This window comes from Mycobacterium vicinigordonae (assembly GCF_013466425.1).
Lineage (GTDB): Bacteria > Actinomycetota > Actinomycetes > Mycobacteriales > Mycobacteriaceae > Mycobacterium > Mycobacterium vicinigordonae.
Genome location: NZ_CP059165.1, coordinates 1035372 through 1093042 on the forward strand (window position 1 = coordinate 1035372; position 57671 = coordinate 1093042).

Sequence of the window (57671 nt, forward strand, 5' to 3'; positions counted from 1 at the left end):
GTCTCGGCTCGTCGTCCGCTGTTTGAGAAAAAGCAGGATCGCCGCCGAGGTGGCGGTCAGACTTTCCACCCCGGCCTGCCGAACCGTGGTGGTGACCGCGGTGCCTTTCTCCAGTACGGCCGGACGGATGGTCTCGCTGGTCAGCTTCCGGTACGACTCCAGGAAGTTGCCGGTCAGCAGTGCGAGCGCCGCCCGGTTGTCCTCGTCGAAGGTCGCCGGGGTATAGCTCAACACCTTCACGGTGGCGTCGGACGCGGCCTTGATCGCCGCTTCCCGTGCACTGGGTTGGTCGGCTACGGGCGCCGATTGTGCAGTCTTGGCCATGAACTGCCAGCCGCCGACGGCCACGGACGCCAGAGTGGCTGCCGTCAAGGCGACGACCAGCACCCACCAAGCGACCCGTCTCATGACACGAACTCCACTTTGGACACCTTGTAGGCGTCGCCGATCTTCTCGACGCGCAGGATCAATCGGTACTGCCGAGGATCCTGGGAGGACCCGCTGGCACTCGTTGTTTTCGCTGTCGAAGCGACCAGGACCTGTGCCGTCGTGCCGGTGATCGAGTTCAGGGCCGCGCTGCTGACCGTCCCCGTGCTCACCACGTTCGAATCGATGACAACCTGGGTGAAACTTGTGCTCGTCTTTGCGAATTGGTCGTGGAACTCGCCCGTGGACCCATCCAGGATCCGCTGGACGTCACTGGTGGCCGACTGCGGGTTCAGACTGGTCAACCAGACCGTGAACTGCTTGGCGTAGTCGACATACGGTTGCCATTGTGGTGCTGCGGTAGAGACCGCCTGCGGACGCAAGACCTCGGTTGCGGCGAAGCTGACCGCACCGGCGAGCAGCACTACCAACACCAACGGGACCAGGACCGCGGGCCAACGGCGCTTTGTCGACGGCGGCGCAGGATAAGGAATTGGTTGCCAGGGTCCCGGCTGCCAGGGCTTCGTCTGTGGAATTCCGGGTGGATCGGGTGGCCGCCAAGCGGGGGCCGGGTACTCGGGTGCCGCGACTGGTGGCTGCATCGGGGCCGGTTGCGTCGCCGGTTGGCTCGGCGCTGCAACCTCCGTGGCCATCGCCGCACCGAGCGCCTGCGCGAAATCCGCGCACCGCGGATACCGCTGCGCGGGATCCTTGGCCATCGCCTTGGTGAGCACCGCGTCCAGCCGCGCTAGTGCCGGGCGGTGCTCGGCCAGCACCGGTGGTGGTGCGGTGAGGTGTTTGCCGATGATCACTGCCGCGTTGGAAGACTCGTACGGCGGCACACCAGTGAGCAGATGAAAGGCGGTGGCGGCCAACGCATATTGGTCCGCCCGGCCGTCCAGCGGCTCGCCCGTCAATTGTTCGGGTGCCCCATACGCGATCGATCCGACCGTCACGTTAGTTGCCGTGAGACCGCTGATCTCATCGGATCGCCGGGCAATCCCAAAGTCCGCCAACAGGATTCGCCGCTGATCGAGCTCGGACCCGGTGAGCAGGATATTGGCCGGTTTAACGTCTCGGTGCAGCAGGTTGCGCTGGTGTGCGTAATCCAGGGCGTCGGCGACCGCGGCAACCACCTCCAGCACCTGCTGTTCCGGTAACCCGTTGGGGCCGGTTTCGGGCAGCAAGCGCGCCGCATCGGTGCCCTCGACGTAATCCATCGTGATCCACAGCTGATCATCGAACTCGCCGCGGTCGTGCAGACCCACGATGTTGGGGTGCCACAGCGTGGCCGCCAGGTCGGCCTCACGGTTGAAACGTTGTCGGAATTCGGCGTCGCTGGTCAGCGATGCGGGCAGAATCTTCAGCGCTTCCAACCGCGGCAACCTAGGGTGCTGGGCCAGATACACCTCGCCCATGCCGCCGGAGCCCAGTAGGCGCAGAATCGTGTAACCGGCAAAGACGTCGCCATCGCGTAGCGGCATGACAGCAAATCCTACTAACTAGCGGCCGCAAATTCGGCCCCGCACGGCATGGGGCGCAGATGTGACACCCTGTAGTAGTGAATCCTTCGACGACTCAGGCCAGCATCGTCGTCGACGAGTTGATCCGCGGTGGGGTCCGCGACGTGGTGCTGTGCCCGGGCTCACGTAACGCGCCGCTGGCCTTCGCACTGCAGGATGCCGACCGGGCCGGCCGGATCCGGCTGCACGTGCGCATTGATGAACGCACCGCCGGTTTCCTGGCGATCGGCCTGGCGATCGGGGCGGACGCCCCGGTGTGCATCGCAATGACGTCGGGCACCGCGGTGGCCAACCTGGGACCGGCGGTGGTCGAAGCGAACTACGCCCGTGTGCCGCTGATCGTGCTCTCGGCCAACCGGCCCTACGAACTGTTAGGCACCGGGGCCAACCAGACAATGGAGCAGCTCGGCTACTTCGGTACCCAGGTACGCGCGGCCATCAGCCTGGGCTTGGCCGAGGACGCGCCGAACAACATCGCCGCGCTGAACGCGACGTGGCGCTCGGCGACCTGTCGGGTGCTAGCCGCCGCTACCGGTTCGAGAAGCGCGAACGCCGGCCCGGTGCAGTTCGACATCCCCCTGCGTGAACCGTTGGTGCCCGATCTTGAACCACACGAGGCCCCGGACGGCCGTCCGCAAGGCAAGCCGTGGACCTTTACCCCGCCGGTAACCTTCGACCAGCCGCTGGACATCGACCTGACGCCGGACACCGTCGTCATCGCGGGCCACGGTGCGGGTGTGCACCCCAACCTCGCGGAATTGCCGACCGTTGCCGAGCCCACCGCGCCGGCGCCGGCGTCGGGCGGCAACCCACTGCATCCCCTGGCGTTGCCGCTGCTGCGCCCCCAGCAGGTCATCATGCTGGGCCGGCCGACGCTGCACCGCCCGGTGTCGGCGCTGCTGGCCGATTCCAAGGTGCCGGTTTTCGCGCTGACGACGGGTCCGCGCTGGCCCGACGTCTCGGGTAACTCGCAGGCCACCGGTACCCGGGCGGTCATCACCGGCGCACCGGACCCGGCCTGGTTGCGCCGTTGCGCAGAGCTGAACCGAAGGGCGCTGGCTGCGGTGCGCGGGCAGCTTGTCGAGCATCCGCTGACCACGGGACTGCACGTTGCCGCCGCCGTCAGTGACAGTTTGCACCCGGGCGACCAGTTGGTGCTGGGTGCCTCCAACCCGGTGCGGGACATGGCGCTGGTTGGGCTGGACACGCACGGTATCCGGGTGCGCTCCAACCGCGGAGTCGCCGGGATCGACGGGACGGTGTCCACCACCATCGGGGCGGCGCTGGCGCACGAGCGGGCCCACCAGGGGCGAACCATCGCACTCATCGGAGACCTGACGTTCGTGCACGACAGCTCCGGGCTGCTGATCGGGCCTACCGAGCCGGTGCCGCGCGACCTGACCATCGTGGTGTCCAATGACAACGGCGGCGGCATATTCGAGCTGCTCGAGCAGGGCGACCCCCGGTTTTCCGACGTGTCGTCGCGGGTTTTCGGCACCCCCCACGACGTCGACGTCGGCGCGTTGTGTCGCGCGTACCACGTGGAGAGCCGCCAGATTGAGGTCCACGAGCTGGCGTCGGCGTTGGGCGAGCCCGCGGGCGGGATGCGCGTGCTGGAAGTCAAAGCCGACCGGTCGTCACTTCGACAGCTGCACGCCGCCATTCGGGCGGAATTGTGAAATCACCGAAAGCCTTGTGGCGCATACTGGTTCACGACGCCACTGCGGCACCGCCGCAGACCCGGCCGCGGATAGTCGTGCGCTGGGTGCGTATCACCGTGCTGATCGTCACTTTGCTGGTGACGCTGCAGTCGGTGTTGTTGGTGGCCGGCGCCTTCCGCAACGACCTGGCGATCCGACGCAACATGGGTGTCGCTCAGGCCGAGGTGCTCAGTGCCGGCCCGCGACGCTCCACGATCGAGTTCGTCACCCCCGACCGCGTCACTTATCGGCCGGAACTCGGCGTGTTGTACCCGTCCGAGTTGGCCACCGGAATGCGCATCTACGTCGAATACAACAAGAAGGACCCGAACCTGGTCCGGGTGCAGCACCGCAACGCGGGGTTGGCGATCATCCCCGCCGGATCCATCGCCGTGGCGGCCTGGCTGCTGGCTGCGGCCGCGCTGATCGGTCTCGCGGTCCTGGACAAGCGGTTCAAGCACTAGATCTTCGCGTCGAGTATCCCCCTGCGCAACCTTCTCGACAGTCGGCGCTGCCAACGTGGTCGACGTGCGCGTTGCTATCGTCGCCGAATCGTTTCTTCCGCAGGTCAACGGGGTCAGCAACTCGGTCGTCCGAGTCCTCGAGCACCTGCGGCGGACCGGTCACGAGGCACTTGTCATCGCTCCGGACAATCCACCGGGTGAGCCACGTGCCGATCGCCTTCACGACGGGGTGCGGGTGCACCGGGTGCCGTCGCGGATGTTCCCCAAGGTGACGACGCTACCGCTAGGGGTGCCCACACCCCGGATGCTGCGGGCGCTGCGCGGATTCGACCCCGACGTGGTGCACCTGGCTTCACCGGCGTTGCTCGGCTACGGGGGGCTGCGGGCGGCCCGTCGCCTCGGTGTGCCAACGGTAGCTGTTTACCAAACCGACGTGCCGGGTTTCGCCGCGAGCTACGGCATCCCGACAGCCACCCGAGCCGCCTGGGCGTGGTTCCGGCACCTGCACGGTATGGCCGACCGTACCCTGGCGCCCTCCACCCCCACCATGGAAGTCCTTGCCGCTCAGGGCTTCCCGCGTGTTCATCGCTGGGGTCGCGGGGTCGACCTGCTGCGCTATGCCCCGTCGGCGCGCGACGAGACGCTGCGGCGGCGGTGGTCCCCGGACGGCAGGCCGATCGTAGGGTTCGTCGGCCGGCTGGCCCCGGAGAAACATGTCGAGCGGTTGGCGGTGTTGGCGGCCGGGGGCTCGGTGCGCCTGGTCGTCGTCGGCGACGGCGTGGACCGCGTCAAGTTGCAGTCACTAATGCCCACAGCGGTTTTCACCGGCGCACTCTACGGCGACGAACTCGCCGTGGCGTACGCCAGTATGGAAGTATTCGTGCACCCCGGCGAGCACGAGACGTTCTGTCAGGTCGTGCAGGAAGCGCTGGCGTCGGGGTTGCCGGTTATCGCCCCCGACGCCGGCGGCCCACGCGATCTGGTCGCGCCGTGTCGCACCGGCTTGCTGTTGCCTGTCGAGGAGTTTGAGGCGCGGCTGCCGAGCGCGGTCGCCCAGCTGCTGACCGAGCGGTCGCGGTACGCTTCCGCGGCCCGCCGCAGTGTGCTGGGACGCAGCTGGCCGGTCATCTGCGACGAGCTGCTCGGGCACTACGAGGCGGTGCTTTCGCCGGCCGCTCGTGCGCGCGCCGCGGTAGGGCGTACGCGAAGGGCCTGAGTGCTCCTGCGGTAGCCACGGTAGCGTCGGCACGGTGAGCAGAGCGGATCTGGACAAGAACCCCCGAGACGTAGCGTCGATGTTCGACGGTGTCGCTCGCCGGTACGACATCACCAACACTGTGCTCTCCTTCGGTCAGGACCGTTATTGGCGCCGGGCCACTCGGTCCGCGCTGCACATCGAACCCGGCCAGAAGGTGTTGGACCTGGCCGCGGGCACCGCGGTGTCCACGGTCGAGTTGGCCAAGTCCGGGGCGTGGTGCGTGGCAGCCGACTTCTCCGTCGGGATGCTGGCGGCGGGTGGCGCCCGCAACGTGCCCAAGGTTGCCGGGGACGCCACCCGATTGCCCTTCGACGACGACGTGTTCGACGCGGTCACCATAAGCTTCGGGCTGCGCAACGTAGTCGACTTTGCTGCCGGGCTGCGTGAGATGGCCCGCGTCACCCGCCCCGGTGGCCGCTTGGTGGTGTGCGAATTCTCAACTCCTACAAACGGATTGTTCGCGACCGCCTACAAGGAGTATCTGATGCAGGCGCTGCCCCGGGTGGCCCGGGCGGTGTCGAGCAATCCCGAAGCCTATGTCTACCTTGCCGAGTCGATCAGGGCGTGGCCGGATCAGGCGGCGCTCGCACAGCAGATTGCGCAGGCCGGCTGGTCGGCGGTTCGGTGGCGCAACCTGACTGGCGGCATCGTTGCGTTGCACGCCGCTTACAAGCCGTTGCGCTGACGGGAATTCCTTGCGCTCAGACTTTTTCGAGCGGCCTGCGCAACGTCGATATTCTGGACATCCGCTGCCCGGGCAGATCGCTGCACCATCGCGTCTCGTCATCGCCGTCCTGCCGTAGAGTACGGATATGTCGACGTCGCCCGATTTGGGAACAGAGCGTCGGCGGCGTCCCAGAGACCGCAAGGAGCAGATCGCCCGGGTCTCGGCGGAGGCATTCAGTGAACTCGGCTATCACGCCGTGAGCATGGAACTGATCGCCGCGCGGGTGGGCGTCACGGCGGCGTCGCTGTATCGCCACTACGACCGCAAATACGACCTGTTCCGTGAAGCGGTGCTGGCGCTGGGGGAGCAGCTGGTGGCGTGCACGGCCTTCCTCGACGACGAGCGTGACGATCCCGAGGACATTTGGAATCACGCTGTGGCGGAACTGATTAGCACAACGCTGAGGAACAGAACCAGCGGCGGCCTGTATCGGTGGGAGGGTCGCTACCTCAAGCCTGACGACCAAGAGGTGCTCAACGAGCAGATCAAGTTGGTCAACCGCAGGCTGCAGCGACCGCTGTCCCGGCTGCGGCCTCAGCTCACTTCGCGGCAGCGCTGGACGTTGTCCTCGGCGGTGCTCAGCGTCATCGGCAGCATCACTGATCACCGTGCGCAGCTACCAGACGATCAGATCTACTCCACGCTGACGCGGATTGCGCGTGCGGTACGCGACGCAGACCTGCCCGACGACGAACCGGGTCGCGATCGGCTGGCAACCCCTTCGGTGGCGCCGGCCGCGGGTGATTATGAGCAGATCCTGCATGTCGCGATAATGCTGTTCAACGAGCGGGGATACCGCGAGACCGGAATGGATGACATTGCCGCGGCGGCGCATTTGCCGACCACCAGTCTGTACCGCTTCTTCAGTGGCAAAGGCGCGATTCTGGCGACCATCTACCGTCGCGCCGCCGACCGGGTTTCCAGTGATGTGTCCGAGATTTTGGGAAACACCGACGCACCGGTGGACGCGGTCACCGAGTTGGTCGCTGCTTACGTACGGCGTTCCTTCGCCCGCCCCGAACTCGCGTACGTTTACTATGCCGAGCGCAGCAACGTACCGGCTGAGGAGCGAACGGCGCTGCGCAGCATCCAGCATGCGACCGTCGAGGCATGGGTACAACAGGTGCACCTCGCCACGCCCGAAATCCCAACGGATGAAGCGCGATTCGCGGTGCACGCGGCGTTCAGCATGGTGGTTGACCTAGGCCGGCTCATGCAATACGAGAACACTGAGATATCTCGCGGGGTGGTGTGTCATCTGCTTTGCACCACGCTGCTGGGTCCGCTACCGGAAACCGCAACCGCCGGTCGGTCTTCGCGCACCCGGCAACCGGGCCGCTAGTGTCCCGCGCTTTGCAAGAAGCCCACGTGCTCGGGGCAGTAGTGGTCGAGCGCGGCGCCGAGGAACTGGAACGCCTGCCCCTGCGTGGTACCCAGTGGCAGATTGCGTTGTAGGAACTTGGCCGAGTCATAAGCGTTGTGGTCGACGTTCTTGTCGATCCGCTGGCAGCTGATCTTGCCCAACCACGCGTTGTAATCCTGCGGCCCGTAGATGCCGTAGGTGTGCAGTTGAGCGTTAAAAGGAGCGTCGTAGTCGTCGGCCTGGGCGGGCGCCGCCAACCCGACAGCGGCGACCACCAGGGCGGCGAGTGGAGCCAGCCTCGTGACCTTCATTAGACAGACTATACGCCTAGGCGGTCGGCTCGATCAGCCCAGATGTGCCGAAAGGAGCCAGGCGCCCACCGACCGTCGACCGTCGCCCTCGTCTCGTGCGTCAAAGCCGGGCATCGCGGGCAGCTCCGCCGGAACGTGCGCATGAATGCGTGCGGGCGCGATGTCGTCGATCTCCCAGTATTTGGCTACCACTTCGCGCAGTTCGTCCTGGGTGACGGCGTTGATGGGGCCCTCGTCACCGACTGCCGCCCTGTCGAAGACCAGCACGAAGTACGACGCGCCGGGAGCGGCTGCGCGGACGATCGACTGCTGGTAGCCCTCGCGGAGTTCGACGGGCATGGAGTGGAACAGCGTGCTGTCCACGATGGTGCCGAACCGGCCCTGCGATCCTGCCGGGTAGCTGTCGAAGTCGCTGATGTCGGCGACCGCGAAGGTCGCGTTGGTAATTCCCCGCCGCTGCGCCTCCTTGCGGGCCAGCTCGACGGCGGTGGGGGAGGCGTCCAGCCCGACGGTGGCGTGTCCGCGTTCGGCCAGGGCCAGCGAGATGGCGCCCTCGCCACATCCGGCATCCAGGACGTCACCCTGGAACTTGCCCTGCTCGATCAGTGCGGCCAGCTCCGGCTGTGGCTCGCCGAGGCTCCATGGTGGGCGTACTCCCGGGCCGAATTGCTCGGAGTCGCCGCGGTAGGCCTGCTCGAATTGAAAATCCGTGGGTGCGTTCATGTATCCACATATATCAACGAGCCTGATATATGTCAATGAAGCTGATATACACCCGGCAACGCACTCAGCTGAACGGCGGCCGGCGATCGATCAGCCGGGAAGCACGTCCGCCAGTGCGCCAGACCCGCGCCACCCAGTCGGCGTCGTCGTCTGTCACCAGGTTGGCCATCACCCGCACCGCGATCCGCATCAGCGTGCTGGAGCGCATCGCGATCGGCCCGGTAGCCGGCAGGAACCGCTGGAACGTCAGCAGCAGCGCCAGCCTTCGGGCCACCGAGAAGCCGCGCGCGTAGTGGTCGGTCAGCAGTGCCGGCCACAACTGCGACAGGTCACCAGAGTCCAGCACCTCGGCGCCCAGCCGCCCGGTCTCCAGGCCGTAGTCGATTCCCTCGCCGTTGAGCGGGTTGACGCAGGCCGCGGCATCGCCGATCAGCATCCAGTTCGGCCCGGCCACCCCCGATACCGCGCCGCCCATCGGCAGCAATGCCGAGGCGATCGCCCTGGGCGGACCGTCGAAGCCCCAATCGTCGCGATGCAGGTCGGTGTAGTACGAGATCAGCGGCCGCAGCGCCAGGTCGGCAGGCCGCTTGGTGGTCGAAAGCGCTCCCACGCCGATGTTCACCTCACCGTTGCCCAGCGGGAAGATCCAGCCGTAGCCGGGCAGCACCGTGCCGTCCGGCGAGCGCAACTCCAGATCCGACGTCAGCCAAGGGTCGTCGCTGCGTTCGGTGGCCAGGTAGCCGCGAGCGGCGACGCCGTAAACCGTGTCCTGATGCCAACGGCGGCCCAGTTTGCGGCCCAGCGGAGACCGCGCCCCGTCGGCGACGATCAGCTGACCACAGCGCACCTCGGTACGGTCGGCCAGCGTCAAAGACACCACTCTTCGTGACGAATCATGATGCACTTCAATGGCTTTGGTCCCTAGCAGCATGCGCGCTCCGGACTCCTCGGCGACCTTGCGGATGCGATCGTCGAGTTCGAGACGGGCCACCGCGCTGCTGTACGCCGGGAACGACGGGCCGGGCCAGGCGACTTCCACCTCGCCGGCGAAGCCGCTCATCCGCAGTCCTCGGTGCTTGATCCGGCCGTCGAGCCAGTCGCCGAGCCCCAGCAGTCGCAGTTCGGCAATTGCACGGGGCGTCAGCCCGTCCCCGCACGCCTTGTCCCGCGGGAAGCTGGCCGAGTCGATGACGAGCACGTCACGACCCGCACGTGCGGCCCAGGCCGCCGCCGCGGACCCGGCCGGCCCGGCGCCCACGACGACGACGTCGGCCTGGGAGACTCTGCTGTTCACGCTCACCAGTATGTTGGTCGAATGCAAACTCCGGCGACCTTGGTGGCGGGCGTTGACTTGGGCGACGCCGAATTTGCGGCGACCGTGCGCGACGGTGTGGCCCGCGTCGAGGAGCTGATAGATGTGGAGTTGCGCGGCTCCGACGCAGTGATGACCGAATCGCTACTGCATCTGTTCAAGGCTGGCGGCAAACGGTTTCGGCCGCTGTTCACCATCCTTGCCGCCCAAACCGGGCCGAACCCGGAAAACACCGAGGTCACGCGCGCCGGGGCAATCGTCGAACTCATCCATTTGGCCACGCTGTACCACGACGATGTGATGGACGAGGCCGAGGTGCGCCGCGGCGCGCCCAGTGCCAACGCACGGTGGGGCAACAACGTGGCGATTCTGGCCGGGGACTACCTGTTGGCGACGTCGTCGCGGCTGGTGTCCACGCTGGGACCCGACGCGGTGCGGATCGTCGCCGAGACGTTCGCCGAACTGGTGACCGGGCAGATGCGAGAGACACGTGGCACTCCCGAGGGCGCCGACCGCATCGAGCAGTACCTGAAGGTGGTGCACGAGAAGACGGGCAGCCTGATCGGTGCCGCGGGCCGGTTCGGCGCGATGTTCTCGGGGGCCGACGACGAGCAGGTGGAGCGGCTGAGTCGGCTCGGCGCCACCGTGGGCACCGCGTTTCAGATTGCCGACGACATCATTGACATCGACAGCGAGTCGTACGAGTCGGGCAAGGTCCCCGGCACCGATCTGCGTGAGGGTGTGCGCACGCTGCCGATGCTCTACGCCCTGCAGGAGACCGGTCCCAGCGGTGCACGCCTGCGGGAGCTGCTGGCCGGGCCCATCCACGACGACGACGAGGTGGCCGAGGCGTTGACGCTGCTGCGGGTGTCGTCTGGGATGGCCAAGGCCAAGGAAACGCTCGCACAATATGCAGCTCAGGCCCATCACGAGGTGAGCCTGCTGCCCGAAGGGCCGGGCCGCAGGGCGTTGCAGGCGCTGGTCGACTACACCGTCAGTCGGCACGGCTGACCCTGATCTTGCGCGCCCGGAACCTTCTGGGACGTTCCGGGCGTTGAATCGGCGGTAATCGACAAAATTGCGCGTGTTCGTAGGAGGACGCACCAATGACGTGGCATCCCCATGCCAACAGGCTGAAGACATTCCTGTTGTTGGTCGGTATGTCCGCGATGATTGTGTTCGTTGGCGCGCTGTTCGGCCGCACGGCCCTGATTCTGGCAACGTTGTTCGCCGTCGGGATGAACGTCTACACGTACTTCAACAGCGACAAGCTGGCGCTGCGCGCCATGCACGCCCAACCTGTCTCGGAGCTGCAGGCCCCGGGGATGTACCGCATCGTGCGCGAGCTCGCCACCTCAGCCCATCAACCCATGCCCCGGCTGTACATCAGCGACACCAGCGCGCCCAATGCGTTCGCCACCGGGCGCAATCCCCGCAACGCCGCGGTCTGCTGCACCACGGGCATCCTGCAGATCCTCGACGAGCGTGAGTTGCGTGCGGTACTGGGCCACGAGCTGTCCCACGTCTACAACCGCGACATCCTGATTTCGTGTGTGGCCGGCGCGCTGGCGTCGGTGATCACCGCGCTGGCCAACATGGCCATCTGGTTCGGCGCGTTCGGCAGCAACCGCGAAGGCGGCGCTAATCCCTTTGCGATGCTGCTGGTTTCGCTGCTGGGGCCGATCGCTGCGACGGTGGTACGGCTGGCGGTGTCTCGCTCGCGTGAGTACCAGGCCGACGAGTCCGGTGCGGTGCTGACTGGCGACCCGCTGGCCTTGGCGTCGGCGCTGCGCAAGATCTCCAGTGGGGTTCAACTGGCGCCGTTGCCGCCGGAACCGCAACTGGCCAACCAGGCGCATCTGATGATTGCCAATCCGTTCCGCGCGGGTGAGCGGATCGGCTCGCTGTTCTCTACCCACCCGCCGATCGAGGACCGCATCCGCCGGCTGGAGGCGATGGCACGCGGCTGAGGGGCATCCCTCTTACCGCGAGCGTCTGCAGTCATGTGGCAGGTCCGCTCCGGGGGTGGGTTCCCTCACCGCGAGCGTCCCCAAAATGCCGCTCCTAGCGGCATTTTGACGCACCTACGAGGACGCTCGCGCAGACCTGAAGCCCGAGGGTCGGTGCAGATGCGGGGTCAGGCGGCGGCGTCGGGCGCGTCACTGGCGATCAGCGACACGAGATGCCTGCGTGGCGGATGGCCGCGCTCGAGCAGCCCGTCGACCCGGACTTCTCCGCCGGTCGCGTGGTGCCGCTGCTGCCAATCCGTAATCGCCTGGTGCGCAGCATGATCGAGGTAGCTGACCGCGATGTGCAGCGTGACCGTGGTGCGTTCGGGCACCGACGTCAACACCCGGGTCAGCCGGGGCAGGCTCAGGAATGTGCAGGCGCCCTCGACGATCACCCTCCATTCGTCGCCGTCGGCGACGGCTTCGACCTTGGCTCGCACCACGCGCCAGCCGGTCATCGCGATGGCCAGCGCCAGCCCGATCATCACTCCGTGCAGCAGGTTGAGAAAGACCACGGCGATGATGGTTACCAGGTAGATCGCGAAATCGCCAGTCTTGAGCGCGGTTTCGATGTGTGCCGGTTGTAGCAGCTGAATGCCGATCACGATCAGCAGCCCGGCCAGCGCGGCGCTGGGAATCTGTTCAATCAGGCTGGCGAAGGGTAGGGCGAACAGCAGGATCCAGAAGCCGTGCAGGATGGTCGAGGCACTGGTCTTGGCGCCCGCCTTGATGTTGGCCGCGCTGCGCACGATCACGCCCGCTATTGGCAGGCCGCCGATAGCTCCCGAGACCAGGTTGGAGGCGCCCTGGCCGATCAGCTCGCGGTCGAGGTTGGTGCGCGGGCCGTCGTGCATGCGGTCGGTCGCCACCGCCGTCAAAAGACTCTGCACGCTGCAGATGAGAGTGACGGTGATGATGCCGATGACTACCGCGCCCCAGTTGCCGTGCGGTATCGCGGGCAGGGCCAGGGCGTCGATCACCGAGCCGTCCAGCGCGATTCGTGAGACGTGGAACGGGAACAGCACGGAGACAAGGGTTACCACCACGATGGCGACCAGCGGTCCGGGAACCGCGGCCAGCTTGGGTGGCACCCAACGCCAGGCAACCATGATGGCGATCACCAGCACGCCCAGGAAGAGGCCCGGCCGCTGCGCGCCGATGATCTGCGCGGGCAACTCCACGACGTTGACCCACGCCGAGCTGTGCGACGCGCCGCCAAGAAGTACGTGGGTCTGCTGGAGCGCGATGGTGATTCCGATACCGGCCAGCATTGCGTGCACCACTACCGGTGAAATCGCAAGTGCCGCACGCGCTACTCGACTGAGTCCCAATAGAATCTGCATCAGGCCTGCCACGGCGGTGATGAAGCAGGTTACCCCCCAACCAAATTCGGCGATGAGGTCTGCGACGATCACGGTCAGGCCTGCGGCAGGACCGCTGACCTGCAAGGGAGAGCCACCCAACGCCCCGCCGATGACCCCGCCGACAATCGCCGCTATCAGGCCGGCGAGCACCGGTGCATCCGAGGCGATGGCGATACCCAATGAAAGAGGTAGCGCGACCAGGAAAACCACCAAAGAGGACGGTAGGTCATGGCGCAGCACCGATCGCCAACGCTCGCTTCGCGATTCGGCTGCATTCACATCGGCGAACTGTTCGAACTGTCGCATCGGAGGCTCCCTCGTCAGGTCAAGCGGGGGACATTCCGACATCCCGCCCCGTGTCACGTTCTCGTAACATATTGGCGCACAAGCAATTACGTGTCAGCCGTAACGACGATGTTTTGGGCTGGACCGCCTGGCGACCACTTCCTGACGGTAGGTGGGTGGCCAACCGCGGGCAACCTGACGCGCCAGGTGCATAGCGAACGCAAATTTTCTTGGTGAGTCCCTGGATGGCGTGACCCAGGTTACACTCGCCGATGCTGCGGCGTCAGAATCCCGATCCGTGCACCTCGTGTCCGGGCACCTCGGCGGCCAGCCCGAAGTAGGCCTGCTCGACGGTGGAGCCGTGGTTGATGACGGCGTCGACCTCGCGGGCGATCGGCATGTTCAGGCCGAACTCATTGGCGAACTCCATGATCACGCTGGCGGCCTTGACGCCCTCGGCGACCTGGTTCATCGACGCAATGATCTCGTCGATCGGCTTGCCCGCGCCCAGTTGTTCGCCGACGTGGCGATTGCGGCTGCGCTGGCTGGTACAAGTGACAATCAGATCACCCAGGCCCGCCAGCCCAGGGAAGGTCTCGGTGTCGCCGCCCATCGCCACGCCGAGCTTGGTCATTTCGCGCAGCGAGCGGGCGATCACCAGAGCGCGGGTGTTCTCGCCGATGCCCAGCGAATAGCCCATGCCGACGGCGATGGCGAACACGTTCTTCAGCGCGCCGGCCATCTCGACGCCCACCACGTCGTCGGTGGTGTAGACACGGAAACGCCGGGTGCGGAATAGGCCGGAAAGCCGGGTCGCCAGATGCTGGTCGGGCATGGCCAGCACTGCGGCGGCGGCGTAGCCCTCGGCGACCTCGCGCGCGATGTTCGGTCCCGCCAGGATGCCGGCCGGGTGGCCGGGCAGGATCTCCTCGATGATTTGCGACATCCGCATGTTGGTGCCCTGCTCGAGGCCCTTGACCAACGAAACCACCGGCACCCAGGGGCGCAGCTCTTTGCTCAGTTCGGTGAGGACGTCGCGGAAGCCGTGCGAGGGCACGCCCATGACCAGTACATCGGCGCAATTCGCCGCCTCGGCGAAATCGGTGGTGGCGCGCAGGGATTCGCTGAGCACAACTTCGTTGCCGAGATAGCGGCTGTTGCGGTGGTTTTCGTTGATGTCTTTGGCGGTGTCCTCCGAGCGCACCCACTGCAGCGTCGGCCCGCGGCGCGCGCAGATGGACGCGACGGTGGTACCCCAGGACCCGCCACCGAGGACAACGACTTTGGGCTCGCGCTTCTCAGCTGACATGGTTTTCACCCTATTGCGGTCACCGGGCATTTCCCAAGGGTTCACCGGATACCAAGGGCCTGCCGGCGTGGGACTTCGGCCCCTAGCCGCAGCAGTCCGCGGCGACCGAATGTGGGGGGCGGAGCTTTGCCGTGAGGAGGAACCATGTCGCGAAGTGCGGAGTTGGCGCGGATCCCGATAATGTCACGCGCTGCCAGGACCTTTGCGGTGTTGTCAGCTGCGGCAATTCTGGCCTTGGCCGGATCCCCGGGTGTCGCGAGGGCAGACGGGGGTCGACCACAGTCCAACCCAGAGCAACGAGCTGCCGCACTGATCCGGCCCGCCGTGATGGTCTTGAGCGCGCAGACGTACGGAATGGTCAAGCTCCCTGACGGTAGGACGCTGTCACTGTTCGGCGAAGGATCCAGCGCTCCCATCATCGCCACCTGGACGTGCACGGCTTTCGTCGTCAATCCCGACGGCTGGGTGGCCACGGCGGGCCACTGCGCGGACCCGGACACGGCACGGCGGCTGATCCTCACTCGCGCGGCGACCGAATACCTGAGGCAGTTCCCCGACTCGCCGGTGGGGGACGATCCGCTGGTGGTGGCCGAATGGCTGTCCCGTGGCGCGAAGGTGGAAGGAGCCGGGCCCGGCCAGAGTCCGAGTGTCGGTCTGACCTTGGTATACGGCACCGGAACCAAGGTCACCGACAAGGTGCCTGCCAGCGTCGTGGATTTCCGGCGGTTGGGCGAAGGCGACGTGGCGCTGCTCAAAATCGACAGGCGCAATTTGCCGTCGTCGGAACTTGCGACCGACGCCGAGGTCAGCATCGGTACTCCGATGCTGGCGGTGGGCTTTCCGGAAACCACGCAACGGGCAACCGGCCGGACTTTGGACCCGACCAACAAGAGTGGCAAGGTCAGCAAGAAATCGAGCATGGAATCTAGCCCGGTATACGAGATCGACGCCGCGCTGGCCGAAGGCATGAGTGGGGGTCCGGCGGTCGATCTGTCCGGCCGGGTGATCGGAGTGAACAGCTTCGGCCCCGTCGGCGAACCGCAGGCCTTCAACTTCGTCGCCCCTGCCGACGGCCTCGCGTCACTGATGGCAGCCAAGGCCGTCAGGTCCGCGCTTGGACCTGCTGATCGCCACTACCGGCAGGGGCTTGCCCACTATTACGCGGGCCGCTATACCGACGCGATTAAGGATTTCGACCAGGCCCTGATGCTGTCGCCCGATTATCCCGGCCTGGTCGACCTCAAGGCCAGCGCAGCCAATCTGCGCCAGCAGTATGGCGATGTCGCAACGCTGCGCGACTCAAAGCTGTTGTGGTACGGAGGTGGGGCCGTGGTGGTGCTGCTCGTGGTCGGCGCCTGGGTGGTCACTGCCAAGATGCGAGGCCGTCGTCGCGCCGAAGCCGTGCCCGGCGAACCCGTCGTGGCGCGTCCGCTGGAACTCGTTCCCGTGCAGCGCCTCTCGCCGGGGGAGCCGCATTTCTGCGCGAATTGTGGAGCGCAGCACCATCACTCCGAGAAGTTCTGTCCGAACTGCGGCGAGAAGATAGTCCAGGGCGAATCCGCCTGACCGGCTACCCGGCCAGCGCCGCCCGATCACCGGCCCGCCCGAAAGCCATGGCCTCTTGGATGCGGTCAAAACGGTAGTCGATGGCATCGGCGAAGTAGTTCTGCCGTACGTTCCACGGCCGCTTAGTGCCTGACTTGGGCAGTGCGTGCAGCGCTCGCCGCACATAGCCGGCCTGGATGTCCCAGGCCGGTTTCTCCGCCATCGGCTGACCGCCCAAATGCGGACTGGCGTGGGTGTAGCCGTTCGCGGACATGTACTCGATTAGCTTGGCCGTCGCGCGGGCGGTCATGTCGGCGCGCAGGGTCCACGACGCGTTGGTGTAGCCCACACACCAGAACAAGTTGGGCACGTCTTCGAGCATGTGCGCCTTGTAGACAAAACGCTCGGTCGCGTTGATCGGGGTGCCGTCGATGCTGAGGCTGGCCCCGCCGAGCGCCTGCAATTGCAGGCCGGTGGCGGTGACGACGATGTCGGCGTCCAAGTGCGTGCCGGATTTCAGCGCAATCCCGGTGGCGTCGAAATGGTCGATGTGGTCGGTGACCACTTCGGCTTTGCCGTCCTTGATGGCCTGGTAGAGGTCGGCGTCGGGGATCAGGCACAGTCGCTGGTCCCAGGGGTTGTACTTGGGCTTGAAGTGGACGTCGACGGCGTAGCCCTCGGGAAGGTTCTGGATCGCTTTGCGGCGCAGCAGCCACCTCACATACGCCGGCGTCTTTCGCGACAGGAACCACAGGACAGCTTCGGTCAATGCGCTGTAAAAGCGGATCACCAGATGGGCTACCCTCCGCGGCAACAACTTCCGGCAGATCCACGCCACCTTGCCGTACTTGGATGCCGAGATCATGTAGGTCGGTGAGCGCTGCAGCATGATCACCTTGCCGGCACGGTCGGCCATTGAGGGGATCAGCGTCACCGCGGTGGCTCCGCTGCCGATCACCACCACGCGCTTGCCGGTGTAGTCAAGGTCCTCGGGCCAGTGCTGTGGGTGCACCACAGTGCCGCCGAAGTTCTCGATGCCGGGAAAGTCCGGCGTGTAGCCCTCGTCGTAGTTGTAGTAGCCGCTGCCGAAGAACAGAAACCGGCACCGACACTGCTTGGTGGTGCCCTGTTGTTGGAAGCTCACCGTCCAGGTGTCGGTCGCAGAATCCCAGTCCGCGCTGCGCACGTAGCTGTCGAACCGGATGTACCGGTCGATACCGTACTTACGGGCCGTGTCGGCCAGGTATTCGCGGATATGGTCGCCGTCGGCCACACCCTCCTCCCGAGTCCACGGCTCGAACGGGAAGCTCAGCGTGAAAATACTGCTGTCCGAGCGCACCCCGGGGTACCGAAATAGGTCCCAGGTGCCGCCGATGCGCTCGCGCCGCTCCAGGATCGCGTAGCTGATCGAGGGATTGCGCTGCGTGATCCGGTACGCCGCGCCGATGCCGGAGATGCCGGCGCCGACAATCAGAACGTCGACGTAGTCGAGTTCAGCGGGGGTTTGGGCGGCTTCTTGAGAAGTCAGGGTCATCGTCTGAGAACCTCACTCGATGTCGGGGACGCCGTAACCCAGAGTAGGCACCCACCGGTTGGTCGGGCCAGGGACCTTGTGCCCTGCCCACGCGTGCTGCGCCTTCTGGCGGTGCATTGCGCGCGGTGCCGCCAGACGCGCGCCGCTAGCGGTAGTTGACGAACTGCAGCGCGACGTCGAGGTCGGCCTTCTTGAGCAGCGCCTGCACGGCTTGCAGGTCGTCCCGCTTCTTGCTGGTGACGCGGACCTCGTCGCCCTGGATCTGGGTCTTGACCGACTTGGGGCCTTCGTCGCGGATCAGCTTGGTGATCTTCTTGGCGTTCTCGCTATCGATGCCCTGCTTGAGGGTGCCGTTGACCTTGTATGTCTTGCCGGATGCCTGCGGCTCGCCGGCGTCGAAGGCCTTCATCGAGATGTCGCGGCGGATCAGTTTCTCTTTGAACACGTCGACCGCGGCCTTGACGCGCTCCTCGGTTGAGGAGGTCAGCTCGATACCTTCCTCGCCTTTCCAGGCGATTTTGGTCTCGGTGCCGCGGAAGTCGAATCGGGTGGACAGCTCCTTGGCTGCCTGGTTGAGTGCGTTGTCGACTTCCTGCCGGTCAACCTTGCTGACGATGTCGAATGATGAGTCCGCCATTGCGGTGTATCCCTCCTTCGGTACTGGCCGTTTGTGCTCTGTCTACCCGGTCGTTGTACCCTGCTAGGCGGCAGGTTGCCCGAGCGGCCAATGGGAGCGGACTGTAAATCCGTCGCGAAAGCTTCACAGGTTCGAATCCTGTACCTGCCACCACCAGGTCAGAGGGCATTTCCTTCTGGCGCAGCGGGCTTGAGGACGTTGATCGTCCGCAGGGCGTCCGCGTGTTGCTGTTGTGGAGGTCTTCGATCCGAAGCCGGTGTCGCCGATCATCGCCCGATCGCTTCCGCCGTCGATGCGGACTTCGAAGTCGGGGAAGGTTAAGCGAGACATCGCCAAGATGCGCAGGCAGCAGAGGGGTCTTATCGTTTGGCATTCAGCTCGGCTCGCCAGATGATCTGACCAGCCTGGTAGCGCGGTGAATACATTCTTCCAGCGGGCCGCGGTCACAATATCGGTTCCAAACCCAGGCGGCACCGACGGCGACGGCGGCGAATACCGATAGATTCAGCACAGATTCGCCCGGTAGTGCTGCCCTATTGTCGCGATCGTGGGCCGCCATGCCCATCGCTTCGATGGCGATGAGGTGGACGACGTAGACGGTCAATGACATCGAGCCCATAGCGACCAGGGGCGCTACCAGTCGCGGGATTCGAATTGCGATGGATGTGCAGAGGGCTATCACGACGATCGCGGTACCTATACCGCCGACGATCTCGAATGGTGTGCCGGTGTGCTCCTCGGCGTTGAACAGTGAACTCCATCGCAAACCACCGGGGCTTCCCGTCGTCGGGTTTGATTCGTCCATCGGGACCACGACGGGGCCGTGGACGATCCCCGTCGCAATCCACGCGGTGCTGTAGGCGAGCACCGCGGCCCCAGCGCCGCCCACCGCTAGCGCGAGACGGGCTGCCGGTCGCCGTAGCTCAAGGCGACCCAGTGCTATCCCGGCGATGATGAACGGTGTCCAGGTCAGAACGGGGTAGCCGCCAGTGAGGATCAAATTTGTCAGACTGTCGCCCCCCAGCCGGGCAAGGGGATCGAATCGCTCCGCCGCAGTGAAGCTGGCGATAACGGCAGGCTGACGAAATACGATCGACGCCATCGGTGTCAGCAGCGCGAGCACGGCGGCGATCGCAAAGTTCGTCGTCGGTCGCAACCTCAAGAACGGCAGCGCAATAACGAAAAGGACGCCGTAGTACGCCAAGATCACCGGTATTGCCGTGCCCCACATTGTCAGGCCTGCGCCGAAGGCGAAGATGATGCCGGCCCGTACCACAGTCCGCCGCCGAAGCACGGCGGGCACAGCTTGACCCGCGGTGTGCGCACCACCCGTGGCCAGCGCGAGGGATAGGCCAGCCAAGGTGGCGAACAGGATCGAGGCGCGGCCGTGCGAGGCGTACATCATTGCGCCTACTACGCCGCCCACCTGGGGATCCGGACCGACGTGGGCGGCGAACATTCCCAATATCGCGATACTGCGTGCCAGATCGATACCGGCGATCCGGCCGGTCACCGGTGGTTGGGAGTCGACGTGGCCGCCCGCCGGGTCGTGAACTAATCCGGTCACCGTCTGATCATGGTGGGGCCTATGGTGTTGCGGCACCTGGCAAGTGGCCATTTCGGCCATCCGACAGGCCATGTCGCAGCTAGGTCCCGGAGACATACCCATCCGGCGTGAGCCAGCCGATTAGCGGAGAGAACTTAGCCACCTGGCTGGTCAGGAAGGATGACTGGTGTATTTCCATTTCTGCTCGGGATCGGACAATTTAGCCCATGTGTGTCCGAACGGTGGCGATGTTGATCGATTACGGCGTGCCTTGCGATTGCTCGCGTTGATGTGGCGCCCGAGATCCTTACCGTCCAACGAGCGCAGTCCACGGGTGCCACCGGACTGGCGAAGACCGCGATATCACGCGTCTTGGAGTGCATTCCTGCGAGCGAATCATCGGCTGGTCGGAGCGCGCTCAATGACGGACATTAGGGCATTGCACGATGCGGAACGGTTCGTCGAATTGTGGTGCCTGTACGAACGCGGATTCTCGGACGGGATGACAGCAGCGATCCGAAAAGTCGACAATTCCATGCACTGCGCAGGCATAAGTAATCAACAAAGGGATATTTTGCTTACGCTCTCCGACTCGCTTCGAGACTTCAGAAAAACCAGGATTCGGTGAGCGATGTAAATCAGGGTAGGGCACCGGCAAGCTGCGAATTGTCCGCGTGACTCCTGTGCAAGTCTGCACATCCGTGGTCGCGGGAAGTCAAACGTGCATGGGCAGCGTCATCGACAGCTCGTAGCCGCCGCCGTCGAGGTGGCCTGCCGATAAGGTCCCTCCGAGTAGTTCGGCGCGTTCGCGCAGACCCAGCAGCCCGTGTTGGGCGCCAGGTAGCTCGTCGGGCGGGCGCTCGGCGTGGGTGTTCTTCATGGTCAACCGCACGTAGCGGCGACTGATTTTCAATTCCACCGTGGCGGTGGCGCCGGGGGCATGCTTGGTGACGTTGGTGAGGCCCTCTTGGACAGCGCGGTAGATGACACGCTGTACCGCTGCTGGAGGGACGGTGGCGGTGTCTGAACGCGTGCTAATGACAGCCGGGACACCGGAAGCTGCGACCAGTGCCGCGACGTTGTCAATTCCTGGGGGCGGTGCCGGCTCGGCGGTGTTGCTGCTGGCCGCGCGCAGCACTCCCACCATCTGGCGCAGCTCGTCGAGAGTTTGCACACTCAGCGCGCGAATGGTGCGTGCTGTCTGGGCGGTGGCCTCATCTCGTGTGGTGACCTGTAGGGCACCTGCCTGGACCGCGATCAGGCTCACCTGATGTGACACCACATCGTGCATCTCGCGGGCGAGGTCAGCGCGTTCACGCGCCAATGCAGTCTCGATGAGTAGGTGTTCCTCGTGCTGGCGCACGCGTTCAATCTCGGCCAGCTTGCCCGCCAGGTCAGCCCTGGCCCGCATCAGCAGGCCAAGCGAGATCGGCGCGATTGCGAAAATGATGCCGTAGAGACCGGCCCACACGGTGCTCAGGGCCGAATACGGCTTTGCCCACGGCGCCGTGTAGCAGACGAAAGCCGTGAGCGCACAAAGAGTCAGCCGGCTGCGTGCCTGCCGTTGTTGGGCTACCGCGACCAAGCTCAACTGGGAGGCCAGCATCCCGGTGCTGAGCGCTGTGGCAGGAATGGTCAGCGCGAACGCTATATAGGGAGCCCGGTTGCGGAAGAACAATCCACCTACGGCGAAAGCCGCTAATACCAAACTGAGGAAAACGGGCACTGTCCAACCTGAGACGTAGGTCTGGCTGTACAGGGTGGATACCGTGGTGTCGGTGGCCGCGAGCGCGATCAGCGCGCCATTGAGGGCGCGCTGGCGTGTAAGCGTTGGAGGCCGGAGTTTCATGGTGGATGTGGATCCAGGACTCCGGCACGCTGAGCGATGATCGCTGCTTCTACCCGAGTCTTGACCGAGAGCTTGTTAAGGATTGCGCTGACTTGATCTTTGACGGTGCCGACACTCGAGAACAGTTTCGCCGCGATCTCGCGGTTGGAAAGCCCCCGTGCCAATAGTCGCAACACGTCGAGCTCACGGCGACTGAGTTCAGCCGCTTTCCGCTGGGCGGCCCCATCTACCCGTTCATCGAGAAATCCCGCAATCACCTTGGGGCTGACCTTTTCCGAGAGCACAAGCCCACCCGCGGCGAGCGTGCGCACCATGGCAGGTAGCTGCACTGGGTCGGTGTCCTTGAGCAGGAACCCAGACGCACCCAGACGCAGCGCCGAGGCGATGTAGTCGTCCGCGTCGAACGTAGTCAGCATCGCGACCACCGGTGGTCTGCTGACGGCCATCAACTCGGTCAATACCACCAAGCCGTCCTTTTCGGGCATCCGGATGTCAAGCAACACCACGTCCGGTTGGTGCTCGGTGATCACCTCGGTTGCATGCACACCGTCGGTGGTGGCGACCACGTCAACGTCCTGTGTCGCCGAAAGAATCAACTCAAACCCAGATCGGATCAGGGCTTCGTCGTCGACAATGACCACGCTGACCACGGGACGGCACCTCCCTTTGCACGGACATCCCTGCAGGAACGTACTAGCAATAGCGAGTGCCGACGCTACGGTTGGCCAGATACCTAGCCGACTGGATGGTGAATTTGGCCACTCGTCGGCCATTCTGCACGACATAAAGGTGCAAGCTTCAATGCGTGATCGACCGGCACCGAGAGCGGGCGTGACGCTGGACATGGTTCATCCAATCGGCCGCGAAGTCCCGACGCCCGGCGGATTTCGATTCTAGGCGCTGGTTGCCATCGTTAAGTTCATGAATGAAATTACCGCGCAGTCAAACGAAGCGGCGACGAACAACACTGAGGATATGGTTGCCCCTGCTGAGCCTTCCCATCGGATATATCGGATCGCGGCCGGAATCGGAATCGCCGTCGGCGGTGTGATCATTGCCAGCGCCATTTTCGCGCTCGGGTACCTAATTGGCAGCCAGTCGCCCGATTGGTGGGACACCGGAATGTACTCCAGCGACGCTGACGACATGGATTGGTGTGACAACTGGTACGGAAGCGACCCAGGCTGGGACTCGTCCCCGTCTGGCTTTGACAGGCAAAGCAGCAGGCCCCCAAGCTCGCCACCGGCTAGCGCGCCAGCGACACCGCCTGCATCGCACCCGTAGTCACTGTCACCGACGGGAACGTTGTCCACGTATTGCCGTGCAGTAGACCCGCCCGAAACCGGGATGCACACGGCGCAGGCCCTGGTATCCCGGGGCCGCGGCCGAATCAACGCAGCTGCGGCAGCACTTCGGTCGCGAACAGTTCCAGGTGCGCCAGGTCAGACATGTCGAGCAGCTGCGCGTAGACGCGCTGCACACCCAACTCGATCCATGGCCCCAGCTTGTCGACGATCTCGGCGGATGTGCCAACCAGAGGACTGTTGGATCGCATCTCGTCGACGTCCCGGCCGATCACCTTGGCACGACGCGACACCTCGGCCTCGTCGCTGCCGGCGCACAGCACGAACGCGCACGAGTAGACCATCGAATCCGGCGCCCGCCCGGCCGCCGCAACCGCATCGGCCACCCGGGTGAACTGCGTGCGAACCACTTCGAACGGCGCGAACGGCACGTTGAACTCAGCCGCATACTGTGCGGCCAGTGCCGGAGTCCGCTTTGCGCCGGTGCCGCCGATCACGATCGGCGGGTGGGGACTCTGCGTCGGCTTGGGCAACGCGGGTGATTCGACGATGGTGTAGTGCTCGCCGGCGTAGTCGAACGTCTCACCGGGCGGCGTGCTCCACAACCCGCTGACGATGGCGAGTTGCTCGGTGAGCCGGTCGAACCGCTCGCGCACCGACGGGAACGGAATTCCGTACGCCCGGTGCTCAGCTTCGAACCAGCCGCTGCCCAAGCCGAATTCGACTCGGCCACCGCTCATTTCGTCGACCTGCGCTACCGCGATAGCCAGCGGTCCCGGGTAGCGGAACGTCGCGGATGTCACTAGCGTGCCCAACCGGATCGTCGACGTTTCGCGGGCGATCGCGCCCAGCGTCACCCACGAATCCGTCGGCCCCGGCAGACCGTCGCCGCTCATCGCCGCATAGTGGTCGGACCGGAAGAAGGCATCGAAGCCGAGGGTCTCGGCGGCCCGCGCGACTGCCAGCTGGTCGGCGTAACGGGAACCCTGTTGCGGTTCTACGAAAATGCGAACGTCCATCGATGCCTCCCCCCTTAGCGCGATCACACCGTGGCGCGATCGTGGCCCTCCCAGTAGGGCCTCCGTAGATCCTTTTTCATGATCTTGCCGGTGGGATTGCGCGGTAGTTCGTCGGCGAAGTCGACGGACTTAGGACACTTATAGGCGGCCAGCCGCTCGCGGGCGAAGGCGATGATCTCCTCCTCGGTGGCTTCACCCTCAAGTGAGACAACGGCTTTCACCACTTCGCCCCATTTGTCGTCGGGTATCCCGATGATCGCGACCTCGGCCACCGCCGGGTGCTCGGCCAGCACCTGTTCCACCTCGATCGAGTAGATGTTCTCCCCGCCCGAGATGATCATGTCCTTGAGCCGATCCTCGACGAAGATGTAGCCACCGTCGTCGACGCGCCCGATGTCGCCGGTTCGGAACCAGCCGTCCTCGGTGATCGCCTCGGCGGTCGCCTCCGGCTTGTTGTGGTAGCCCTTCATCAGTTGCGGTGTGCGGAACCACAATTCGCCCTGCTCGCCGGCCGGCACGTCCTTGAGCGTGAACGGGTCGACCACCCGCACCTCCGCGTTGGGCACCAGCGTGCCCGCGCTGGTTAACCGCTCGGGGTTGTCCTGCGCGCGGTGCGCATCCGGAAGCAGGTGGCTGATCACACCACACACTTCGGTCAGGCCATAGGCCTGGATGAAGTCGGTGTTCGGCCACGCCTCCAATGCCGCCCGCAGCAACGGCAACGGCATCGGCGACGCGCCATAGGAGTACGTCTTCAGCGCGCCGAAGAGCTTCACGGCGTCCTCACCGGACTCGAGCACCTTCGCCAGCACCGCGGGTACCAGGAATGTTCGGTTGGCGCCCTTGAGGATTGCGCCGGCCAGTGTCATGCCGTCGACATCGCGCGTCATCACGCTGGGCACGCCGTCGTGGATGCCGAACTGCACATAGGAAGATCCGCCCACATGGAACAGCGGCATGGAGACCATGCTCTTATCGCCCGGGTCGAACTCGAATCCCTCGTGCGCATTGATCGTGTGCGCGATTATGTTCGCCTGCGTCAGCATTACGCCCTTGGGACGACCCGTGGTGCCCGAGGAGTACATGATGATGCACACGTCGTCGGGTTCGACGTCGTCGGAGCGGTCGACGGGGGATGCCCCGGCCAGCAGCGCCTCGTACTCGTCGCCGTCGCCGCCTTCGGGCGTGACCTCGATGACGTGTTCGACCTTGGTGAGGTCACCACGAATCTTGTCGATGCTCGGCTTGAACTCCGACCCGACGATGAGCACCTTGGCTCCCGAATCGTTGAGGACGTAGTCAAGTTCGTCCGCGGCCAGCCTGAAGTTGATGATCGCATTGGCCGCGCCCAGCGACGCCGCGGCGAAGGTCAGCTCGACACACGCGGGGTGGTTCTTGTCCAGGAACGCCACCACGTCACCGCGCTTGACCCCGAAGTCGGTGAGCGCACCCGCCAAACGGCGGACTCTGTCGTTCCACTGTGCCCAGGTCCACTTGCGGTCCAGGTAGTCGATTGCCTCGTCGTCGGGTTTGGTGGCGGCCCAGTGGGCAACGCGCTCGTCGAGGAAGCGAGGGTCAGCTAGGTCAGACATGCGACGAGCCTTTCATCAGTGGATACGGGCGCTCCCGCCGAGCCCGATTTCCAACACGCTGCCGGTGATGACCCCGCGGTCGGTGACCAGGTACACCACCCCACGGCTAACGTCTTCGGCTTCGATCCAGGGCTGCGGTATCGGGTTGGCTTTCATCATGCGGCGCACCAGTTCGTCGGGAACGTCGTCGCCGCCGCCTGGCTGGACCATCGGCGTCCGCGTGGTGGTCGGGCAGACGACGTTGATGGTGATGCCCTCTTTGGCGACTTCCAGCGCGGCCGACTTGGCCAATCCGATCACACCCCACTTGGTGGCGTTGTAAGCCGCCAGGTCGGGGATGCCCATCCGCCCGCCCATCGAGGAAGTCACCACGATCCGGCCGAAGCGCTGGCGGCGCATCACCGGGATGGCCGCACGCAGTGTGTGGAAGACACCGGTCAGGTTGGTGTCCAGCAGCTGCTGCCAGATGGTATCGCTGACCTGGTCTAAGGGGCCGGTGCTGACGACAGCGGCGTTGGCTACCACGATGTCGAGGCTGCCCAGATCGTTGACCGTCTGCTCGACGGCCGCCCTCACCTGGGCGGCGTCGCGTACGTCGACGGTCAACGGCACGCAGCGCCGACCCAGCTCTTCCACCAGCTTGGCGGTCACGCGCAAGTCGTCTTCGGTGCCCAGCGGATAGGTCAAGTCCTGCATGGGTCCGGGTGCATCGGCGGCGACGATATCGGCACCTGCTGCGGCCAGTGCGACTGCATGCGCACGGCCCTGACCTCGGGCGCCACCGGTGATCAGCGCGACCCGTCCATCCAATTCACCCATAGCCGGTCACGTTAGCAGTCAGGCCTGGCCGCGAAAACAATTGCAGCGCGACCTGTTTAGCGCCGTCACGGCGAATTGGCGTGTGGGGGTTGGGGTTCGCAGTCGCCTTGCACGCAGCTGGTGATACCGGGCCGGACGGGCGGTGCGGTCATTTTGGGCACGTGCGGGCAGTCTGTGGTTGCAGTGGAGGTGTCGTCGACGCACGACAGAAGTTCGGTGCCGTTACTCAGCGACGGGGCTGGAGCCGGCGCGCCTGCCAGCGTCACCGCGACAATTGTCCCTGCCAGCAGTTTGAGTGCGATCATCGGATCGCCTCCTCGAGATCGACAGCTCGCGACTAGGTAGCACAATAGCCCCGTGGCCGCCGGATGTGGGGATCAATCTGCGCTGTGAAAGAAGCCTCGTGATGGGTCAGATCGACATCGCCGTCGTCGGTGTACACGTCCTCGATACGCACGTCGTCGGAGTTGACTCCATCCCCGATGGGTCCGACGGGCAGTTGGTCGAGACGATCAAGATCTCCCCGGCGGGCACGGCGGGTGGCACCGCGGTGGTGCTCAGCCGCCTCGGGGCGAAGGTCCGTTGCTACGGCGCTGTCGGCGCCGATCCGCTCGGGGACACACTGCTTGCGCTGCTATCAGCGCAGGGCATCGACATTGATGGTTTGGTGCGCACGGTGGGCGTCCAGACCTCGGCGTCGGTGATCCCGGTGCGGCCTAACGGTGATCGGCCCGCCTGGCACTGTGTGGGCGCCAACGCCGCGCTCAGCCTCGACACCCTCGATCTCGACCAGGTGATCCGCGGATCGCATCTGCATCTCGGCGGGCCGGAGTTCCTTGGCGGCTCCGCCGCGGCCACCCTGCTGCGGCGCGCGAAGGGTAACGGCCTCGCTACGTCCGTCGACGTCCTCGCCGCCGGTGACCCCGGCCTGCTGGCGTGGATCGCCGAAGCGCTGCCGCACACCGACTACCTGCTGCCTAACGACGAGCAAGTGTTCGGCTTCACCGGCTGCACCGACCTGGTTTCGGGTGCGCGGGTCTTGCTGGACGCCGGCGCGGGTTGCGTCGCCGTAACGCGGGGCGCCGACGGTGCACTGGTGGTCACCGGCGACGAAACGATCGAAGTTCCCGCCTACCCGGTCGACGTCGTCGACACCACCGGCTGCGGCGACGCCTTCTCGGCCGGGTTCATCCTGGGACGTGTTCTCGGGCGGAGCCTGGCCCAGTCGGCTCGCCTCGGGTGCGCGACGGCCGCGCAGGTCGCGGGTGGACTCGGCACCGACGCCGGAACCTATGTCCTGGCCAGCGTCGAGGCACTAGCCGCGGCCAACTGAATTGACGATGTCTTCGTGGGAGAGCCGGCCACGATGCATGCCCGCCTACGGTCCGCTTGTTGCGAAGCGACACAAGAGCTGGCTGAATGTGATCGTGACGGCCGGGTATTTGGAATGTCGACCCGTGGCTGCGCTGGCAGACTATGTGGAATGCGGCTGGGAGCGCACGATCACCGCGGGTGACCCGCTGCGCGTGCTGCCCGACGGTTGCGTTGATCTGTTTGTCACTGCCGAGGGCGCCATCATGGTTTCCGGTCCAGCCAGCGCATATTACGACCCAGGTGCGGGCACCGAAGGTGTGCTGATCGGCCTGCGGTTGCGCGCCGGTGCCGGGGCTGCAGTGCTGGGCCATCCGGTGAGCGAGCTAAGGGATACCCAGGTCCGGATCGACTCGGTGTTCGGTGCATCTGCATCCGGGTTGGCTGAGGATGTGCTGGCCGCCAAGGCTTTTCGGCAGCGGATCGCATTGTTGGAGGCGGTGCTGGCGCGATATTTGGTCAAGGTCGCTCCGGTAGTCGATAAATCAGTGGTGGACTCCATCGAGATGCTGCGTCTTCACCCGACCCGCTCGGTTTCGGCTGTGGCCTTCTCGGTAGGTTTGAGCGAACGGCAGCTTCGCCGTCGGTTCGACGCCGCGGTCGGCTACGGCCCCAAGCGCCTTGGCCGGATCTTCCGTTTCCAGCGGCTACTGGATTTGATCCATTCCAGTGATCACCGAATCGGGTGGGCGGGGCTGGCGATCGAGGCCGGCTATGCCGATCAGTCCCACCTGATCAATGAATGTCTCGTGTTGGCCGGGGCAGCTCCTACCGCTCTTCCCGGTGCGGGCATTCCACCGCACACCTGAGATGTCCGTTTCCTGCAATACCCGCGTCGGCGGCCGGCGCTAGCTTGGCCGTATGACACGACACACACGGCGGAAACCGCCGATCCCCGATGCGAAAGCCGTTGCACTGGAATCTTTTCGGCTGATCGAGAACGGCGATGTCGAACTGGCGCAGGTAATCATCGCTCCCGACTTCATCAACCAAGAGGCCGAGGATGACCCCGAGGACGTCGAACGCCGGCAACACGGCGCGGGAGGGTTCCTAGCCACCAGCCAATGGTTGCGCAACGCCTTCTCCAACCTGCGCTTCGAGCATCAAGAAACACTCGCCGAAGGCGACACGGTCATCGCAGTGAGCACAATGACCGGCGAACATACCGGTGTATTCAACGGAATCCAACCCACCGGCAAACACATCGAACATCAACAGGTTCATATCTTCACCATCACCGACGGCCAGATCACCCACCACCGCGCCATCCGCGACGACCTGGGCCTCCTATTGCAACTCGGCTGGCGGCCGGGTGCTGCGATGTCACGCTAACGGCCCGCCATCTGAAGCTTTGAGATCCGCGGCTGAGCCATCTCGTGGGCAAGACTCTGACACCGTCGGATCCACAGATACACAGCACAGTGGCAGATCCAGCGGGCCTAAAACCAAGGTCCGGGGTAGTGGCCGTCGGTGTCGCGGGCAAGCAGGATCTCCTTGCACTCGCCCTTCTGCTCGGGCGCGGTCTCCCCACGGCAGACCAATGTCCAGTCGGTGATCCGACCGAACGGCCGGTCCGTCCAGTTGGTTGCGACCGGATTGGTGGTGGGCAGGGCGAGCACCGAGAAGCTGCCGTCCGATTTGCTGATGTAGAGGTGGCCGCCGAAGAACGCGAGTCTGGTGATGAGCTGCTTCTTGGCATCGTCGCGGCTGACCAACAGATCCCAGTGCTGGGTGCGCAGATTCCACACGCCATAGCCGAATTGTGAAGTGTCCGAGCCGCGCCCGTCGACGAAGAGACTACCGTCGGACAGCGTTGCGACCAGGCCTCCGCCGGAAACCCGATCGGTGTCGCCGATTTTGAGGATGGAGCGCGCGCTGAGGTCGAAAAACATGGTGGATATCACCGATGGATTCTCCGAATCCCGGCGCGTGATCTGCACGAATCTGTCCGGCCCATCGGACAATTCGCTGTCCACGCTGACGACGTCGTTGTCCTGGAACACGGGTTCGCCGGTGGGCAGCCGCAATTCGGCGCCCAGTGCATTGCCGACCTGGGTGGTGGGTGGGGGACTGGGCTGGGTGCTGCGCTGGAAGGCGAGGACGTCCTGCCAGATCCGTCCGGGCTGCGCATCGTCCCACAGCGTCGACAGATCGGAATTGGACAGGACCGCCGTCTTAGGTGCCACAGCGCTGCCGCGCTCGTCGGCGTAGGGGTTGAGCCATGCCACCCCGGTGGTGGTGGCGGCCAGTCGCCATTCCGTTGCCGCGGAGAGTTTGAGGTTCGCAGGTGGCTGCAATTCTCTGGTCGCCAGCGGCTGGCTCGACTTCAAGTCGACCACAAATGCGGTGGCCTTGGCGGTCGGCGACCGCGGTCCATCGGCGGGCTTGAGCGTGGTGACCAGGTAGACGACTTTCATGTCGTTGACGTTGTTCGACAATGCGCAAATTGCGCCGGTGACGGTTTCCCCGGCAGTGATCGCGGGGATGGCGGGCATTATCAAATCCGCCGTTTTTGGGTCGAGGACTTTGGGTCGGATGTCGTCGAGTGCGGATTTGCTGAGGGTGAAGTTGGTGGGGCAGCCGAAGTAAACCGTTCCGCCGTAGGTCTTCCAATCTTTGGCCAGCGGGCTGATGTGTGGGGGAGTCGGGGCAACCGAGTTGGCCACGGGCGTCGAAGTCGGGATTTTGGAGGTGCTGGGCCCCGCATTGGGCGGTTTCACGGTGGCCGAGGTTGCGCAGGATACGCAGGCCAGGCAGGTGATCAGCGCAACCATCGCACGCGCGCGTCTGGACGCGAACAGCCTGTTCGGCACACTCATCAGCGTTCCCCCCGCTAAGTCCTGTGTGCTCTGAGCCTAAAGGCGTCGGTCGGTTAGGGCGAATCGAGCAAATTCGCGGATCTCGTGTCGGTGTTCTCCGAGTTTGCACGGATGTTTTGCCACTGAGGCTCCGCACATGCTGACTAGCATGAGCACAGAGACGGTGAATTGGAGCGACCTGGGCGTGAACGAGCTGCCGACCGGAACGGTAACGCTGCTGCTCGCCGACATCGAGGGCTCGACCCGACTGTGGGAGACGCAACCCGAGGAAATGGCGGCGGCCGTAGCGCGGCTGGACCGCACATTGGGTGAACTCGTGATCGCCCACCAGGGGGTGCGCCCGATCGAACAGGGCGAGGGCGACAGCTTCGTCATCGCGTTCGGTCGCGCGGCCGACGCGGTGGCCTGTGCGCTCGACCTGCAACGCGCTCCGCTGCAGCCGATCCAGCTGCGCATCGGCATGCACACCGGCGACGTTCAGCTGCGCGACCCGACCGGTGGGGAGGCGAACTACATCGGGCCGGTCATCAACCGGACCGGACGCATGCGCGATCTGGCGCACGGCGGTCAGACTGTGCTGTCCAGCGCGACCGAGTCGATGGTCCTCGACAACCTGCCGGCTGCCGCGTGGCTTTCGGACCTGGGTACCTATCAGCTGCGCGACCTGCCTCGCCCGGAACGGGTTCTGCAACTGTGCCATCCGGATTTGAGTAACGAGTTCCCGCCGCTACGCACCCCGAAAACTGTTGCTGTGCATAATCTTCCAGCTCAGCTAACCAGCTTCGTCGGCCGTGTCGAACAGCTGGCCGACATTGCGCGCGCGATCCGGGCGAGTCGATTGGTGACGTTGACCGGTGCCGGTGGCGTAGGCAAAACTCGGTTGGCCATCGAGGTGGCCGGTGGGTTGGCCGGGGAGCTGACGGGCGGGCTGTGGTTTGTCGACCTGGCGCCGATCGCCGATTCCGACATTGTCCCGATCGCGGCAGCGCGAGCGCTGGGACTTCCGGACCAGCCGGGTCGGTCCACCACGGACACGTTGGCGGGCTTTATCGGTGACCGTCAGATTCTGGTCGTGCTGGACAACTGCGAGCACCTGCTAGATGCAACGGCGGCGCTGGTCGGGGCGCTGTTAAGCGCCTGTGCAGGTCTTCGGTTGCTGGTGACCAGCCGCGAGCCGATCGGCGTGGCAGGTGAGGCGATTTGGCGGGTGCCGTCGCTGTCGCTGGACGACGAGGCGATCGAATTGTTCGTCGACCGGGCCCGGTTGGCCCGGCCCGAGTTTCGCCTCGCCGAGCAGCGGTCCGCGGTCGCCGACATCTGTCGCCGTCTGGACGGGATGCCGCTGGCCATCGAATTGGCGGCCGCGCGGGTGCGTGCGTTGTCCGTGGACGAGATCCGAGACAGCCTGCACGACCGTTTTCGGTTGCTGATCGGGACCACTCGCACCGCGGTGCGGCGCCAGCAGACGCTGCGGGCCTCGGTCGATTGGTCACACGCTTTGTTGACCGAATCAGAGCGGGTGTTGTTTCGGCGGTTGGCGGTGTTTGTCGGGGGCTTTGATTTGGCTGCGGTGCGCGCGGTTGCCGGGGGCAGCGACGTCGAGCGTTACCAGGTTCTCGACCAGCTCACACTGTTGGTGGACAAGTCGCTTGTGGTCATCGAAAGCGTAAGTGGTACAACACGATATCGGATACTGGAGACGGTGCGCCAGTACGCGCTGGAGAAGCTGGGCGAGTCGAGCGAGGGCGACGATGTACGAGCCCGGCATCGCGACCATTACCTGCACGTCGCGGCGATGCTGGAACACGCAAGCGCCGACCAGCAGCAGATCGACCGGGTGGATATCGAGATCGACAATCTGCGTGCTGCTTTCGCGTGGAGCCTGGACCGAGATGACAGCGATAGTGCCTTACGATTGGCGTCCGCGCTGCTTCCACTGTGGTTGATCAGCGGACGGGTGCGCGAGGCGTTGATGGCGTGGTTCGACGCGGCGCTTGGCGAAAATGAAGGTGCCGCGGCCACACCCGCGGTTCGCGCTCGGGCGCTTGCCGACCGGGCCTTGCTGCATACCTGGGCGATCGGGGTGGACAGCGCGACGTGGGCCGAACAGGCCGTGTCGATGGCCCGCGAGATAGGGGACCCGGCACTACTTGCCCGTGCGCTCACCGCGTGCGGCGTAATGACCGCCTACGGCGGCCAGGACGGCCAGCAGTATTTCGACGAGGCGATCGGTTTGGCGCGGCCCCTGGGAGACAAGTGGCTGATGGCCCAGCTGTTGGGTTGGCAAACCAATCTGGCGTTCATGAACGGCGACATTCCTGCGGTTCGCAAGCTCGGCGCCGAGGGGTGCCAGCTGGCGGAGGTCATCGGGGATCGCTTTACCCTTCGCCAGTGCCGTAACTGGCTGGGCTGGGCTCGAATCGCCACCGGCGACCTTAGCGGCGCGATCGAGGAGTTGCGCGCCGTAGAAGCGGAGGCGGAGGCGGCCCGTGATGGCATGTGGTGGACGGTGAGCCGGCACTACCTCGGATTGGCCTACGCGTACCGGGGCGAAGTCGAGACCGCTCGCGACACCTTCGACGCGAGCATGCCGATCCTCGCGGAGATGGGCGACCTTTGGTTGGGTAACGCCAACGGGGTGCGCGCCGTCGCCATGCTGGCGTCGGGGGATGTATTCGAGGCGGATCGGCTGAGCGAACTGTGCCGGCAGCAGCTGAACGTCAACCCCATACACCAGTGGATGCATATTTACCTGACAGCCGAAGCCGTCCTGGCTCAAGGCGATCCGGCCGGGGCGCGCCGGCGGGCCGACGAGGCGGTGGCGGTTTCTTGCGGCTGGTACCGGGCGCTGGCGTTGACGGCCCGCTCCCGCATCGCGATCGCGCAGAGCGATTCCGAACAAGCCGAGCGTGACGCACACGAAGCGCTGTCGTCGGCCGCGGGCCTGGGTGCGTTGCTTGGAATTCCCGATATCTTCGAGCTCGTCGCGATGCTGGCTCTCGGCGGCGGACGTCACGCTGAAGCGGCCAGGCTGTTCGGTGCCGCCGATGCCCTGCGGCAACGGATGGGCTCGGTGCGGTTCAAGGTCCACGACGAAGGCTACCAACTCGCGGTCGCCCGGCTCCGGGAAGCGTTTGGCGACAACGAATTCGATCGGGCGTACGCCGAGGGTGCCGCGATGTCCACGGAGGAGTCTATCGGCTACGCGCAGCGGGGCCGCGGGGAGCGGCGCCGGCCGTCCAGCGGATGGGGGTCGCTGACCCCGACCGAGCGCGCCGTCGTCGGTCTGGTCAGTGAGGGGCTGCCCAACAAGGCAATAGCCGCAAAGCTTTTCATCTCGCTGCGGACGGTGGAAAGTCACCTCACCCATGTGTATACGAAACTCGGATTGTCCTCCAGGGTCCAGCTGGTGCAGGAGGTTGCACGCCACTCGTGATAGACCGAGAGGCATGAGTGGGCTTGCTGAGGAAACCCGATGGATGGACGCCACCGACCAGGCGGCGCTGATCGCCAAGAAAGACGTGACACCCGGCGAACTGCTAGACGCCGCGATCGAACGCATCGGAAAATCCAACGGTGCGCTGAACGCCGTGGTCATCGAGTGGTTCGAACATGCCCGAGCGGTGGCCGCCGGGCCCGACCTGCCCGACGGCCCGTTCCGCGGAGTTCCGTTCCTGCTCAAGGATCTTTACACCAGCTTCGCCGGTCAGACATTATCCAACGGCAACGTGGCACTCAAGGAGGCGGGCAAGCTCGACACCGCCGACACCACATTAGTGTCCCGGTTCAAGGCGGCCGGGCTGGTCATCGCCGGGCGAACCAACAGTCCCGAGATGGGCAGTCTGCCCACCACTCAGCCCCTGGCGTGGGGCTCGACCCGCAATCCGTGGGGGCTGGACCGCACCCCAGGCGGCTCCAGTGGTGGTGCCGCCGCGGCGGTTGCCGTCGGAATGGTCCCGTTCGCCAACGCGTCCGACGGCGGCGGCAGCATCCGTATCCCGGCGTCGTGTTGCGGGCTGGTTGGGCTCAAGCCCAGTCAGGGCCGCATCACTGTCGGACCTGCGCGCGCCGAGTCAGGCCTCGGGGTCGAGCTGTGCGTCAGCCGCACAGTCCGCGACACCGCAGGCCTGCTGGATGCGGTGCGCGGGCCGGGTGTAGGTGACACCGTGATCGCCCCTGCGCCGCAACGGCCGTACACCGACGAACTCGGCGCGGACCCCGGGCGGCTGCGGATCGGGCTACTCGACATCCATCCGCGCGACGGCTTCCTGCATCCTGATTGTGTGGCGGCAGTGCGCTCTGCGGCGACCATGCTGGAGGGGCTCGGGCACATCGTCGAACCGGCATGGCCGGCGGCCCTGGCTGACACGACTCTGCAGCAGAAGTTCATGGCGTTGTGGGCGACGCAACTGGCAATGGCGGCGCGCGGTTTCGGCCAAATACTCGGCCGGGCGTTGACCGCCGACGACATCGAGCCGGTGAACTGGGTGCTCATCGAGCGGGCGCAGGAGGTCAGTGCGGTCGACTACGCCGCGGCCGAGAATGCGGTGTACGCCTTCCGTCGGGCGCTGCAGCAGTGGTGGGCCGACGGTTGGGACCTGCTGCTCACTCCGACGGTCGCCGAACCTCCCTTGCTGCTCAGCGAGTTCGAGAACAACCGCGAGCACCCAACGGCGCCGATGCGCCGGGGTGGCGAATTCGCGGCATTCACACCGCCATTCAATATGAGCGGCCAGCCCGCGATCAGCCTTCCGCTGAACCGCAACGACGACGGGCTTCCTATCGGTGTTCAGCTGGCCGCCGGGTATGGACGTGAAGACCTGCTAATTCGCGTTGCCGCGCAACTGGAATCAGCTCATCCCTGGTCCTCGTACCGGCCTTTGATTCCATGACGTTGGGCGCGAAGGGGGTTCTGCTGCGGGCGTCGGTCGGGATGGGGTTGCGGCCTTCGAGTCGATTGCCGACCGGTATGCTGCCAGTCGCCGGGCTATCCGCCTTCCGTCTTCGAGACGATCGAAGAGCTGAGCATCGACGTCGGTGTTATAGCACTGCCAGGCGCCGATAGCGCTTCGCGCGGTCAGCGCACGAATCGAAGTCATGGGCAAGGCGGGGCGGGACTAGCGGCGATTCTGGCCGCCATTGCGCCGCCAGCTGTCGAAGTTATTGCGCTAGCTGTCGAAGATGTTGCCCAGCCGCCTGGCAAAGAACTCGTCCAGTCTGAGTTGTTTAGCGCTTTCTACGAACGCGCGGGCAATTGCCGGCGCACGACCTTTGGCGTCGACTGCAACCGCTATGGGCGTGGTTATGACAGGGTCGGTGAGCTTGACAGCGGCGAGGTCGGCACTCATGAGGGTGGTCCACAACCACGTGTGCGGGACGATGCACGCTCTGTCGCCGTTGGTGGCTTGCGCCAAAAGCGTGCTGACAGAGTCGGTCTCAACTTGGGGAGCGACCGTGACGCCGGCACCGGCAAATGCGGCATCAATGATTTGGCGCACCCGCATGTCGGTGGTGAGCAGGGCCAGAGGTAGCTGCGCCGCTTCGGCCCAGCGCATGGACGATGCGCCGGACCCTGCTAGTTGGGGGCCGGGAAGCATTCCGACCGGGGCAATAAGGGCATAGCTCTCTTCATAAAGCGGCATGAACTCTAGGTCCGGTGCGTTGTCGTTCGTCACCGGAACTATGGCCGCGTCCAGTTCGAAAGCGTTGAGCCGCTTGTACAACTCGGATGTCGACAGCTGGGACAGGATCTTGACCCGGGCCCGCGGATGTTTGGAGCAGAACCCGGACAGCACCAGAGAAGAAGTGGTCGACGCGGTCGGAATGGTGCCCAGACGAAGCGTTCCGGCAATTCCGGACCGCATGGCACGTAGCTCGGCCTTGAAAGCATCGTGGTCGCGCAGTATGCCTCTCGCCCAACTCAACAGTCGTTCTCCTTCGGGCGTCAGCGCAACAAAGCTATGTCCGCGCTCGACCAGCTTGACGTCAAGCTCGCGTTCCAGCTTGGCGATCGCGGCAGAAAGCGCGGGTTGCGAAACGTGGCACTTCGCAGCGGCCCGACCGAAGTGCTTTTCTTCGGCAACTGCCACGAAATACTCCAACTGCCGGAATAGCACCGGCCCCTCCTTGCGCACTACGACTCCCACCCGTGTGCCGCCGCGGCTGCCGTGATGAGTCTGCTCTGCAGGGAAGTCTTACACACCAGATCGCTATCGACTCCGTCGCAGGCGTTAATGCCCCTGCACACGAATTTTGCTGATCACTGCTTCGAACGTTTGCACTATGGCATAGGTCTGCCCGTAGAGGCCATTTTTGCCTCGGTCGATAGCCACTTCTGATGGTCTTGATCGAAAGAATGAATCAGCCTCTGCCACATGGACGCTCGGCTATGGGTCGTGTAACAAGGAATGGTGATTGTAAATCACCCGGACAAACATACGCCCAGTGGTATATGCAACCAATGCTAGAGAGCGATTGAGATGACGAAGCACCCCGACATCCGGTGTGTTGGCCGCGCGGGTCTATTCGACATATTTGAAATAGGTCGAGTGGCAAGAGGAACGCGCTGCCCCGGCGGTGACGCCCCTAACTCACACGGTGGCGCTGCGGTTGCAGCGATGGGTTCAGCGGGGAGCCGATCGTGACCTCTCTAGCGGCGGGGTGCGAGGTTGACCACGTAGCTGTGTCGGACGGTGTCGCAGCTGTGGAAGGGCTTGGCGCCGCGTTACTTGCCAGCAAAGCAGGTCTTGCCCGGCGTATCCGCGAAGCCGTTGAGGCTGAGATTCCGGCGTATCGTTCGCTTCCCGGCGACACGCTTGAGAACGAGGTTTCTCTTGTCCTTCGGCAACTGCTGCGCGCGATCGCTGACCAACGGGGCGTGGATGATCGCGAATGCGGGGAACTCGCTGCGATCGGAGAACGGCGGGCGCGTCAGGGCCTACCCGTCGACGATGTCTTGCGAGCATGGCGGCTCGGTATGGAAACGGCGGTAAGGCAGGCCCGGGAAACAGGTCAGCGCTACGGCATCGCCGAGACCGGTGTGCTGGCCTTCGTCGAGTCGGCCCTGGCGTGGTGTGACCAGGCCATGCTGATAACTTCGCGCGCCCACCGGCGAGCAGAACGCGCGGCAGTGCGTGAATCCGACGAATGCCACACGGACTTTGTCCGAGGGGTATTGATGGGCACGATCTCCCACGCGGAATTGAGGATCCGGGCCGAGATGTATGGGCTTGATCCAACGGCCGACTATGTCGCGGTCCGGGCCTGCGTGAATGCGGACACTACCCAGTTTCGGCTGGAACAACTTCTGGGTCTGAGTGATTCAACGCGAAATCGGTACGGGCTGGTGGCGATCATCGACGACAATGCCGCTGGCTTCCTCAGCGACCCACCACCGGGCCGCGGCGACAGCATTGTGGGATTCGGTCCGCCGAGGCCATTGGAACGACTCGTCGAGTCCTACCGGTCGGCCGCACGAGCGTTAGTGACAGCCGAAGCCTGTGGCTTGCACGGCGCGTATGACATTGCATCCTTGGGTCTGCGGCCCGCGATAGCCCTGGATGCCGAGCTGGGCGAGTTACTGCGGCGTCGCTACCTGGAACCTTTGGCGGCCTTGAGTTCTGAAGCTGAACTCATCGCGACGCTTCGGACCTACCTGGCCTGCGGCATGCACGTGGAACGGACGGCGACGCGGCTGTTTGTTCATCAGAACACGGTGCGCTATCGAATCGCGAGGTTCGAGGAGCTCACCGGCAAGGATCTCAGCGAGATCGAGGTCCTTCTGGAAGTGTGGTGGGCTCTTGAGGTTTCGACCATGCAATTGTAGCGCCATCCAAGACCGGCGGAAGGAGCCCGCGATGAGTGATACCCGAGCCGCAGTGCGAGACCAGCTGCTGCTAGATGCACTGGGTAATCCGTTGGATCTCAACAGAATCGATTGGCATGTCCGCCAGCACAACCCGGCGGACACGCAAACGGAATGGCAGACGGAGACGGTGGAGACTATCCGTTCGGTGGTTGCCGACGGACTATTTCGCCTTGGTGGCGAAGTCGTCCGTGGTGAACACCTGGGGGGTGTTGCCACCGAGGGAGAAGAATTCGTCGCCTGGCACCAGACTCTAGACCGTTGCTTGCAGAAGATCTCCCATAATTACGTCAAGCACTATGACGATCCGCAGCGATGGATGTATGCGGCGTACCTGGAACTCACCGAGCAGGGCGAGCAACAAGCCCGTGCACTGGAAAGCAAAGACGTGGAATCCTACCGTCGTCTCGAGTGAATGTTGCACAGCAACATAATTCGACTACCGCGATGATGCTCGTCACATTGCGGTAAGGTAGCGGGACGCCGTGCGGGCCCTCATTTCGCCCCAGGCTTCGCAGCCCCCGCCAGGGGCGGGGGAGCGTCAAGAAAATTGGCGGTCGGGCAGAAGAACAAGCCGCCCGTCAGCGCCGTCGAAAAATCGAGGATGCGATCGGTGTTGCCCGGCGGGTCGCCGAGAAACATGTTGCGTAGCATCCGTTCGGTGACCTCGGGCGTGCGGGCATAAGCGACGTAGTAGGTGCCGTAAGTGCCGTTGGCCAATTCGCCGAACGGCATGTTGTACCGAACCACCTTGAGTTCATTTCCGTCGTCATCTTCGATGACGTTCAGCGCCAGGTGGGCGTTGGCTGCCTTCGCGTCGTCGTCGAACTCGATGTCGTCCAGCTTGGTTCGCCCGAACACCTGTTCCTGCTCGCTGACCGACAGCGAATCCCACGACGACATGTCGTGCACATACTTCTGCACATGGACATAGCAGCCTCCGGCGAAAGCAGGGTCCTCGTCGCCGATGATCGCCGCCTCGACAGCGATTGGCCCACTCGGGTTTTCGGTACCGTCGACAAACCCCAGCAGGTCGCGGTTGTCAAAGGACCGAAAGCCGCGCACCTCGTCGACAACCGTGATGGCGCCGGCCATCGACTTGAGGATCCGGTCGCCCAGTTCGAAGCAGACATCCACGGTCTGTGCCCGGACATGAAACAGCAGATCGCCAGGCGTGGCCGGGGCCTTGTGGCGCGGTCCGGTCAGTTCGACGAACGGGTGCAGTTCGGCCGGGCGCGGTCCACTGAACAGCCGGTCCCAGCCCTGTGAGCCGATCGACGTAATCACCGACAATTGCTTAGCTGGATCGCGAAAGCCTATGGCGCGCACCAGACCTGATACTTTTCCCAGTGCGTCGTACACCGTATGCTCGCCGCCGTCGTCAATAGTTACCACTAGGAAGATCGCCGCCGGTGTCAACGGCGCGAGAATGTGTTGAGGCTGAACCGATGGCACTCTGCCGACTCTAGCGCCGATTGGTTCGTAGCGGTCGCCAAAATCATGGCGACGGATTTCGGAGGTTGCTCCATAGATCTTCACCTACCACCCGCGAATGCTGGCTGGAGACTGAGCCGAAGCCGAGGAGGGAAGAACTCGATGGCGAAGTGCGTAATGGTGCTCTACCCAGATCCGATCGACGGGTACCCGCCAAGGTACGCCCGTGACGGCATCCCGGTGATTAAGTGCTACCCGGACGGCAGCAGCCTGCCGACGCCATCAGCTATCGACTTCAAGCCCGGTGAGATGCTCGGTTGCGTATCCGGGGCGCTGGGATTGCGAAAGTTCTTCGAGGACAACGGTCACGAGTTGGTCGTTACATCGGACAAAGACGGGCCCGACTCGGAGTTCGAACGCGAACTGCCGGATGCTGAAATCGTTATTTCGCAACCATTTTGGCCAGCCTACATCACCAGGGAGCGCTTTGCTAAGGCGCCGAGACTTAGGCTGGCGCTCACTGCCGGCATCGGATCCGATCACGTGGATCTCGACGAGGCCCGGGCTCGGGGCGTCACTGTCGCCGAGGAAACATACAGCAACAGCATCAGTGTCGCCGAGCACACGGTGATGCAGATTCTGGCGCTGGTGCGCAACTTCGTGCCCTCGCACCGCTGGGTTATCGACGGTGGCTGGAATATCGCCGACTGTGTGGAGTGTGCCTACGACCTAGAGGGGATGGACGTCGGTGTGATCGCGGCCGGACGGATCGGCCGGGCGGTGCTGGAACGGTTGAGGCCGTTCGGGGTTCACTTGCACTACTTCGACGTTCATCGCCTGCCGGCCGACGTGGAGAAGGACCTCAACGTGGTCTACCACCGCGATGTGGAGTCGTTGGCGCGCTCCGTGGACGTGGTGTCGATACACTCCCCGTTGATCGCGCAGACCCATCACATGTTCGACGAAAAACTGTTGGGGTCGATGCGACGAGGTTCCTACCTCGTCAACACCGCTCGTGCTGAGCAGACAGACCAGCGAGCCATTGTTGCGGCATTGCAGAGCGGCCAACTTGCTGGGTACGCCGGTGATGTGTGGTATCCGCAACCTCCCCCGTCGGACCACCCATGGCGGAGTATGCCCAACAACGCTATGACCCCGCATGTTTCGGGCACGACGTTATCTGCGCAGGCGCGATACGCTGCAGGGACTCGGGAGATCCTTGAAGACTGGTTCGCCGGCAAGCCGATTCGCTCGGAATACCTGATCGTCGAAGGCGGTAGGTTCGCTGGCACCGGTGCCAAGTCCTACGCCCACTAACCCGGGCGACAATCCAAGCAAGCCAAGCTCACTGCGAAGGAATGATGAGATGACTGACAACTTCACGACAACGGACGCGGGCGTCCCGGTACCTAGCGATTCGCTGTCATTGACTCTGGGGCCTGATGGACCAATCCTTTTGCAGGACATGTATTTGATCGAGCAAATGGCGAACTTCAACCGCGAACGCGTGCCGGAACGGCAGCCGCACGCCAAGGGTACCGGGGCGTATGGCCGCTTCGAAGTAACTAACGACTTGAGTTCCTACACCAGGGCGGCGGTATTCCAGCCAGGCGCCGTGACCGAGACGTTCATGCGAATTGCCGGCAATGCCAGCGAGCGCGGCAGTGCTGACACGTTGCGAGACACCCGGGGTTTCTCGGTGAAGTTCTACACCACCGAAGGCAACCTCGATATTGTCGGCAACAACGTACCGATGTTCTTCGTACGCGACCCGATGAAGTTTCCCAACCTGATCCGCGCATCCAAGCGCCGCGCTGACACCGATCTCCACGACCACAACATGCAATGGGACTTCTGGACACTGTCACCGGAGTCAGCTCACCTAGTGACACTGGTGATGGGTGACCGCGGCATCCCCAGGACCTACCGGCATATGAATGGCTATGGACTCCATACATTCAGCTGGATCAACGCCGACGGTGAGGTCGTCTGGGTTAAGTATCACTTCAAGAGCAATCAGGGCGTCGAGTGCCTGACCCAGGAGGAGGCGGACCGCCTGGCCGGTACAGACCCGGACTGCAATGCCCGGGATCTGCATGACGCGATCCAACGGGGTGACTATCCGAGTTGGTCGCTGAAGGTGCAGATAATGCCGTTTGAGGACGCAAAGTCCTACCGGATCAACCCGTTTGACGTGACTAAGGTGTGGCCGCACGCGGACTACCCGCTGATCGACCTGGGCACCTTGACCTTGGACCGCAACGTCAGCGACCATCACACCGAAGTCGAGCAAGCCGCGTTCACACCGAGTAACCTTGTGCCGGGCACCGGACTCAGCCCTGACCGGCTGCTTCTGGGTCGAAGCTTCGCCTATGCCGATGCGCACCGTACTCGTATCGGTGTGAACCACAATCAGATTCCGGTCAATGCTCCCCGGTGCGATGTTCGGACCTACTCCAAGGACGGGCGGATGCGGTTCGTCAATGCCACCGATCCGGTGTATGTCCCCAACTCAGCTGGAGGTCCGCAAGCCGACCCGAGCCGGGCGCCCGAAGTGCGTTGGGCCGCTGACGGGGAGATGGTTCGCACCGCCTACACACTGCGTCCGGACGACGACGACTTCAGTCAGGCAGGGATCCTGGTCCGTGACGTCATGGATGCCGCGCAGCGCGAACGTTTGGTTCACAACGTCGTGCTACACGTATCCGCAGGGGTGAAAGAGCCCGTTTTGTCCCGAGTTTTCGAGTTCTGGCGCAACATCGACCCCGAGGTGGGTGCGAAGATCGAAGCAGGCGTACGCGCCAACCTCGGTCACTAGCCGCCGACTGGCGGGCGGCAAGTTGCTATAGCCCACATTGCTACCAGGCTCGCCCACGCCCGAATCGTTCTGTGTCACGATGATTTTCTTCAGGATTCGCGGTACTCAAAGAGTTGTCGCTGGTCTATGCAGGGCATAACCAGTGCGCCGACTAGATTCTTTCACGCCAAGCACCTGGCTCCGTCGGAACATCTCAGCGGCAACGTAATTGAGCCGCCTCGGCGGCTGGGCCAGGGCGGCGTATCGGCTGACGGTGGCCGAGGCGTCTTGTAAGGGTTGCTAATTCGGCTAGACCAATCGGGATGGGATTTTGGAAACGGCTCCGTAGACCCGTAATCGTCGTGCGCACAGACTGGTAACCGCAGGATTACATCGACACGGATAGTGACTTGGCGATGAAAATAATTGCAGTCCTGCGTAATACGTAATTTACTTAGGAGGAAATCATGGTCGATGACGGAGCTCACTTCGACTTCATCATCGTTGGCGGCGGTACCGCGGGTTGCGTAGTCGCTGGCCGGCTGGCCGAGAACCCCAATGTCCGAATACTGGTTGTGGAGGCCGGTGCGGGCAACCCCTGGGACATCGAGATGGTCACCACGCCGTCGTTGGCGATGGAGATTCGCGGCACCGAGAGCGACTGGGCGTACAAGAGCACGTTCGTCAAGCGAGAAGATTGGTCGCGCGTTGATTGGCCCAACACTCGTGGCAAGGTCCTGGGCGGCAGTTCGGCGGGCAACTACTTCAGCTGGATCCCGGGTTGTAAGCCGACTTTCGATCGATGGGCCGAATACGGTGGCCAGGAATGGAGTTGGGAGCCGCTCGTTCCATACCTCCGCAAGAGCGCTACCTATCACGGGGACCCCAAGGACGCGAAACGTTATCCGGCCGAGCTCGAGAAGATCGGTGCTGGCGGCCCGATCCCCATTTCGCACGCCGACATCCCCGAGTTGCAGAGCTTTCGCGACGCCCTCACCAGAGCCTGGACGTCGCGGGGCTTGCCTGTTACCGAAAACATCTACGACGGTGAAATGAATGGACTCACGCATTCGATCAACAGCATCTATGACGGCCAGCGCTCCGGCGCCTACCTTTTCGTCAAGGACAAGCCCAACGTCACGATCATGGCCGGAGTGCGTTCGAAGCGTCTGATCATCGGTTACGCCGATCGCACATGCAAGGGCGTGACAGTCATTGACGGCGCCGGTTACGAGCGCAGCTACTACGCAAGACGTGAGGTCATCCTCTCCCAGGGTGTGTTCGAGAGCCCCAAGCTACTGATGCTCAGCGGTGTCGGCCCGGCCCGCGAGTTGACGAAGTACGGTATCGACACCATCGTGGATTCGCGCCACGTGGGCCAGCACTTGCTCGACCATCCCGGTGTCCCATTCGTGATGCGAATCAAGGACGGGTTCGGCATGGACGGGACCTTGCTGCGTGAGGGCCCCAAGCACGACGCGGCTGTTGCCGCCTACCAGAAGGATCGATCCGGTCCCGTGGGCTCGGGACTGCTGGAGATGATCGGCTTCCCGCGCATCGACGAATACCTGGAACAAGACCCCATCTACCGCGAGGCCAAAGCCGCGAACGGCGGCGTCGACCCCTTCTCGCCAGAGGGGCAGCCGCACTTCGAACTAGACTTCGTGCCGATGTTCGGCAGCGCATTCCAGTGGCATTACCCCACGCCGGCGGAAGGCGATCACCTGACCGTGATGGTCGATCTGGTGCGCCCCACCTATGAAGGCGGCGAGGTGACGCTCAACAGCGCTGACCCGCTTGAGCAGCCCGACATCAATCTGAACTATCTATCCAACGAACTCGACATCATCGCCCTGCGTGAGGGAATCAGGTTCAGCTACGACATCCTCACCAAGGGTGACGGCTTCAAGGACCTCGTCGTGAGCCAGTACCCCTGGGACATGCCGCTGGACTGCGACGAGTTGATGACGACGTCCATTCAGGACCGCGTCCAAACGTCGTTTCACCCGTGCGGCACCAACCGGCTGTCCAAGAACATCGACCAGGGCGTCGTTGACCCGGCGCTCAAGGTCCACGGGATCGCTAACCTGCGGGTCGTGGACGCCTCTGTAATTCCGGTCATTCCGGACTGCCGTATCCAGAACTCCGTCTACATGATCGGGGAGAAGGGCGCGGACAAGATCAAGGACGAACATAAGGATCTGTACAAGTAACCAGCGCAGCCACGGATGCCGGGCCACGGACGCTCGTTCGGAGCGTCGTGGTCCGGCATCCGTCGCGTGGGCCTCAGCCGAACTCGATCGGCAGACTGAGCGGCCCGCTCAGGCTCACCATCGGCTTCCACGGTGCCGGTCCGGCAATCCGCGGATTGCGGATCCGCTGCGTCAATACGGTCAGCGCCTCGGCGAGTTCGCGGCGAGCCAGGTTGGCGCCCAGGCAGTAATGGATGCCACCACCGAAAGTGAGGATCGCCGGAGCGCCAGTGCGGGTGATATCGACGCATTCCGGCTCGTCATATACCGCCGGATCCCGATTGGCCGCAGCGGTATTGACCAAGATCATGGTGCCTGCCGGGAACAGGTAGCCGCCGATCTCGGCGTCCTCGGTCACCAGCCGAAGGGTTCCGCAGGCGATCGGGGAATGGCGCATCGTTTCCTCGACCGCGTGCATTGCCAATTCGGGTCGCTCCTTGAGCAGTTCCCATTGCTCCGGGTGCGTGCACAGAACTTGGACCGAGGCAGCCAGCTGATTGCGGGTGGTGTCGGTACCTGCCAGCAACAGGCCTCCGGCGAGCATGCGCAACTCGACCGCGTTGAGGCGATCACCGTCGTCGGCGCGGATCAGATCGGAAAGCAGGTCGTCGGTGAGGTTGTGCCGGCGCCACGTCACCATTTCGTCGACGTAGTCGTCCAGTTCCGCCCACGCGCGCATGAGGGTGGGCTCGATTTCCCTGACGCCGGAGATGAAGCTGAAGGCCTTGAAGATCTCGTCAGCCCACTCCGAAAACTGTTGCCAGTCCTTGCGGGGGGCGCCCAGCAGGGCGCAAATGATGGGGACCGGGTAGGGCCGCGCGAGGTCGGTGACCACTTCGCAGCTTCCTGCGTCGACGACTTGGTCGACCAACTCGTTCATCATCGCGACCATGGTGTCGTGCAGACGCAGGGTTGCGCGCGGCGTGAACGCTTTTGAGGTCAGGCTGCGTAGCCGGTGGTGGGCATCGCCTTCCAAGCACAGCAGGCTGCCCATCACCTTGTCCCATAGTGGCCCGGACGTAATGCCCTGGAAGACGAGATTCAGGCCGGGCGGGATCTGAAATCGGGCATCGCGCAGCACGGACCGAGCCAGGTGGTGCGAGAGAATCTCGGGCCCGAACGGCCCCAGCGCGATCGGCGCAGACTGTTGTGCCACCTGGATGCGCGGATAGATGTCAGTGGGAACCTCGGCCGCGTCGTAGCTCAGGGCCGGCAGTTCCGCATCGAAAACGCTTGTGGCAGCTGCACCCACGGTCATTGCGGTCTCCTCGGTGACGGGCTACACGGCGACTTGTTCGAGTCGATCGGACGGCTGGACGTCAACGGGTCGGGGTCGTGCCACGATTAATCTCAACTGCTTCACCTACTCAGCTGATCGGCGGCGCGCTCCGTAGTGGTCAGGGACACCGCGGACAACTCTTAGCTAATGTATGGCCATCGCCGGTGGGATGTCAACGGACTCGGCGGGTGGAAGGCTACTTGGCGCTATTCTCATGCATCGGCCGGGCCAGCGCCATACTAAGCTGCAAAAACGTATGGCCGAAAGCATTCCGTGCGGTCGCGGTGTTGCCGACGTTGGCTGGGATACCGGGCTATGGCACGGGCCCGGGTCGGCGCCCGGCGCTAGTGTCCCGATCGGCGCCGCACCGCTAGTGTCCCTAGGGTGGACTTCGAGCTCGATGACGAGCAGCGAGCCTGGCTGGCTGAGGTGAGGCAGTTCCTCGCAGACAATGTCACTCCCGCGTTGCGCGCCGAGCTGGCCGAGCACGACCTCGAGTTTCAGGGCGGTGAACTCTCGGCATTCCGCCGCAAGATCGGCGAACGCGGCTGGTTCGGGCTGAACTGGCCCCGCGAGTACGGCGGCCTCGGGTTGACGGCCACCCACCAGCACCTGCTGATGAGTGAGTTCGAGTACGCCGGGGTGCCCGGACCGGATCTGACCGTCACTTCGGTGGCCCCGATGATCATGCGGCACGGCACCGAGCGGAACAAGCAGGACTTCCTGCCGGGTATCGCCAGGGGCGAAATCATCTGTGCAGTCGGCTATTCCGAGCCGAATGCCGGCACCGACCTGGCCAGCCTGAAGACGCGCGCTGTCCGGGACGGCGACGACTGGCTGATTACCGGATCCAAGATCTGGAATAGCGGGGCGCAGCGCTGCACGCACGAATGGCTGTGCGTGCGCACCGATCCTGACGCGCCGCGGCACCGCGGGATCTCAGTAATCATGGTCCCCATCGACACGCCAGGCATCGAAATCCATCCGCTGTACGCGTGGTCGGGCTACCGCACCAACGAGACATTCTTCTGCGACGTGCGCGTGCCGGCCACCAATCTGATCGGCGAGGCCAACCGTGGCTGGACCTACATCACCGGCGCGCTGGACCTGGAGCGTGGTGCGCTGACCAACGCCGGCGATTTGCGACGCGCCCTCGACGATTTGCTGGCATTGGCGTCCCAACCGCGACGCGACGGATCGGTCCCCGCTCGCGACCCCGCGCTCCGTCAGCGGCTCGCCCAGGCTGAGGCCGACGTGGAAGCGGCCAAGCTGATGGGCTACGAAGCGGCCTCGCTGCTCGACTCCGGACGGATTCCCACCGTCGAGGTCAGTGTCGAGAAGATCTTCACCAGCGAATTACGCCAGCGCATTGCGGATCTGGCGATCGACCTGCTCGGGCCCGACGGACTATTGGCGCATCGTAGCGCCGGCGCTCCCGCGGGTGGCTTCTTCGAGCGGCTGTACCGGGTTTCGCCGCTGATGCGGTTCGGCGGCGGCACCAACGAGGTGTTACGGGACGTGATCGCCCAGCGCGGTCGCGGGATGCCCTCCTACGGCCGGTGATCGCATGCGACTGATTCCCGATCAAGATGCGCAGGATCTGGCCACCATGTGCCGCAGCGTGTTCAGCGCCGATTGTCCGACGACGTTGGCGCGTGCACTGCACAGTTCCGACGGTGACCGCATCACCGCGGAACTGTGGAAATCGCTTGCCGAAGCGGGCGTACTCGGCCTGCCGATCGAGGAACGCTTCGGTGGTTCGGGCGGGACATTGGCCGACCTCGGCGTCTGCTACGTCGAAGCTGGGCGTGCGTTGTGCCCCTTGGTTTTCCACACTACGACGCTTGCTGCGCTGGCCATCGAATGGTTGGGCGGCCCGGCGGCGCGCGAGTCCTGGCTACCGGCACTGGCGTCGGGACGTGTGCGCGGGACCACCGCGCTGTGCAACCCACGCGACGCCGCCGACCTGGCGCCGCGGTTGCGCGCGCGTGCGGACGGCAACGGACGCTGGATATTGACCGGTCGCCTAGACTTCACCGCCGATGCCGACCTGGCCGATCTGATCGTCGTCAGCGCTGATACCGGCTCAGCGGTACTGGGTTTCGTGATCGACACCGCCGACCTTCACGTGGAACCTCTCGCGATGATGGGCGGGCATCGGGCGTTCACGGTGGAATTCGACGAGCTGCTCGTCAACGACCACCTTCGGATCCTGGGGCAGCTGGCTGATCCTGATCTGCGCCGGGTGGCCAACGCAGCCGTTGCCCTGTTCTGCCTTGACCTGGTGGGCGTAGCCGAGGCGGTGCTGCAACGCACTGTCGATCACACTCGGATGCGTGAACAGTTCGGCCGTCCAATCGCCTCATTCCAGGCCGCCCAACATCTGGTGGCGGACATGCATATCGCTTTGGCATCGGCGCGGTTAGCTGCCCACTCCGCGGTGTTCTGGATCGGTCGCGGCCACACCGCAACCCGCGAGACCGCAATCGCCAAAATGCATGCGTGCCGGGTCAAGCAGATCACCCTGGACGCCCACCAGTTGCACGGCGGCATGGGCTATGTCGTGGACACCGACCTACACCTGTTCTCCGAACGCGCACGCGTACTCGCCACCCTCGGGGGTGGTGCCGACGACGCCGCGAGATGGCTTGACGGTGAGATGAATTGGGAGGAACGAGGTTGAGTCAGAGCCTTATCGATCCGGACTCGATGGCGCGTGTCGGCAGCGTGGTGGCCACCGCTGTCGGCGAGGTGAGCCGGCGGGATTGGCAGCGGTGGGCCGCCGCGGTCGGCGACCACAACCCGCTGTGGTTCGAACCCGACTACGCCCACGCGCACGGATACCGCGACATCATCTGTCCGCCATTGTTCCTGCAGTACGCCATCCTCGGCGTGACGAGACTTGACGAACTGCGGTCCGACGGATCGTCCGGCGCCACGACCGGCAGCTTGTCGTTCCCACGCGCCCCGCGGCGAATGGCGGGTGGGGAAAGCACCACCTTCCACGGTCCGGCCTATCACCACGACCAGGTGAAACTGGTACGAACGATCGAGTCGATCGTCGAAAAGCGCGGCAAATCAGGGCAATTCGTGGTGGTCACCTGGCATGCCGAATACCGCAACCAACACGCCGAGCTGCTGGCCGAAGCTACGACGTCGATGATTGCCAGGCCCGCATGACCGATCAGATCCACTATGAAGACATCGAAACCGGCTCTGAAATAACGTCATTGACCGTTACGGTGACCGAGACGCAAATGTTCCTCTTCAGCGCCGCAACCTACAACGGGCACCGCATCCACTACGACAAAGTATGGGCACGCGACGTTGAAGGCTACGACAACGTCCTGGTCCAGGGGCCGCTGCAGGCAGCACTGCTGTCGCGGGCGCTGACCGACTGGATCGGCGGCGACGGCAGACTGGTCCGCTTCTCGGTGCAGAACCGCGCCATCGCCTATCCGGGTCAGGAGTTGACCTTCGGTGGTGTCGTGACCGGCAAGGCGGCCGGTCTGGTAGACCTGGACATCTACTGTCGGCGCGGCGAGGACGTGCTGATGCCCGGCACGGCCACGGTCGCACTGCCGCAGCGGGCCGAGCGATGAGCGGGTTGCGTGGCGAAGCGGCCATCGTCGGGATCGCGGAACTGCCCGCCGAGCGCCGTCAGAGTCGGCCACCGTCGTTCACCCTGGATCAATACGCCCTGCTGGCCAAGATGGTGATCGAGGATGCCGGTGTCGATCCCGCAGTGGTAAACGGGCTCTCGTGCCATGGCCTCGCGGAGTCGGACATGTTCGCGCCCGCCACCCTGTCGGAGTATCTGGGGATTCCACTGGACTTCGGCGATCGAGTCGATCTGGGTGGCGCCACCGCCGCCGGCATGGTTTGGCGAGCGGCCGCGGCAGTGGAACTGGGAGTGTGTGACGCGGTGCTAGTGGTGGTGCCCGGGTCGTTGGAGATTCCTGGCTCCGAGCAGCGGCCGGGCCGGACATTGGGCTGGTACGGTGCGTCGAGCAACAACTATGGTTCACCGCAGGCCGAATTTGAGATCCCGTACGGCAACGTCGGTCAGAACGCTCCCTACGCCCAGATCGCCCAGCGGTACAGGGCCGAATACGGTTATGATGCAGCTGCTTTGGCGCTCATCGCGGTACATCAGCGCACCAACGCCGGTGCCCACCCCGGCGCGGTGTTCCACGGCAAGCCCCTCACCGTCGAGGACGTGCTGAGCAGTCCGGTGATCGCCGATCCGATCCACATGCTGGAGACCGTGATGCGGGTGCAGGGCGGGGCCGGGGTGCTGGTCGCCAACGCCGACGTGGCACGCCGCGGTCGGCACCGGCCGGTCTGGATCAAGGGCTTCGGCGAGCACATTCGCTTCAAAACGCCAACGTATGCCGACGACCTCCTGCATACCCCGATCGCACGCGCCGCCGAAAAGGCTTTCGCAATGGCCGAACTGGATCGTGCCGATATCGATGTCGCCTCAATCTACGACTGCTACACCATCACAGTGCTGATGACCCTGGAGGACGCGGGGTTCTGCGACAAGGGCAGCGGGATGAGCTGGCTGACCGAACACGATCTGACCTTCCGGGGTGATTTCCCGGTCAATACCGCCGGCGGCCAGTTGTCATTCGGACAGGCCGGCATGGCGGGCGGCATGCACCACGTAGTCGACGGCGCACGTCAGCTGATGGGCCGGTCCGGGGTCGCGCAGGTGCCCGACTGCAACACCGCATTCGTGACGGGCAACGGCGGCATCATGAGCGAGCAGGTCGCCCTCGTGCTGGGAGGCGACTGACATGACCGATCCCCGCCCATTGCCCGAACCGACGCCGGTGTCACTGCCGTTCTGGGATGGGTTGCGCGAGAATAAGATACGGATCCAATATTCGCCGTCGTCGGGCCGCTACGTCTTCTATCCCCGCACTTTGACACCAGGGACGTTGGCCGACGACCTGGAATGGCGCGAAATCGACGGTGCCGGAACGCTGTATACCTACACGGTCGCGCGCCGCCCGACCGGACCGCCGTGGGCCGAGCGGCTGCCGCAACTCTTGGCGGTCGTGCAATGGGACGTCGGCCCTCGCGTCAGTACCGAGCTGGTCGACGTCGCACCCCACGACATCCGCATCGGCATGCGGGTCTCCCCGGTGTTCTGCGACACCGGCGCCGTGACGTTGTTGCGCTACAGGCCCGCCAGTGATTGAGACCCTTCAGCAGCTGCTGCGCTCCCGCCTGGACGACGACGCGGTGGCGGTGATACACGGCGAGCGGACCTGGACCTGGCGTCAGCACCTGGCCGAGGCCTCGGCCGAGGCCTCGATGGTGCTGAACTGCCTCGACCGACAACGACCGTTGCATATCGCTGCGCTGCTCGGCAATTCGCCGGCGATGCTGCGCGCGATGGCGGGCGCCGCGCTGGGCGGATACGTGCTGTGCGGGCTCAACACGACCCGTCGCGGGGCGGGTCTGGAGACCGACATCTTGCGCTCGGATTCTCAGCTGGTGCTTGTCGACAACGAGCACCGCGTGCTGCTTGACGCGCTCGACCTCGCCGGTGTCACCGTTGTGAACGTCGACGAAGCCGGGTACCGCCACGCGGTGGCGGCAGCGGGCCCCCTCGTGCCCGTCGAAGTGTCTGGCGCCGACCCGGTGGTGATCATCTTCACCTCCGGCACCAGCGGCGACCCGAAGGCGGTGCCGTTCGCGCACGCGATGGGAATCCTGTGCGGGGCCAGCCTGGTCGAACGCTTCGAGCTTACCCGCGACGACGTGTGCTACCTGGCGATGCCGCTGTTCCACTCCAATGGGGTCGCGGCCGGCTGGGTGGTGGCGCTCAGCGCGGGTGCGGCGATGGTGCCCGCCAAGTTCTCGCCGTCGCGATTCCTGGCCGACATCCGCCGCTACGGCATCACCTACCTGAACTATGTCGGCAAGCCACTGGCACTGGTGCTGGCCACCCCCGAGCAGCCCGATGATGCCAACAACTCGCTGCGCGCGGCATTCGGGAACGAGGCCACCGAACGCGACATCGAGCAATTCGCAAGGCGTTTCGGATGCCGGGTGGTGGACAGCTTCGGCTCCAGCGAGTTCGCCGTTGTCGTTATGCGCGAAGACGGGACGCCGGCCGGTTCAATCGGCAGGGGGTATCCGGGCGTCAGCGTGTATCACCCCGACACCCTGACCGAGTGCGCCGCGGCGCTTTTCGACGAAAGCGGTGCACTGGTCAACTTCGACGAAGCTGTCGGGGAACTGGTCAACACCTACGGTTCGGGTGGATTCACCGGCTACTACAACGACACCGCGGCCACCGACGAGCGGATGCGACATGGCATGTACTGGTCGGGTGACCTGGCTTACCGCGACGCCGACGGCTGGATCTACCTGGCCGGGCGAACCTCGGACTGGATGCGGGTAGACGGAGAGAACCTAGCTGCCGGACCCGTCGAGCGGATCCTGCAACGCCTACCCGAGGTCAACCATCTCGCCGTCTACGCGGTGCCCGACGAACACGTCGGTGACCAGGTGATGGCCGCTCTGGTGCTCAACAGCCAAGCGGCGTTGACACCCAAGCAATTCGGTGAGTTCCTGGCAGCACAACCGGACCTCTCGCCCAAGGCCTGGCCACGATACGTACGGATCGAGGCCGCGCTGCCTCGGACGGCGACCAACAAGATCCTCAAACGCGAACTCATCAAGGCCGGCCCGACAGCCGGAGGCGGCGGTGTCTTGTGGATGAGGGAGGATCGCGGAAGACGTTATGTGGCCGTAGCGGGTTAAGCGACCCGTGCCGGAGTCCGGGCCGGGAAGGTCGGCACAGATCTGCGCAAGTGCTCGCTTGCCTGATCCCGGCATCGCTGAACCTGTCCGTCATACAACGGTGGGCCGGGCGGTTGCCATTGGAGTGGTCCCATGCGCCCGGTCAAAGGGTGTTCGAGCACGCTGACGGCGGCGTTGCGAAGAACGACGAACCCTATTCTGCGGGAGCGTGTTTGGCGGCGCAGGAGCTGCCGTAATCAACCTGCCAGTGCTTGATACCGGTGATGAACGGCGAGCGCAGCCGCACGGGTTCGGCGACCGACGTGAGGTCGGGCACGGTGTCGGCGATCGCGTTGAACATCAGGTCGATCGTCATGCGGGCAAGGTTGGCGCCGATGCAGTAATGCGCGCCGGTGCCGCCGAATCCGACGTGCGGGTTGGGGCTGCGCAGGATGTCGAAGGCGTACGGGTTGTCGAACACGTCTTCGTCGAAGTTGGCCGAGCGGTAAAACAACACCACTCGCTGGCCCTTTTTGACCGCGACACCGCCGACTTCGGTGTCGACCACGGCGGTGCGCTGGAATGCGGTAATCGGTGTGGCCCAACGGATGATCTCGTCGGCCGCAGTCGTGGGGCGTTGCGCCTTGAACAGATCCCACTGGTCGGGGAAGTCGGTGAACGCCATCATGCCCTGGGTGATCGAATTGCGGGTCGTCTCATTGCCGGCGATGGCCAGAGTGACTACGAACATGCCGAACTCGGCCTCGGACAGGTTCTGGTCGGCGTCGGCCTGGATCAGCGTCGAGACAATGTCCGGGCCGGGGTTTTGGGCCTTTTGGGCCGCCAATTGCATGGCATACCACATCATTTCGGCTGCAGCTGTCAAAGAGTCGTGCTCGGCGAACTCAGGGTCGTCGCTGCCGATCATCTGGTTCGACCAGTCGAATAGCTTCTCGCGGTCTTCCACCGGTACGCCGAGCAACCCGGCGATGGCCTGCAGCGGCAATTCGCAGGCTACCTGTCGGACGAAGTCGCCCGAGCCCTCGGCGGCCGCACGGGCGGCGATTTGCCGCGCCCGCTCAGCGAGGTCGGTGCGCAACCGCTCGACGGCACGGGGTGTGAACCCGCGGGCGACGATCTTGCGCAACCGGGTGTGCTCGGGGTCGTCCATCATGATCATCGACGCCCGCCCCGCCTCGATCTGCGCCGAAGCCAGCTCCTGTGGGTAGCGCGGCACGACGGACTTCTCGGCGGACGAGAACACGTCGCTGCGCAACGATACGTCGCGAACATCGCGGTGCTTGGTCACCACCCAATAGCCGCCGTCGCCGAAACCGCCTTGATCCAAGGGCTGCTCGTTCCACCAGACCGGCGCGGTGGCGCGCAACTCGGCGAATTCCTGCACCGGCAGTCGGTGCGCATAGATGTCAGGATCGGTGAAGTCGAAGCCCGGTGGCAGGTTCGGAGCGGCCATGGGACTTCCTCCTCGACGAGGTGCCAAGCGCAGCGTTGCGCCCGATCGTAGTCGCTGACCCGGCTACGGAGAAGAGCTCGCGTCCTGATGGCATCAATTCGGCCGTGAGTCAGGGGATTTGAGTACCGCATCGGCATCAAGGTGGGTTGCGGCGGCGACCACCACGCGGTCGATTTGCCGCAGCTGATGCAGGACAGCAGGATGTCGACGCGGATCCGGCCCGGGCCGGCCGGGATCGAAGGTGTCGTCGTGCGCTCTGGCCAACGTTTCCGCGGCATCCAGGGCATCGGAGGCCGAGACGATGGTCGCCGGGTGCTCGCCGTCGAGGGTGGCGACCAATGCGTCGATGTTGCGCCGAACCTGTGTTGCGGCATGGGTCACGGCCTCGGCGAGCTCAGCGGGGCAGTCAGGGTCGTGATACTGCTCGCTGCGGCGAGCCAGCACCCGGGCGTAGCGATCACACGCGGCGAACAGTCGCAAGCTGCGCTGGATGCTGCGCCGGCCGGCCAGTCCGGTCACGCCGGCAAGCAGGGGTTTGGCGGTGGCCCGATACTGCTGCAGTTTGCGGTCGAGTTGCCGTGCCTGCTCCGTCGGGCTGCCGGTCGGGCCGCGGCCGAACATCTCGGCCATGGATGTGTCGATCAGCGTTGACAGTGCCGTCAAGAACTCGCGGGTGTCGCTTCGCACGGTAGCGCCAATATTGTTGGGCAGCACCAGGATTGCCACCGCTACCCCGATGACGGCGCCGATCGCGGTCTCCTCGATCCGGAGCACCAGTACGTCCACGCTGAATTGACCCATCAGCCCGTACAGCAGCGCCAGCATTGTGGTGATCCAGAACGCCATCAGGCTTTGGGTCACCTGCATGAAGTAGAACGCGCAGAAGAGGCACACGAACACCATCACCAGCGACGCGACCTCGTCGCCGGCGAACAGGGTGGCGACCATCATCCCGCAGGGCACTCCCAGGGCGGTGCCCAGCAGCCGCTGCCAGCCCTTGGTGAGGCTTTCGCCCCAGGTGTTGGTGCCGGCGAAGACCACGAAGGCCGCGATCACGGCCCAATACCAGCGGTCCGGTGACACTTGGTCACCGGCGATGATCGCCAGCGCCGCCGCGACGCTCGCCTGGATGGCTTGCCGCGTCGTCGGCCGCAGCCGCGCGGCGGCGGGTTCGGCATCGGATTCGGCGTCCGGCTCGAGATGCTCGTCATCCGGTTCGCGATCCTGACCGGCGTCGTCGGCAACCTGCTCGACTTGCGTCCGTGCCTCGGAAGTGGCCGTCGCGGCGGCGATTATCGACATGGCGAGCCGGCGTACCGCTGTCTCGCCCAGTCCTTGCGAGGTAGCAGGATGCTCGTCGAGCACCCGCTGAGCCCGCTCCGCGGCCGCGTCTAACCCGTCGCGGGTTCCAGACCTGATGGCCCGCGCAAGTCGGGTGAGTGCGCCGATCAGTTCACTGAGGGTGCCGGCCGGAATCTCCGAAGCAACCAGTGCCGCACGCTGACCCGCGAGCGCGACCCATTCGACGGCCAGTTCGGCATCGAACAACCACGGCGCCAGTCGTTCTCCGATCGGGGTCGGGTTTGCTTTGTCCTCGATCCGGTCCTGCACCATCAACGCGGTGTCGTTGAGGCGTGCGACGCGGGCACGGACCCGGCGGCGGTGCCGCTCGTCGAGCTGGCCCGCTTGCAGCCCATCGGCGGTGGTATCGACCACGATCGCCATGCGTGCTCGCAGCGAGCGAATAGTCGCTCGCAGCACGCGTTCTGGATCATCAGGGAGCACGTAGGCCGTCATCAAGAACGTGAAGAAGGTGCCCACTACCACGGCGCCGACCATCCACGGCACCTCGCGCACGCCGGCCCGCAGGTAGAGGGTGAAGAAGTAGGCCATGAAACCCACCATGCCCAGCGCGCGACCGCGAGCGCCGAATCGCCGGACGTAGACAGCGACGAAAACCACCGCCACAAAGACGGCGTCGCCGGCGATTCGATGCGGTGCCAGCAGCGTGGCCACGACAATGGACAGAGCCGCCGGCAGCGGCAGCATCGCCATCGTGATCCGCTGCTCGCGAGGGTCGGGCTCGTTGACCGATCGGGCCGCCACCATGGTGATCACCGCACCGAGCAGGGCGACGGTCAGCGGTTGCCCGGTCGCCCGGGTCAGCAAGAACATCACCAGCAGGGAACAACCTAGGGCAAGTGTTGTGCGGATAGCCAACCTCAGTCGCAGCAACCCCGGATCGGAGCCGATCGTCCAGGTCCGCGCCCGCTGGTAGAACGCCGCCGCCGGTTCGGGAATCGTGGCCTGCCTCATCCGTCGGATCGATCAAACGCGGTGTCGACGCGCGAGCCGGGCGATTGTGTTGTGCGCAAGAAGATCCGCTACAGGGCCGGAGTGAACTTGATCGCGACGAGTTTCAGCCGCTCGATCGCCTCGGCGAATTCCTGCAGCGTCGGGATGTGGTTGTCGCGGAATTTCAGCCCCATCAAGCGCTGTGCCTTCTTGGCCCCATAGGATTGCGCGCAGCGCAGGTACAGTTCGTGCGTCTTGGCCCGATCCTCGACGATTTCACCGCGCATCGGCCTGGTCTGGCCGTCGTAGACGACCTGCGCGGGGCCGCCCCCGGAGAAGTTGTACTTCCAGTGGGCGCCGGCCAGTGCATAGAGGTCTGCGGAGTGGCCGTCATTGATGACGTGAGCGCTCACCGGAATGGAAAACTGCTTCCCCGATTTGCGACCGCTGAACCTGAGCACCATCAGCTGTTTACGCAGCGGACCGGCCAATGGCGTGCCCAGCAGAAAGCCCAGCACGGGGTTGACGGCACGGAGCAGCGCCGACGGCGGGTGGCCGATATCTACGGCATAGGACTGTTCAGTCATAGATCAACCGTAAGACCAATCGCGGTCGGGCGCGGCCAGCAGTACCGACAAAACGAAGCGCCGCGAAGCCAGCCCGGCTCCGCGGCGCCCCTCGTTGGCGGTCTAGGTCAGGGTGTGA

At 64.5% G+C, this 57671-nt stretch carries 48 protein-coding genes and 1 tRNA gene (1 of these 49 only partly in view); 26 read left to right on the forward strand and 23 right to left on the reverse strand.

What is annotated here, in order from left to right:
* Nucleotides 1–408, reverse strand: the 5' portion of a protein-coding gene (locus tag H0P51_RS04490; protein WP_180916830.1) for a hypothetical protein. The gene continues 90 nt to the left of window position 1, outside the view; the window shows 408 of its 498 coding nt (coding positions 1–408); it begins with the start codon at nucleotides 406–408; its stop codon lies beyond the left edge, outside the window.
* Nucleotides 405–1910 (reverse strand): serine/threonine-protein kinase, encoded by a 1506-nt coding sequence (locus H0P51_RS04495; protein ID WP_180916831.1) that lies wholly within the window; start codon nucleotides 1908–1910, stop codon nucleotides 405–407. Before H0P51_RS04495 ends, H0P51_RS04490 begins: the two co-directional genes overlap by 4 nt.
* A gap of 77 nt (nucleotides 1911–1987) precedes the next feature.
* Here H0P51_RS04495 and menD point away from each other — a divergent pair, with 77 nt between their 5' ends.
* The 5 genes from menD (at nucleotide 1988) to H0P51_RS04520 (ending at nucleotide 7440) form a co-directional block, all read left to right on the forward strand.
* On the forward strand, nucleotides 1988–3628 hold the full coding sequence (gene menD, locus H0P51_RS04500; RefSeq protein ID WP_180916832.1) for a 2-succinyl-5-enolpyruvyl-6-hydroxy-3-cyclohexene-1-carboxylic-acid synthase: 1641 nt from the start codon (nucleotides 1988–1990) through the stop codon (nucleotides 3626–3628).
* Nucleotides 3625–4113: a DUF3592 domain-containing protein gene (locus H0P51_RS04505; RefSeq protein WP_180916833.1), complete on the forward strand. Its 489-nt coding sequence runs from the start codon at nucleotides 3625–3627 to the stop codon at nucleotides 4111–4113. The genes menD and H0P51_RS04505 overlap by 4 nt, the downstream gene beginning before the upstream one ends.
* A 64-nt stretch (nucleotides 4114–4177) precedes the next feature.
* Nucleotides 4178–5329 carry a glycosyltransferase family 4 protein gene (locus H0P51_RS04510; protein WP_180916834.1) on the forward strand — a complete coding sequence of 384 codons (1152 nt, stop codon included), beginning with the start codon at nucleotides 4178–4180 and terminating at the stop codon, nucleotides 5327–5329.
* A 34-nt stretch (nucleotides 5330–5363) separates the two neighbouring features.
* Nucleotides 5364–6056, forward strand: coding sequence for a demethylmenaquinone methyltransferase (locus H0P51_RS04515; protein ID WP_180916835.1), 693 nt, complete (start codon nucleotides 5364–5366; stop codon nucleotides 6054–6056).
* Between the two features lie 127 nt (nucleotides 6057–6183).
* Nucleotides 6184–7440: a TetR/AcrR family transcriptional regulator gene (locus tag H0P51_RS04520; protein WP_180916836.1), complete on the forward strand. Its 1257-nt coding sequence runs from the start codon at nucleotides 6184–6186 to the stop codon at nucleotides 7438–7440.
* Here the strand turns inward: H0P51_RS04520 and H0P51_RS04525 are convergent.
* The 3 genes from H0P51_RS04525 to menJ form a co-directional block, all read right to left on the reverse strand.
* Nucleotides 7437–7772, reverse strand: coding sequence for a DUF732 domain-containing protein (locus tag H0P51_RS04525; protein ID WP_180916837.1), 336 nt, complete (start codon nucleotides 7770–7772; stop codon nucleotides 7437–7439). The genes H0P51_RS04520 and H0P51_RS04525 overlap by 4 nt on opposite strands.
* A 33-nt stretch (nucleotides 7773–7805) precedes the next feature.
* A complete protein-coding gene (locus H0P51_RS04530; protein ID WP_213016725.1) occupies nucleotides 7806–8495 on the reverse strand; it encodes a class I SAM-dependent methyltransferase in 690 nt (229 codons plus the stop codon).
* A gap of 64 nt (nucleotides 8496–8559) precedes the next feature.
* Entirely contained in the window at nucleotides 8560–9789 is a 1230-nt protein-coding gene (gene menJ, locus H0P51_RS04535; protein WP_246398392.1) for a menaquinone reductase, read from the reverse strand.
* Between the two features lie 21 nt (nucleotides 9790–9810).
* On the opposite strand from menJ, the gene grcC1 reads away from it, so the two are divergent.
* Entirely contained in the window at nucleotides 9811–10818 is a 1008-nt protein-coding gene (grcC1, locus tag H0P51_RS04540; RefSeq protein ID WP_180916839.1) for a nonaprenyl/(2E,6E)-farnesyl/geranylgeranyl diphosphat synthase, read from the forward strand.
* A gap of 95 nt (nucleotides 10819–10913) precedes the next feature.
* Nucleotides 10914–11777, forward strand: coding sequence for a zinc metalloprotease HtpX (gene htpX, locus H0P51_RS04545; protein ID WP_180916840.1), 864 nt, complete (start codon nucleotides 10914–10916; stop codon nucleotides 11775–11777).
* 167 nt (nucleotides 11778–11944) lie between these two features.
* Here htpX and H0P51_RS04550 read toward each other — a convergent pair whose 3' ends face one another.
* Both H0P51_RS04550 and H0P51_RS04555 read right to left on the reverse strand, forming a co-directional pair.
* On the reverse strand, nucleotides 11945–13486 hold the full coding sequence (locus H0P51_RS04550; protein WP_180916841.1) for a SulP family inorganic anion transporter: 1542 nt from the start codon (nucleotides 13484–13486) through the stop codon (nucleotides 11945–11947).
* 262 nt (nucleotides 13487–13748) lie between these two features.
* Nucleotides 13749–14774 carry an NAD(P)H-dependent glycerol-3-phosphate dehydrogenase gene (locus H0P51_RS04555; protein ID WP_180916842.1) on the reverse strand — a complete coding sequence of 342 codons (1026 nt, stop codon included), beginning with the start codon at nucleotides 14772–14774 and terminating at the stop codon, nucleotides 13749–13751.
* Nucleotides 14775–14918: 144 nt separating this feature from the next.
* On the opposite strand from H0P51_RS04555, the gene H0P51_RS04560 reads away from it, so the two are divergent.
* Nucleotides 14919–16340, forward strand: a complete 1422-nt coding sequence (locus H0P51_RS04560) for a trypsin-like peptidase domain-containing protein (RefSeq protein ID WP_246398395.1) — start codon at nucleotides 14919–14921, stop codon at nucleotides 16338–16340.
* 4 nt (nucleotides 16341–16344) lie between these two features.
* Here the strand turns inward: H0P51_RS04560 and H0P51_RS04565 are convergent, their stop codons facing one another.
* Entirely contained in the window at nucleotides 16345–17853 is a 1509-nt protein-coding gene (locus tag H0P51_RS04565; protein WP_180916843.1) for a flavin-containing monooxygenase, read from the reverse strand.
* Nucleotides 17854–17998: 145 nt separating this feature from the next.
* On the reverse strand, nucleotides 17999–18490 hold the full coding sequence (locus H0P51_RS04570) for a YajQ family cyclic di-GMP-binding protein (protein ID WP_180916844.1): 492 nt from the start codon (nucleotides 18488–18490) through the stop codon (nucleotides 17999–18001).
* A 69-nt stretch (nucleotides 18491–18559) separates the two neighbouring features.
* On the opposite strand from H0P51_RS04570, the gene H0P51_RS04575 reads away from it, so the two are divergent.
* Nucleotides 18560–18643, forward strand: a tRNA-Tyr gene (locus H0P51_RS04575).
* A 220-nt stretch (nucleotides 18644–18863) separates the two neighbouring features.
* On the opposite strand, the gene H0P51_RS04580 is transcribed toward H0P51_RS04575, so the two are convergent.
* The 7 genes from H0P51_RS04580 to H0P51_RS04610 all read right to left on the reverse strand — a co-directional run bounded on the left by H0P51_RS04580 (nucleotide 18864) and on the right by H0P51_RS04610 (nucleotide 26924).
* Nucleotides 18864–20057 (reverse strand): acyltransferase family protein, encoded by a 1194-nt coding sequence (locus H0P51_RS04580; RefSeq protein WP_180916845.1) that lies wholly within the window; start codon nucleotides 20055–20057, stop codon nucleotides 18864–18866.
* A gap of 694 nt (nucleotides 20058–20751) precedes the next feature.
* Nucleotides 20752–21885: a sensor histidine kinase gene (locus H0P51_RS04585; protein WP_180916846.1), complete on the reverse strand. Its 1134-nt coding sequence runs from the start codon at nucleotides 21883–21885 to the stop codon at nucleotides 20752–20754.
* Entirely contained in the window at nucleotides 21882–22535 is a 654-nt protein-coding gene (locus H0P51_RS04590) for a response regulator (RefSeq protein ID WP_180916847.1), read from the reverse strand. Before H0P51_RS04590 ends, H0P51_RS04585 begins: the two co-directional genes overlap by 4 nt.
* Nucleotides 22536–23275: 740 nt before the next feature.
* On the reverse strand, nucleotides 23276–24208 hold the full coding sequence (locus H0P51_RS04595; protein ID WP_180916848.1) for an LLM class F420-dependent oxidoreductase: 933 nt from the start codon (nucleotides 24206–24208) through the stop codon (nucleotides 23276–23278).
* Nucleotides 24209–24231: 23 nt separating this feature from the next.
* A complete protein-coding gene (locus H0P51_RS04600) occupies nucleotides 24232–25800 on the reverse strand; it encodes a long-chain-fatty-acid--CoA ligase (protein WP_180916849.1) in 1569 nt (522 codons plus the stop codon).
* A 15-nt stretch (nucleotides 25801–25815) separates the two neighbouring features.
* Entirely contained in the window at nucleotides 25816–26619 is an 804-nt protein-coding gene (locus tag H0P51_RS04605) for a mycofactocin-coupled SDR family oxidoreductase (protein WP_180916850.1), read from the reverse strand.
* Between the two features lie 65 nt (nucleotides 26620–26684).
* Nucleotides 26685–26924 carry a hypothetical protein gene (locus H0P51_RS04610; protein ID WP_180916851.1) on the reverse strand — a complete coding sequence of 80 codons (240 nt, stop codon included), beginning with the start codon at nucleotides 26922–26924 and terminating at the stop codon, nucleotides 26685–26687.
* 101 nt (nucleotides 26925–27025) lie between these two features.
* Here H0P51_RS04610 and H0P51_RS04615 point away from each other — a divergent pair, with 101 nt between their 5' ends.
* The 3 genes from H0P51_RS04615 (at nucleotide 27026) to H0P51_RS04625 (ending at nucleotide 29322) form a co-directional block, all read left to right on the forward strand.
* Nucleotides 27026–27952 (forward strand): carbohydrate kinase family protein, encoded by a 927-nt coding sequence (locus tag H0P51_RS04615; RefSeq protein ID WP_180916852.1) that lies wholly within the window; start codon nucleotides 27026–27028, stop codon nucleotides 27950–27952.
* A gap of 124 nt (nucleotides 27953–28076) precedes the next feature.
* On the forward strand, nucleotides 28077–28799 hold the full coding sequence (locus H0P51_RS04620; protein ID WP_180916853.1) for a helix-turn-helix domain-containing protein: 723 nt from the start codon (nucleotides 28077–28079) through the stop codon (nucleotides 28797–28799).
* Between the two features lie 52 nt (nucleotides 28800–28851).
* Nucleotides 28852–29322, forward strand: a complete 471-nt coding sequence (locus H0P51_RS04625; RefSeq protein ID WP_246398397.1) for an ester cyclase — start codon at nucleotides 28852–28854, stop codon at nucleotides 29320–29322.
* A 107-nt stretch (nucleotides 29323–29429) separates the two neighbouring features.
* Here the strand turns inward: H0P51_RS04625 and H0P51_RS04630 are convergent, their stop codons facing one another.
* Complete coding sequence (locus tag H0P51_RS04630) at nucleotides 29430–30809, reverse strand: hypothetical protein (protein WP_246398399.1); 1380 nt, start codon at nucleotides 30807–30809, stop codon at nucleotides 29430–29432.
* A gap of 136 nt (nucleotides 30810–30945) precedes the next feature.
* Between H0P51_RS04630 and H0P51_RS04635 the strand changes: the two genes are divergently transcribed.
* Together H0P51_RS04635 and H0P51_RS04640 are read left to right on the forward strand one after the other, a co-directional pair.
* On the forward strand, nucleotides 30946–34245 hold the full coding sequence (locus H0P51_RS04635; protein WP_180916854.1) for a helix-turn-helix transcriptional regulator: 3300 nt from the start codon (nucleotides 30946–30948) through the stop codon (nucleotides 34243–34245).
* Nucleotides 34246–34258: 13 nt separating this feature from the next.
* On the forward strand, nucleotides 34259–35701 hold the full coding sequence (locus tag H0P51_RS04640) for an amidase (RefSeq protein ID WP_180916855.1): 1443 nt from the start codon (nucleotides 34259–34261) through the stop codon (nucleotides 35699–35701).
* 276 nt (nucleotides 35702–35977) lie between these two features.
* Here the strand turns inward: H0P51_RS04640 and H0P51_RS04645 are convergent, their stop codons facing one another.
* Nucleotides 35978–36925: a LysR family transcriptional regulator gene (locus tag H0P51_RS04645; RefSeq protein WP_180918743.1), complete on the reverse strand. Its 948-nt coding sequence runs from the start codon at nucleotides 36923–36925 to the stop codon at nucleotides 35978–35980.
* A 524-nt stretch (nucleotides 36926–37449) separates the two neighbouring features.
* On the opposite strand from H0P51_RS04645, the gene H0P51_RS04650 reads away from it, so the two are divergent.
* Nucleotides 37450–38634 carry a PucR family transcriptional regulator gene (locus H0P51_RS04650; protein ID WP_180916856.1) on the forward strand — a complete coding sequence of 395 codons (1185 nt, stop codon included), beginning with the start codon at nucleotides 37450–37452 and terminating at the stop codon, nucleotides 38632–38634.
* 31 nt (nucleotides 38635–38665) lie between these two features.
* Nucleotides 38666–39088, forward strand: a complete 423-nt coding sequence (locus H0P51_RS04655; protein WP_246398401.1) for a hypothetical protein — start codon at nucleotides 38666–38668, stop codon at nucleotides 39086–39088.
* An 80-nt stretch (nucleotides 39089–39168) separates the two neighbouring features.
* On the opposite strand, the gene H0P51_RS04660 is transcribed toward H0P51_RS04655, so the two are convergent.
* Nucleotides 39169–40128, reverse strand: coding sequence for a Dyp-type peroxidase (locus tag H0P51_RS04660; RefSeq protein ID WP_180916857.1), 960 nt, complete (start codon nucleotides 40126–40128; stop codon nucleotides 39169–39171).
* Nucleotides 40129–40269: 141 nt separating this feature from the next.
* Between H0P51_RS04660 and H0P51_RS04665 the strand changes: the two genes are divergently transcribed.
* The 3 genes from H0P51_RS04665 to H0P51_RS04675 all read left to right on the forward strand — a co-directional run bounded on the left by H0P51_RS04665 (nucleotide 40270) and on the right by H0P51_RS04675 (nucleotide 45117).
* Nucleotides 40270–41424: an NAD-dependent formate dehydrogenase gene (locus H0P51_RS04665; RefSeq protein ID WP_180916858.1), complete on the forward strand. Its 1155-nt coding sequence runs from the start codon at nucleotides 40270–40272 to the stop codon at nucleotides 41422–41424.
* A gap of 49 nt (nucleotides 41425–41473) precedes the next feature.
* The gene (locus H0P51_RS04670; RefSeq protein ID WP_180916859.1) at nucleotides 41474–42925 is read left to right on the forward strand and encodes a catalase; all 1452 of its coding nucleotides are present in this window, start codon (nucleotides 41474–41476) and stop codon (nucleotides 42923–42925) included.
* A gap of 446 nt (nucleotides 42926–43371) precedes the next feature.
* Nucleotides 43372–45117, forward strand: coding sequence for a GMC family oxidoreductase (locus H0P51_RS04675; RefSeq protein ID WP_180916860.1), 1746 nt, complete (start codon nucleotides 43372–43374; stop codon nucleotides 45115–45117).
* Nucleotides 45118–45190: 73 nt separating this feature from the next.
* On the opposite strand, the gene H0P51_RS04680 is transcribed toward H0P51_RS04675, so the two are convergent.
* Nucleotides 45191–46414, reverse strand: a complete 1224-nt coding sequence (locus tag H0P51_RS04680; RefSeq protein ID WP_180916861.1) for a cytochrome P450 — start codon at nucleotides 46412–46414, stop codon at nucleotides 45191–45193.
* Nucleotides 46415–46819: 405 nt separating this feature from the next.
* On the opposite strand from H0P51_RS04680, the gene H0P51_RS04685 reads away from it, so the two are divergent.
* From H0P51_RS04685 to fadD1, 7 genes are read left to right on the forward strand one after another with little or no spacing between them, the layout of a single operon-like run.
* On the forward strand, nucleotides 46820–47998 hold the full coding sequence (locus H0P51_RS04685) for an acyl-CoA dehydrogenase family protein (protein ID WP_180916862.1): 1179 nt from the start codon (nucleotides 46820–46822) through the stop codon (nucleotides 47996–47998).
* Between the two features lie 4 nt (nucleotides 47999–48002).
* The gene (locus tag H0P51_RS04690; protein ID WP_180916863.1) at nucleotides 48003–49118 is read left to right on the forward strand and encodes an acyl-CoA dehydrogenase family protein; all 1116 of its coding nucleotides are present in this window, start codon (nucleotides 48003–48005) and stop codon (nucleotides 49116–49118) included.
* Between the two features lie 26 nt (nucleotides 49119–49144).
* Entirely contained in the window at nucleotides 49145–49615 is a 471-nt protein-coding gene (locus H0P51_RS04695) for a MaoC family dehydratase (protein ID WP_180918745.1), read from the forward strand.
* On the forward strand, nucleotides 49612–50037 hold the full coding sequence (locus H0P51_RS04700) for a MaoC/PaaZ C-terminal domain-containing protein (protein ID WP_180916864.1): 426 nt from the start codon (nucleotides 49612–49614) through the stop codon (nucleotides 50035–50037). The genes H0P51_RS04695 and H0P51_RS04700 overlap by 4 nt, the downstream gene beginning before the upstream one ends.
* Nucleotides 50034–51236 (forward strand): thiolase family protein, encoded by a 1203-nt coding sequence (locus H0P51_RS04705; protein ID WP_180916865.1) that lies wholly within the window; start codon nucleotides 50034–50036, stop codon nucleotides 51234–51236. Before H0P51_RS04700 ends, H0P51_RS04705 begins: the two co-directional genes overlap by 4 nt.
* 1 nt (nucleotide 51237) lies before the next feature.
* Nucleotides 51238–51645 (forward strand): Zn-ribbon domain-containing OB-fold protein, encoded by a 408-nt coding sequence (locus tag H0P51_RS04710; protein ID WP_180916866.1) that lies wholly within the window; start codon nucleotides 51238–51240, stop codon nucleotides 51643–51645.
* Nucleotides 51638–53218, forward strand: a complete 1581-nt coding sequence (gene fadD1, locus H0P51_RS04715; RefSeq protein ID WP_180916867.1) for a fatty-acid--CoA ligase FadD1 — start codon at nucleotides 51638–51640, stop codon at nucleotides 53216–53218. Before H0P51_RS04710 ends, fadD1 begins: the two co-directional genes overlap by 8 nt.
* Nucleotides 53219–53411: 193 nt before the next feature.
* On the opposite strand, the gene H0P51_RS04720 is transcribed toward fadD1, so the two are convergent.
* The 3 genes from H0P51_RS04720 to H0P51_RS04730 form a co-directional block, all read right to left on the reverse strand.
* Nucleotides 53412–54671: a cytochrome P450 gene (locus tag H0P51_RS04720; protein ID WP_180916868.1), complete on the reverse strand. Its 1260-nt coding sequence runs from the start codon at nucleotides 54669–54671 to the stop codon at nucleotides 53412–53414.
* 93 nt (nucleotides 54672–54764) lie between these two features.
* Nucleotides 54765–56987 (reverse strand): FUSC family protein, encoded by a 2223-nt coding sequence (locus H0P51_RS04725; protein ID WP_180916869.1) that lies wholly within the window; start codon nucleotides 56985–56987, stop codon nucleotides 54765–54767.
* 68 nt (nucleotides 56988–57055) lie between these two features.
* Nucleotides 57056–57553, reverse strand: coding sequence for a hypothetical protein (locus H0P51_RS04730; protein WP_180916870.1), 498 nt, complete (start codon nucleotides 57551–57553; stop codon nucleotides 57056–57058).
* Nucleotides 57554–57671 lie beyond the last annotated feature (118 nt).

What these genes read in the sequence shown, in the direction of transcription:
- H0P51_RS04495 (WP_180916831.1), bottom strand. Translation starts at nt 1,910, where the DNA reads ATGCCGCTACGCGATGGCGACGTCTTTGCCGGTTACACGATTCTGCGC.
- H0P51_RS04520 (WP_180916836.1), top strand. Translation starts at nt 6,184, where the DNA reads ATGTCGACGTCGCCCGATTTGGGAACAGAGCGTCGGCGGCGTCCCAGA.
- H0P51_RS04525 (WP_180916837.1), bottom strand. Translation starts at nt 7,772, where the DNA reads ATGAAGGTCACGAGGCTGGCTCCACTCGCCGCCCTGGTGGTCGCCGCT.
- H0P51_RS04530 (WP_213016725.1), bottom strand. Translation starts at nt 8,495, where the DNA reads ATGAACGCACCCACGGATTTTCAATTCGAGCAGGCCTACCGCGGCGAC.
- grcC1 (WP_180916839.1), top strand. Translation starts at nt 9,811, where the DNA reads ATGCAAACTCCGGCGACCTTGGTGGCGGGCGTTGACTTGGGCGACGCC.
- htpX (WP_180916840.1), top strand. Translation starts at nt 10,914, where the DNA reads ATGACGTGGCATCCCCATGCCAACAGGCTGAAGACATTCCTGTTGTTG.
- H0P51_RS04550 (WP_180916841.1), bottom strand. Translation starts at nt 13,486, where the DNA reads ATGCGACAGTTCGAACAGTTCGCCGATGTGAATGCAGCCGAATCGCGA.
- H0P51_RS04555 (WP_180916842.1), bottom strand. Translation starts at nt 14,774, where the DNA reads ATGTCAGCTGAGAAGCGCGAGCCCAAAGTCGTTGTCCTCGGTGGCGGG.
- H0P51_RS04560 (WP_246398395.1), top strand. Translation starts at nt 14,919, where the DNA reads ATGTCGCGAAGTGCGGAGTTGGCGCGGATCCCGATAATGTCACGCGCT.
- H0P51_RS04565 (WP_180916843.1), bottom strand. Translation starts at nt 17,853, where the DNA reads ATGACCCTGACTTCTCAAGAAGCCGCCCAAACCCCCGCTGAACTCGAC.
- H0P51_RS04570 (WP_180916844.1), bottom strand. Translation starts at nt 18,490, where the DNA reads ATGGCGGACTCATCATTCGACATCGTCAGCAAGGTTGACCGGCAGGAA.
- H0P51_RS04585 (WP_180916846.1), bottom strand. Translation starts at nt 21,885, where the DNA reads ATGAAACTCCGGCCTCCAACGCTTACACGCCAGCGCGCCCTCAATGGC.
- H0P51_RS04595 (WP_180916848.1), bottom strand. Translation starts at nt 24,208, where the DNA reads ATGGACGTTCGCATTTTCGTAGAACCGCAACAGGGTTCCCGTTACGCC.
- H0P51_RS04600 (WP_180916849.1), bottom strand. Translation starts at nt 25,800, where the DNA reads ATGTCTGACCTAGCTGACCCTCGCTTCCTCGACGAGCGCGTTGCCCAC.
- H0P51_RS04605 (WP_180916850.1), bottom strand. Translation starts at nt 26,619, where the DNA reads ATGGGTGAATTGGATGGACGGGTCGCGCTGATCACCGGTGGCGCCCGA.
- H0P51_RS04610 (WP_180916851.1), bottom strand. Translation starts at nt 26,924, where the DNA reads ATGATCGCACTCAAACTGCTGGCAGGGACAATTGTCGCGGTGACGCTG.
- H0P51_RS04615 (WP_180916852.1), top strand. Translation starts at nt 27,026, where the DNA reads ATGGGTCAGATCGACATCGCCGTCGTCGGTGTACACGTCCTCGATACG.
- H0P51_RS04625 (WP_246398397.1), top strand. Translation starts at nt 28,852, where the DNA reads ATGACACGACACACACGGCGGAAACCGCCGATCCCCGATGCGAAAGCC.
- H0P51_RS04630 (WP_246398399.1), bottom strand. Translation starts at nt 30,809, where the DNA reads ATGAGTGTGCCGAACAGGCTGTTCGCGTCCAGACGCGCGCGTGCGATG.
- H0P51_RS04635 (WP_180916854.1), top strand. Translation starts at nt 30,946, where the DNA reads ATGCTGACTAGCATGAGCACAGAGACGGTGAATTGGAGCGACCTGGGC.
- H0P51_RS04640 (WP_180916855.1), top strand. Translation starts at nt 34,259, where the DNA reads ATGAGTGGGCTTGCTGAGGAAACCCGATGGATGGACGCCACCGACCAG.
- H0P51_RS04655 (WP_246398401.1), top strand. Translation starts at nt 38,666, where the DNA reads ATGAGTGATACCCGAGCCGCAGTGCGAGACCAGCTGCTGCTAGATGCA.
- H0P51_RS04665 (WP_180916858.1), top strand. Translation starts at nt 40,270, where the DNA reads ATGGCGAAGTGCGTAATGGTGCTCTACCCAGATCCGATCGACGGGTAC.
- H0P51_RS04670 (WP_180916859.1), top strand. Translation starts at nt 41,474, where the DNA reads ATGACTGACAACTTCACGACAACGGACGCGGGCGTCCCGGTACCTAGC.
- H0P51_RS04675 (WP_180916860.1), top strand. Translation starts at nt 43,372, where the DNA reads ATGGTCGATGACGGAGCTCACTTCGACTTCATCATCGTTGGCGGCGGT.
- H0P51_RS04680 (WP_180916861.1), bottom strand. Translation starts at nt 46,414, where the DNA reads ATGACCGTGGGTGCAGCTGCCACAAGCGTTTTCGATGCGGAACTGCCG.
- H0P51_RS04690 (WP_180916863.1), top strand. Translation starts at nt 48,003, where the DNA reads ATGCGACTGATTCCCGATCAAGATGCGCAGGATCTGGCCACCATGTGC.
- H0P51_RS04695 (WP_180918745.1), top strand. Translation starts at nt 49,145, where the DNA reads ATGGCGCGTGTCGGCAGCGTGGTGGCCACCGCTGTCGGCGAGGTGAGC.
- H0P51_RS04700 (WP_180916864.1), top strand. Translation starts at nt 49,612, where the DNA reads ATGACCGATCAGATCCACTATGAAGACATCGAAACCGGCTCTGAAATA.
- H0P51_RS04705 (WP_180916865.1), top strand. Translation starts at nt 50,034, where the DNA reads ATGAGCGGGTTGCGTGGCGAAGCGGCCATCGTCGGGATCGCGGAACTG.
- H0P51_RS04710 (WP_180916866.1), top strand. Translation starts at nt 51,238, where the DNA reads ATGACCGATCCCCGCCCATTGCCCGAACCGACGCCGGTGTCACTGCCG.
- H0P51_RS04720 (WP_180916868.1), bottom strand. Translation starts at nt 54,671, where the DNA reads ATGGCCGCTCCGAACCTGCCACCGGGCTTCGACTTCACCGATCCTGAC.
- H0P51_RS04725 (WP_180916869.1), bottom strand. Translation starts at nt 56,987, where the DNA reads ATGAGGCAGGCCACGATTCCCGAACCGGCGGCGGCGTTCTACCAGCGG.
- H0P51_RS04730 (WP_180916870.1), bottom strand. Translation starts at nt 57,553, where the DNA reads ATGACTGAACAGTCCTATGCCGTAGATATCGGCCACCCGCCGTCGGCG.